Genomic DNA, 57,671 nt, shown 5'->3' with positions numbered 1-57,671 from the left:
TTACGTTTTACTGATACAAAAGGTAAAGAGCAGCATATCTCTATTCCTTCTCACCAAGTTGATGCAGACTTCTTCGAAGAAGGCAAAATGTTTGACGGCTCTTCAGTAGCTGGTTGGAAAGGCATTAACGAATCTGACATGGTAATGATGCCAGACGCAGCATCTGCTGTACTGGACCCATTCACAGAAGACGCAACGCTAAACATCCGTTGTGACATTCTTGAGCCTGCAACAATGCAAGGCTACGACCGTGACCCACGCTCTATCGCTAAACGTTCTGAAGAATACCTACGTTCTACAGGTATCGCAGACACAGTTCTAGTTGGTCCAGAGCCAGAGTTCTTCCTATTTGATGACGTTAAGTTCTCAAACGACATGTCTGGTTCTTTCTTCAAGATCGATGACGTAGAAGCAGCTTGGAACACAGGTACTGACTTCGAAGGCGGTAACAAAGGTCACCGTCCTGGCGTTAAAGGCGGTTACTTCCCAGTAGCTCCTGTAGATTCATCTCAAGACATCCGTTCAGCAATGTGTCTAGTAATGGAAGAGATGGGCCTAGTAGTTGAAGCTCACCACCACGAAGTAGCAACTGCGGGTCAAAACGAAATCGCTACTCGCTTCAACACGCTAACAGCGAAAGCTGATGAAACTCAAATCTACAAGTACGTTGTACACAACGTTGCTCACGCATTTGGTAAAACAGCGACATTCATGCCTAAGCCACTAGTTGGTGATAACGGTTCTGGTATGCACGTTCACCAATCTCTAGCAAAAGACGGCGTTAACCTGTTTGCTGGTGATAAGTACGGCGGCCTATCTGAAATGGCTCTTTACTACATCGGTGGTGTAATCAAGCACGCTCGTGCAATCAACGCGTTTGCTAACCCATCAACTAACTCGTACAAGCGTCTTGTACCTGGTTTCGAAGCACCTGTAATGCTTGCTTACTCAGCACGTAACCGTTCTGCTTCTATCCGTATCCCAGTAGTACCAAGCCCTAAAGCACGTCGTATCGAGCTACGTTTTGGTGACCCAGCAGCTAACCCATACCTATGCTACTCAGCAATGCTTATGGCTGGCCTTGACGGCATCAAGAACAAGATTCACCCAGGCGAAGCTATGGATAAAGATCTATACGACCTTCCTGCAGAAGAAGCAGCTGAAATCCCAACAGTTGCAGAATCTCTACAAGAAGCTCTAGCAGCGCTTAGCGAAGACCGTGAGTTCCTAACAGCTGGCGGCGTATTCTCTGACGACTTCATCGATTCTTACATCGCTCTGAAATCTGACGACGTACAACGCGTGAACATGGCTACACACCCACTTGAGTTTGAACTGTACTACTCAGTTTAATCTCTGGTAGAGATAAGCCATTTCTTACTGCAACCTTGTAAGAATCGCTAACTAAATATTAGGCTCGCCTCGCAGGCGGGCCTTTTTTATATTCTCTCGACGCTCCCCTCCTCGTAACATACCTTAGACAAAAGCCCTCAGAGGCTGTCGCGCGAAATACAATAAAACCAACGCCAAACGTGAAATCATCTAACGGTGAAAAAGAGGCTAAAGATATGAAAAATATACTGTTCCTGATCGGGTTAACAGTCGCACTCTCATGCTCAGCTCAAACAGTATATACCTGGGTAGATGAAGAAGGCGTGCTCCACTTTAGTGATAACCCTAGCGCTCAAGATGCCGAGGCCCTTCGCCTGCCAGATGTGCAAGCTTCAGCACCCGCTCCTAAATTTGAGGCCTCGACTCCGGTTGACGCCGCTGCTTCATCTACAACTAAAACGGCAATGCCAGCTAAAACTCAGGCAGAAACAGAAACCACTGAGCGCGAGGTTCCCACTCAATTAGTACTCACCATGTTGACTCCAGTTCATGACCAAACGATTCGTAGCAACCGTGGGTTAATCCCGGTTCAGATAGAGCTCAACCGAAAACTTGGTATTGGAGAGCAGTTACAATTAATGCTCGATGGCCGTCGTTATGGCGCTCCTCAAACCCAACCTAACTGGGAATTAAAAGGTATCGATCGAGGTACTCACACCATTGCAATTCAAGCACATAGAAGCGGCAAGCTTATTGCATCTACTAGTCCAGTCACCGTGTATTTACATCGAGCGACGCTCAAGTAGGCCAATGTGTTAAAAGAGGCCAAATAACCTCTACTTTTCACCTAATCGAAGCAGCTTTCAGCGACTCTAATGAATTATCTTTAGCTTCTGGTTGATATGCGCCATACTTGAACTTAGCTACGCACCATTTTGGTGCAGTGAGAAAAACACCAGTTCAAGGACGAAATAGTGAATCGATCAGCCAAAAGCGACAGCATAGATACACATCATCTTTCCAGCGCCATTCTCGACAATATGGTGACTTCGACATTGATGCTCGATGAGCAACTCTATGTGCGATACGCCAATCCGGCGGCTGAACAACTCTTTTCACAAAGTGCGCGACGCATTGTTGATCACCCACTGAGTCAGCTTATCCAACATGCTTCTCTTGATTTGGCATTGCTAACGCAACCGCTACAAAGTGGCCAAAGCATTACCGATAGCGACGTGACCTTTGTTGTTGATAACCGCCCTCTGATGCTTGAGGTAACGGTTAGCCCAATCTCTTGGCAACGTGAGACGCTGTTATTGGTTGAGATGCGCAAGATAGACCAGCAAAGAAGACTCAGCCAAGAGCTTAACCAACACGCACAACAGCAAGCGGCTAAGCTGCTGGTGCGTGGATTAGCTCATGAGATAAAGAACCCACTAGGCGGCTTAAGAGGAGCGGCGCAATTACTTGGCAAGATGCTCCCTGATCAATCTTTGAATGAATACACCCAGATCATTATTGAACAAGCCGACCGCTTAAGAGCCTTGGTCGACCGTCTGCTTGGTCCACAGAAGCCGGGAACCAAGTCAGAAGAGAACCTTCACCAGATACTTGAAAAAGTAAGGCAGTTGGTCGAGCTCGAATCCGGATCCACACTGGCGATTGAGCGAGACTACGATCCAAGCCTGCCACCAATAGTGATGGACTCAGCGCAGGTTGAACAGGCGATGCTCAATATCGTGAGCAATGCGGCGCAGATTTTAAAGGCACAAGATTCGGGCAAAATTACCATTCGCACCAGAACGGTGCATCAAGCCAACATTCATGGTCAGCGACACAAACTCGCTGCACGCATTGAGATCAGCGATAACGGCCCAGGCATCCCCGATGATTTAAAAGACACGCTTTTTTACCCAATGGTTAGCGGACGAGAGGGTGGCACAGGCTTAGGGTTATCGATATCTCAAAACCTGATCGATCAGCACAACGGAAAAATTGATGTTGAAAGTTGGCCAGGTAACACCACATTCACGATTTATCTACCGATTTAGGTCACAAGAACCTCGCGATTAGACAGCGAGATGAAGACTCAACTCGGTAACACAAAGATTAAGACATCATAAAAACAACAATGATTATCACAATAGATTTGGCTGCAAAGGAATTGAATTATGAGTAAGGGATACGTTTGGGTCGTCGATGACGACAGTTCTATCCGCTGGGTAGTAGAGAAAACACTTTCATCTGCGGATATAAAGTGTGAAACATTTGCTGATGCTGAGAGCGTATTACTTGCGCTTGAACGCGAGACTCCTGACGTATTGGTGTCTGATATTCGTATGCCCGGCATTGACGGGATTGAGCTGTTGCATCAGGTTCATCAACGCTCTCCCGACCTGCCCGTAATCATCATGACCGCGCACTCAGACCTCGATGCTGCGGTGAATGCTTATCAAAAAGGCGCCTTTGAGTATCTACCAAAGCCGTTCGACATTGATGAGACACTGACTCTCGTAGAACGAGCGATTGCGCACAGCCAAGAACAGAAACGCGAGCAAGCCAGTGAAGTCGCTGAAGACACCAATGCGCCAGAAATCATCGGCGAAGCACCTGCGATGCAGGAGGTTTTCCGAGCTATTGGCCGTTTGTCTCGCTCATCGATATCCGTGCTGATCAATGGTGAATCGGGTACGGGTAAAGAGCTGGTTGCCCACGCGCTGCATCGTCATAGCCCAAGAGCCAAGAAACCCTTCATTGCTTTGAACATGGCAGCGATCCCCAAAGATCTGATCGAGTCTGAACTGTTTGGCCACGAGAAAGGCGCCTTTACCGGAGCCAACAGCGTTCGCCAAGGACGTTTCGAACAAGCCAACGGCGGCACACTATTTCTTGATGAGATCGGCGACATGCCACTCGATATTCAGACTCGCTTGTTACGTGTACTTTCTGATGGTCAATTCTATCGTGTAGGTGGACACTCTGCGGTTAAGGTTGACGTGCGTATCGTTGCGGCAACCCACCAAGATCTTGAGCGCTTGGTACATGAAGGTGACTTCCGTGAAGACCTTTTCCACCGCCTCAACGTTATCCGAATCCATATCCCAGCGCTGCGCGAACGTAAACAAGACATTGAAAAGCTAACTCACCACTTCCTAGCATCCGCCGCCGAAGAGCTCGGTGTTGAAGTGAAGACACTGCATCCTGAGACCATTTTGAAACTCAACCAACTCAATTGGCCGGGTAACGTGCGTCAGCTTGAGAACATTTGTCGTTGGCTCACCGTGATGGCGAGCGGCAGCGAAATTCTCCCTTCAGACCTGCCACCAGAGCTGTTGGAAGAAAAAGTGGTGACAACCTCAGGAACTGGGGATAACTGGCAGCAACTGCTCGCTAATTGGGCAAAGTGTGCGCTTGATTCAGGAGAAAAAGAGCTGCTGACTTATGCTCTGCCAGAGTTTGAACGTATACTGCTAGAGGCTGCACTCAACCATACTAATGGTCATAAACAGGATGCAGCTAAGGTTTTGGGATGGGGAAGAAATACCCTAACTCGTAAACTCAAAGAACTGTACTAGACCTTATATGATTTTCGATGCAGCTACTTTTTAACCCAAAAAGTGTCGCTTGGTTTGAATAGTGTCGGTACAATTACAGTACACTATTCACCAAAGTTGTAGCTAAAGATGTCTTTGAAAACACAAATTACTTTGAGGACCGCTGTGGTTCTGCCATTCGTGATGATTTTTCTGTTCACTATGGGCGTAATGGTTTTCACTCAAAAGCTAAGCTACAAAGAGATGGTGAGTGATGTTAGTGCTCGCCAACTAACATCACTGACTGATAATGTTCATCAAAGCCTGTCTAATTTTTTAGAAAAGCCATTTCATGCGAACCTCTCGCTCAGCCATAACATCGGCTACCACCACCTTTATCAAGCGGGTAATCTCAGCAAGGTCCAAGATTATATTTTTTATACGTTTTCAGATCATTACACTGCTGTACCTCAACTCGATGTGATTGGCTTTGGTTCTGAAGATGGTAACTACGTCGGTTTCCGCAAAGAAGCCAACAAAGGCTACACCTTGATGGTGCAAGACGAACGCACTAATGATCAGTTGGTCATCTACCGTGGCAGTAAGATCAGTGAAGACATTCGCTCGGTAATTTCAGGTTACGATCCAAGAATCCGTCCTTGGTACACACCCGTTGCGACACAGAAAAAACCGTTATGGTCACCAATTTATGCCAATGCTGACGAGCGCCAAGAAATCACCTTATCTGCTCTCGCGCCTATCTATGATGATAATGAATTCAAAGCCGTCGTCGTCAGCGACATCAAGATCAATACCTTCAATGCTTTCCTCAGAAAACTCAAAGATAGAACGGATGCCTCTGTTTACATCATCGATAAACAGCAACGCTTGGTCGCGCATTCAGGCGGAGGCAGTGTCGTTTCATGGGGCACAGGAAAAACCAACAAAGGCCAACGCTTACTGGCAACAGAGAGTGCTAACCCCGTCATACGTGAAAGCGCCAGTTACGTAGACCAATTCCACCTAATCGATAATTTGGGCGAGCAGCGCTTTAGCTTCCGCCTAGACAACGAACGCTACTTCAACCAAATTACCCCTTACGAAGATGAACACGGCCTCACGTGGTTTATTGGGGTGTCGATCCCTGAAAGTAATCTGCTCGGTGAATTGCCAGAAAATCAAAGAAACAGTTGGTTGCTAGGGCTAGCACTGAGTTGCATTGGGGTCATTGCTGGGTTAATTGCCTTTAATCGCGTAACCCAACCGATAACCTCGACAGCGGATGCGGCAAAACGCCTTGCTAAGGGCGATTGGGACACGAGCATGCCAAAGACGGGGCATATCTATGAAACTAGCATGTTGGTGGAGTCATTCAATGAAATGACCAACAACTTAAAGGCCTCGTTTCACGCGTTACAGTCTCAGGTTACCTATGACTCATTAACTAAGCTATACAGTCGTGAAGGCTTTATTGACGCTGCCAAGAAACATCCTGACAACGAAAAAGGCACGCTGTATTTGATTGGTATTGATCGCTTCCGAGACATCAATGACAGCCTAGGTCATTACAATGGTGATCAGCTGCTTATCATTTCGGCCGCACGCTTAAGAGGCACACTACCATCCGAATACCTGCTGGCTCGTACTGGTGGTGATGAGTTTGCCATCTATGCACCAAACGTTACGCAAAGCGATGATGTTCAGCTCCTGACTAATCGCTTACTTCAAACCTTCGCTTCCCCATTTTCAATGGAGTCGGAGAGCGTGGTGATTAAGGTATCGATGGGGATAGTGAAGGTCTCGAATCTCCACGACATCACACTACTGTTACGCAGCAGCAGTATTGCATTGAGCAATGCGAAACAAGACAAAACCAATGTCAGTATTTATAGCCCTGAAATGGGTAAAGCATCAAGACATCGAACCAAGATGCTGGCGCGGATGAATCGAGCTATTGAGCTTCAGCAGTTCGAACCGTTTTACCAGCCTATTATTGACCTGGAATCCGGGTCAACTATTGGAGCTGAAGCTTTAGCTCGCTGGATAACCGATGAAGGGGTGATCTCGCCACTCGAGTTCATTCCTCTCGCGGAAGAGAGCGGGCTCATTTACGATATCGGAAAACAAATTCTACATAAGTCGTGTCGAGATACAGCCATCGCGATTGAGTCAGGAAAGTGGAGCAAAGATTTCTCGATTCACGTAAATCTATCGGTCGATCAGCTAAGCGAAAGTGGCTTTGTTGAACAAGTAAAAGGCACGTTGCGAGACACAAAGCTGCCAGCAAGCAACCTGACACTAGAGATCACCGAATCACGCATCGTCGACAACGACCCGACCATCATCGATAACATGCTGACACTAAAAGCGTTAGGGGTCTCAATCGCAATTGATGATTTTGGTACTGGCTACTCTTCCCTAGCCTATCTGCAAAAGCTGCCATTTGATTGCCTGAAAATCGATCGTAGCTTCGTTAGCAAGCTAGAAAAAGAGAACCTAGATAGCTCCATCGTCGCGGCCATCGTTAACATCACTAAGGGTTTCAAAGTGAGCTTGGTGGCCGAAGGCGTTGAAACACAGCAACAGGCAGAATTACTCAAGCAACTACAATGCCCGCTTGCTCAAGGATTCTTATACAGCCGTCCAGTTCCGTTTGACCAATGGCCTACCGACCTCAGCAACTCCAAGCAAAGTGCCAAGGTCAAACAAAATATCACTGAGAGCCTCACCTAGTCAGGCAGAATTCGAATGAGTCAGATACAAAAATGCCAGCATGATGCTGGCATTTTTTATGTTTCTATTCTCAATCGAGCGATTAGATAACGCGAGAGAATTGCTGCTGGCGAGCCTTTGCACGTAGGTATTTATCAAAACACATACAGATGTTACGGATCAGCAAACGGCCACGCAGAGTTACGCGGATTTCTTTGTCATCGACTTCAACCAAATCATCGTTGATGAAGGTTTGTAGAAGCTCTAAATCTTCTTTGAAGTAGCGATTAAAGTTAACCGAGAATTCAGACTCGATCATGGTTTTATCAAGCTTGAAGTTACAGATAAGCTGCTTGATCACTTCACGGCGTAGAAGGTCATCACTGTCTAGTGCCACACCTTTCCAAAGTGCATGACGCAAATCATTCACCTGAGCGTAGTACTTCTTCAACTCTTTTTGGTTTTGCGCGTAAGCATCACCCACCATAGAGATCGCAGAAACACCGAAACCAATTAGGTCAGCTTCACCTTGAGTGGTGTAGCCTTGGAAGTTACGATGCAGAATGCCTTCACGCTGGGCAACCGCTAGCTCATCTTCAGGTAGAGCAAAGTGGTCCATACCGATGAACTGGTAACCCGCACCCGTTAGCGTCTCGATGGTATCTTGTAAGATCGCCATTTTCTCTTTCGCTTCCGGTAGGTCTTCGTCTTTAATCTTACGCTGAGCAGCAAACAACTGAGGCATGTGTGCGTAGTTAAATACCGATAAACGACCCGGTTTCATCTCCAGCACTTGCTTCAATGTTTCAGCGAACAAAGCTTGAGTCTGCTTCGGTAGGCCGTAAATCAAATCAAGGTTAGTTGAGCGGAAACCTAATTCTTTCGCACGTTGAACCATCGCAATGATGAACTCTTCATCTTGCTCACGGTTAACCAACTTCTGCACTTCTTTATTGAAGTCTTGTACACCAATACTCAAACGGTTGAAGCCTTCATTACGCAGGTGATCAAGTACGTCTAGCTCAATCTCACGCGGGTCAACTTCAATACTGATCTCAGCGTCAGCGGTGAAGTTAAATTCCTCACGCAGAATCATCATCAAGCGAGTGATTTGTGTTTTGGTCAAAAACGTTGGCGTACCACCACCGAAGTGCAATTGAGTCACTTCACGACCATTCAATAAAGAGGCGCGTTGGCGGATTTCATGTTCGATCACATCAAGGTACTCATCCGCTTTATGCGAGTGACGAGTAATGACTTTATTACAACCACAGTAATAACAAAGCTTGTGACAGAATGGGATATGCACGTAAAGAGAGAGTGGACGCTCAGGATATTGAGTACACGCCATGTCGTAATCAGCGACGGTAAACGCTTCATGAAACTCCAACGCAGTTGGGTATGAGGTGTAACGAGGTCCCGAATAGTTGTACTTGTTTAAGATCTCTTGATCCCAAACGATTTGCTGATTCGTTGTTACTGGCTTGCTCGACATAGCGGTATTTCCAATTTAGATCCGCGAGAACCTAAGGTCTCTCAAATCATTTTACATACATTAAAATATAGACGGGTTATTTTGCCACACGACCAGTAAGGTCGTTCTAAGACAAAATCAATTTTTCAGACAAAAACTCAGAACTGCTAGCTTGATCACTAACAAAGCGTCGGGATTAACGAGACGCAAAAGGTAAGAAGGCTCATTTAACACTATCTATAAAGATAAGCTGTCTTAAGAACAAGGCGTATTAAAACTATATGTCTCAACAAAACTATATGTCTCAACAACCGCATAACTCAAGAACACTCTGTATTAAACAAGCCTCTATTTTAAAAGTCTTAGCGACTAGATCATCTGAATGTTGATTTGGTTGTTGAGAGGCTTAACCTTCTCTTGCAACCTTTTCAGATCTTCAATGACCGCATCATTCAAGCGAGTCTCTGCCTTATGGCGTGTGAGATTCTGCTGCATGCGTTCTTTCTTCGTCAGTTCCTGTCTTGCATCTCCGCGAGCCATATCTTTTACGATATGGTACAACTCAGTAATAGCAGGATACTCAGAATCAAAATCGACACGCTCATCACCCTGAACATTATCCATAATGATACACACTCGGATACTGATCTCAGGTAAGTCACATTGCCCTTGAATGCCCGCTAAGCACAAAGTATTTACGTTTTCGTAAATCGTCGCGTTACGTTTTTCAATGGCAAGTGCTTGATGCTGCTTTTGCAACTCCGTCTGCTTCTTCACTTGAAGTAGAAGGTAACCTGCGTAAGAGCCCAAGCCGAGAATGATAATTCCACCAGCAATTGCTAATAAGGTTACGTTCATTGGCTATTAACCTTTAAAGCTGTCTAAATCGAAATCTTCGAATTGAGATAGCAAGTCTTCGTCAGAGCTCGCTTTCTTCTTAGATGCAACCGGTGCTTCTTCGAAGATCTCTTCTTCATCGTCTTCTGGCTCTAGTAGACCTAAGCGGCCCATTAGGTGTTCGATACGATCAAGTTTCTCATCAACAAACTTCTGCAGACCAGCACCTAGGTTCTCACCATTTTCGATACGATCTAGCAATGTGTTCAGTTGAGCATCATTCTCAAGCATTTCTAACTCTTGTTCGTTAGACAGCTTGCGCTCTTGTTTAGTCGGCTTCTTCGCTGGTTCAACGATCAGCGGGATTTTTTTCTTGCTGCCTAAACGTGGATCACGAGCTTGTGCAGCTTTACGCTGTTTTGCTTCGCTACCATCTGAGTGGCGGCTGCCAGACTTAAGGCCTTTACGCTTTTTAACACGCTTACGTTCACGACCTTCAACATCAGATTCACTACGGTTACGAGTAACCATAGGCTCCGGAGCACCAAGTGCTCCCGGCTTTCTTGATTTCTTACTACGACCCATTACTGCACTTTCCTCAGTAAAATTACATCATTTCCAAAAAATTCTAGTTCGAGCTTATCCCGCTCTGCCAAAAACTGGAATGTTTGACGACTAAAGAAGACGACATGTGTCGGGTCATTCTTGTAGTGCCAACCAGCAAACGCGTCTACGTCTATTACTAGTTTAGTCATAAGACCAATCCAGCCCTTGGGTTTAACTAAATTCAACCATTGCTGCCACACTTTGTCTGGGTGATAAAGATGCTCTATCACCTCCGTGGCAGTCATAAAGTCATACGTTTTTTCCAACACAGAGGTATCTGGGTGGTAATAGATATCGTACAACTCCATGGTGTGTCCGGCTTCTTCTAACATAATAGATAGCGTAGGGCCTGGGCCACAACCAAAATCCAACCCTTGTGAGTTAGATGAAATTTTGTCTGTTAGTGGATCCGCGATGCGAGATAAAAAGCGGCGATAGCCTGCATCACTAGGATCGTTCTCATGGAGATCATAGTGTGCTTTTTCTTCTTTTGCTTCTAACCTTTGTTCAGGTTTAACAAATACCAGTTCACATTGCTGACACTGCAGATAGGCTCTGCGTTTGTCTTCAAAATAGTGATTCACGCCTTGGTGATGGCATAAGGGACAAGTATACATAGCACATCCTTAAACAGGGATGCGAAACATACCAGAAACTGAGTTTATAGTGGAGAGGTATTGGGTGTTTTTTCATCAAATCAATAAAAAAAGCGATAGGAAAACCTATCGCTCTCTAAATCTGCCTATATCGGCCAAAATTTGCATACTCAACTTGGTACACAAATCTCCATTTGTTATTGGTGCTTTCCATGCCAAATTTGTTTGTTGTTCATCGTCCTGATGAGTTTTGGCTATCCTTTTCTAACACCTTGTTGCTGGGCTGTCCTAGCCTGATCCATTTCTGTCTATACCGTTAGACTAGATGATCATCCATATCTAAGTCAGCTCCTAGCTGATGGCGGTTACTTTACCGTGTTACAAAAAGACTACAAGAGTGCGACTTCACACTTTTGTACACAAATCGATCACACATTGATAAATCAGACATAAATGCAAAATGCATTAATAAAACCAATGCAAAAGAAAACGCCCCGACCATTACTGATCAGGGCGTCTCTTCAAACTCGCTCGAACGTACATTCCTTTACTCTGGCTAAGAGCAAGAAACCGACAAATTAGTGTAAACCACCAACGTACTTCGATAAGGTATCAATATCAGCGTCTGTTAACTTTTTAGCTACATCACGCATCATCGCATTCATGTCGTTATTACGGTCACCATCGCGGAATTTTTCAAGTTGAGCCTTGATGTAATCTGCGTGCTGACCTGAAATCTTAGGGAAACCAGAAAGTTCGGTACCATTACCACGAGGGCCGTGACAAGCAATACACGCCGTTACGCCGCGTTCTGCATTACCCGCAGTGTAAAGAACCTTACCTTCATCTACTACATTTTCAGGAGTAGAGTTACTAGAGATAGGTAGAGAGGCGTAGTATGCCGCTAGGTCAGCCATATCTTCTTCAGATAAAGGCATCGCCATTGCACCCATTACAGGTTCGTAACGACCTTGCTTACCACCACTTGTCATACCTAGTTTAAGCTCTTTTAACTGCTTCTCTAGATACTTCTCATGTTGACCGGCCAGCTTAGGGTACTGAGTGATCAGACTGTTGCCGTCAGCACCGTGGCAGGCAACACATGTTTGTGATTTGGCTTTACCAGCTTCAATACTACCTTGAGCCCATACTGAGCAGCTGGCTAAAAGACTCAAAATTAGCGCTAATTTCTTCATGACATTCCATTATAATTATCAAGCTTCCAGTACCACTCTATGTTGCCACTCATGGTACAATAGGCGACCTTATGCCGAGCACGGTTATTTTACACAAATTCACAAAAAAGTAATCAATCGACTACACAAAGTCGAGATGGAGTTAACAGTGAGCGTAAAAATTCATTATCAAAACACGCATTTCATTACCAGTGCACCTGATATTCGTCATTTACCAGAAGACGAAGGGATCGAAATTGCGTTTGCAGGACGCTCCAATGCTGGTAAATCTAGCGCGCTAAATCGCGTTACAAACCAAAAAAGCTTGGCGAAAACCAGTAAAACACCCGGTCGAACTCAGCTAATCAACCTATTTAAGGTAACGGACGGTTGTCATATCGTCGATTTACCTGGATATGGCTTTGCTCAAGTACCACTTGAGATGAAGAAAAAATGGCAGAAGTCGCTAGGTGAATACCTACAACGACGTGAAAGCCTGAAAGGTTTAGTGGTATTGATGGATATCCGTCACCCAATGAAAGACCTTGACCAACAAATGATCTACTGGGCTATCGATAGCCGCATCCCAGTACAGGTTTTGTTAACAAAAGCAGACAAACTGAAAAGTGGCGCGCGTAAAGCACAGCTACTGAAAATCCGTAACGACGCGAAATCTTTCGGTGGTGATGTTGCGGTTGATGTCTTCTCTTCAATGAAGGGCATCGGCGTTGACCAACTGCGTGCCAAGATGGATGAGTGGTTTGCCCCTGCGCTTGCTGATCAAATCATTGATGAGCTAGCGGACGAAGAGCACAACGACTCAGAGTAGTTCCCCTACTTATCACTATAGGTTAGAGCACTTACAGCAAGTAATTTAGCCTTATCAATACCCCTCCTTATATAGGTGGGGTATTTTTTTCCCTAAAATTAGCGATTTAAACTCAAAAACTGAGAATCAAAGACAGGATTAACCCGTTACGACCAACAGAAGTGAACCATACTAAAAGACATATCTAAATAATCAGGATAATGAGAAAGGAATACTCATGTGGAAAACACCATTGGCCATCATTGCACTTATGTTGGTCTCACTGACAGGATTTGCTTCTGAAGCAGAACAAGAACAAGCCCCACTGATCAATGTCGATATGACCTTGGACCTAGATGGGATGGAAAAGTACGCCCAAGATGCGAGTGAGTCTCTTGAGGTGATATCGCAATCTTTGCAGGCGATAGTCAACAACCCCAACCTAAGCGAAGACCAGCAACAAGCCTTGAATCAAACCGTTGAAAGCATCAACAAGCTTACGAGTTCCACCAAGACATCACTCAATCAACTGCCACAAGCCTTAGACCAATCTCGACTCGCCTTTAAACAAACCAGCCAAATGCTGTTAGATGATATTCAGACCAAGATCATCATTGCGCTGGCGGCCGTTATCGCCGTCATTATTATCGCTTTGACCGCTATCTATCTGCTTATCCTGAAACCAATGCAGCAAACCTTGGTAAAGGCGACCAACAATATCTCTTCGATGGCGCAATCCATCCAGATCACCGCCGAAGCACTGAAATACAGCACCGAGAAACAACAGCAAATCATGGATTACATTGAGCATTCACCGACTCAATACACTGATAAATAAGGCGTGAGCCATCAATCCTTTATCGATCACTTGTAAAATAAAAGTTATTTCAAGCGATAAAACAATCAACTTAGAGACGGATTTAAATTACCAAAAGCTGGTCGAATTCCAGATCTAAGGCAGATCAGGGGTTTATCACTGTGCTTGAGAAAGTGTAATGAAAGGCACTAAAAACGAGAGGTTTTGGGGGGGATAGCAGGTTGGAAATATTTTTCTTTCGCACAAGAAAAAACGCCCCAGTCAAATACTGACTGGGGCGGCTGAATCAGCCTAATCCAATAACGTGAAACAAAAGGTCTGAAAGATAGAACATCTTACCTCTGTACCCTACGAGATTTAATGTACAACAATTGCTCAGAAATGAAAACAACTTTTGTAGTTTTTTTTCATGAATGTTTTATTAAAACACCTAAATTCTTACTACGACCTGACTTTATTTGAGACAAAAAAAAGCCAGTGTTTGTGCACTGGCTCATACTAATTTACTTATTAAGGTCAAAAACTGATTAGTGGGCTTGATCCCAGTTGTCACCGTGGCCAGCTTCCGCGACAAGCGGCACTTCTAGCTCTGCAGCGGATTCCATCAATTCTTGTACTTTACTTTCAATTTCGGCTAAAGATGACTCTTCTACTTCAAATACCAATTCATCGTGTACTTGCATAAGCAATTTCACACGACCATCGCCTTCCGCTTGGATCCATTCATCAACCAATAGCATCGCTTTCTTAATGATGTCTGCCGCTGTGCCTTGCATTGGTGCGTTGATCGCCGCACGCTCAGCCGCCTTACGACGCATACCATTACGAGATTGGATTTCAGGAAGGTGCAGACGACGACCGTAAATAGTTTCTACGAAACCTTGCTCTGAAGCCGCACTGCGCGTGTCTTCCATATACTGCATCACGCCAGGGTAACGCTCGAAGTAAGTATCCATGTAATGTTGTGCTTCGCCACGAGGAATACCCAGTTGCTTAGCCAAGCCAAAAGCACTCATGCCGTAGATAAGACCGAAGTTAACCGCTTTAGCGCGACGACGTTGTTCCGTCGTTACCTGCTCAATATCAACCCCAATGATCTCAGCCGCGGTTGCCGCGTGGATATCTTTACCTTGTTGGAATGCTTCCAGAAGCGCTTTATCACCCGAAAGGTGCGCCATGATACGCAATTCAATTTGAGAGTAATCGACCGCTAGAATCTTCCAACCATGTTGTGCAACGAATGCTTGGCGGATACGACGACCTTCTTCATTACGAATTGGGATGTTCTGTAGGTTTGGATCCGTCGAAGACAAACGACCCGTCGCCGTTACCGCTTGGTGGTAAGACGTATGAACACGGCCGGTTTCAGCGTTGATCATCTTTGGCAGCTTATCTGTATAGGTAGACTTCAGTTTCGCAAGGCCACGATACTCAATGATCAGCTTAGGTAGCGGGTAATCAAGAGCCAGTTCTTGCAGCACTTCTTCATTGGTTGAAGGTGCACCTGATGGCGTTTTCTTGATAACAGGCAGGCCCATTTTCTCAAACAGGATCGCTTGCAGCTGTTTTGGCGAGTTCATGTTGAACTCTTGCTCAGCAATCTCGTAGGCTTTCTGTTCTAGCTCATCCAGACGAACCGCAATCTCTTGCGATTGAGCGCCTAGCAACATGTCATCGATGAATACGCCAGTGCGTTCAATGCGAGACATCACAGGGATCAGTGGTACTTCAATTTCTTCATAGATGGCTTTTAGCTTTTCATCTTGCTCAATGTTTTCCATCAAACGATTATGAAGACGTAAAGTCACGTCAGCATCTTCTGCTGCGTATGGAGAGGCTTCACCCAGCTCAATCTGGTTGAAAGTAAGCTGTTTCTTACCTTTACCTGCGATCTGCTCAAATGAGATACAGCTGTGCTGTAGGAAACGTAGCGCTAGGCTATCCATATCATGCTTGCCGCCAACACTATTGAAGACGTAAGACGCCAGCATGGTGTCGTGCTTGATACCCTTCATCTCGATACCATAGCGCGCTAGCACGCTCATATCGTACTTCAGGTTCTGACCTACTTTCGCTTGTGCGTCATCTTCAAGAATCGGCTTAAGCTGTTCAAGTACCCAATCGCGATCCAGCTGCTGCGGTGCATCTAGGTAATCATGGGCAACCGGTACGTAAGCGGCAACGCCTTCTTCGGTTGCGAATGATAGACCAACAAGGTTAGCGACCATGTAGTCCAAGCTGTCTGTTTCAGTATCAAAGGCAAACACCTCTGACGCTTTCAGTTTCTCTAGCCACGCATTAAAAGAGGCTTCATCTAAGATGGTTTCGTAGTTGCTGCGATCAATCGTCACTGCAGAGGTGTTCATTTCTACGGTAGAAGTGGTTAATGCCGTATTGCTACGCACTGCGCCCGACTTTTCATCCGCCTCAACCACACCACTGCCACCTTCAAGTAGCTCGTTCAACCAAGACTTGAAGACCAGTTGACCGTATAGCTTAATCAGCTCATCCGTGTTTGGTTGTGCTTTTACAAGCGACTCAGGTGTCTCTTCTAACTCGACGTCCAGTTTGATCGTTGCAAGCTCGTAAGACATCTCAGCGTTGTCTTTATTATCAATCAGCTTCTTAGCCATGGTTTTTGAACCACGGAAACCAAGCGCCGCAATATCATCAAGATTTTGGTACAACTTCTCGATGCTACCGATGCCTTGCAGTAACGCTGTCGCACTCTTGTCACCGACACCCGGAACGCCTGGGATGTTATCGACTTTATCGCCCATCAGCGCAAGGTAGTCGATGATAAGCTCTGGTGGGATACCAAACTTCTCAATAACGCCTTCGCGATCCATCACCACGTTAGTCATGGTGTTGATCAGGGTAACGTTGTCATCAACCAGCTGCGCCATATCTTTATCACCAGTACTAATAAGCACAGGCATACCAATCGCAGAAGCTTGAGAAGCAAGCGTACCGATCACGTCATCCGCTTCAACGCCGGGAATAGAGATAAGTGGCAAGCCCATCGCACGAATCACATTGTGCAAAGGTTCGATCTGGCAACGAAGATCATCAGGCATAGGTGGACGATTTGCCTTGTACTCTGGGTACATGTCATCACGGAACGTCTTTCCTTTCGCATCAAAAATTACCGCAATACGATCAGAAGCAAATTGACGCATCATGCTGCGCAGCATGTTAACTACACCGTAAACAGCGTTAGTTGGGATATCACCATTGCTCATTGTGCCAGGGTAAGCATGGAACGCGCGATATAGGTAAGAAGAGCCATCGATCAGAATCAATGGATTATCAGGAATACGAGCCATAATGTTTGTGTATCCAGTAAGTACAGAAATTATCTGTTAAGAATGCCACGTCTGTTGGTTGGATTCCACGTTGTCGATCTGTATCCGTTCACTCGGTTGTATTCGTTATAATCGATTTGTTGTTATTTTTTGTTCTTAGACGCAAGCGTTCTGTGGATAACTCTGTTTATATTATTTATCCACCCTGTTGAGAACTAAGGTGAACAACTCAAAAAACACCAATAAACAACTGAAAATAAAGGATAATTTTACAGATCGAACAGATGATCAACGATCTTTTCTCGATCTTGCGTTGTGGAAAAGAATGCTGATGGCGTTTTATTCATAAAAATACGTGCCACTAAATATGCATCTTGTTGAAATGGTAGGTATAAAAAAAGCGACACCCGAAGATGTCGCCTAGCAAAAACCGGTAAAGCCATTCAAATTGAATACCACAGCTTTACCTAAAAGCTATAAATTACACTGGAAGCAATGTGAGCAATGTCGTGTCAAAAAGAACTTAGTACAAGTTCGCGAGAATTCTGTTGGGTAACCAAGTAGATACTTGAGTACTTAACATCCTTGTGAACATTTCCTCATTCCCTAAGACGAAGTTAATAATAATGATTCTCATTTGATAGTCAACAATTAAATGATAATAAATCTCATTTAATTTATATACTGTTAACGACAGTGTTCAAATTTGCTTCAAAAAATGGATTCTATGGTCATTAATGTCTTCTTTTTCTTCAAATTTTTCGATTAGGTAACCGTTTCTTAATAACAGGCGCAGCATGGCTGAGAACTGGTTACGAGACTTAACCTTTAACTGTCTGTAGCCCTGCTCTTTCGCCCACTGTTCCTGAGCGTCTAATTGCGCCTGTGCAACGCCTTTGTTCCTCGCGAGCGGTGACACCCCACCAAACCAACTGTAAAAAGTCTGCTGATCCAATTCATAGCCGATCTTAAAACCAAGCAGCACCCCAGCCTCTTCAGCCACTAAGATAAGGTTCTTTTTCCCTACCAGCCGCTCTGAAAGAGAAGCGACACTCTCTTTTTTAGCGAACTCAGAGATCTGCTCGACCACAGACACCACTTCTTCTAACGAACCTTCACGCACGACAACTGACATCTTATTCATCCTTATAAACGAAAGGGCTGGCACAATGGCCAACCCTTTACTGATCACTTAAGTGAACTCTACACGATTACTTTTCTTTTAAGTGCTCTGCGGCTTGTGCATTGTCTTCTGCAAGCCATTCAGCCACATCTTTAGCGAAGTAAGTAAGAATGCCATCAGCACCAGCGCGCTTAAAGCACAGCAGTGATTCCATGACGGTTTCACGCTCTTTCAGCCAACCGTTTTGAATCGCCGCTTTGTGCATCGCATACTCACCAGACACTTGATATGCAAATGTCGGCGCTTGAAGTTCATGCTTCACACGGCGCACGATATCTAGGTAAGGCATGCCAGGCTTAACCATCACCATGTCCGCACCTTCATTAAGATCCATCGCGACTTCGTGAATCGCTTCATCGCTGTTCGCAGGATCCATCTGGTAGTTCTTCTTGTTACCACCTTTCAGGTTCGAAGCACTGCCGACTGCGTCGCGGAATGGACCGTAATAGCACGATGCGTATTTCGCAGAGTACGCCATAATCTGAGTGTGAATATGGCCGGCTTCTTCTAGCGCCTCACGGATTTTACCAATACGACCGTCCATCATGTCCGATGGTGCAACCACGTCAGCACCCGCTTCAGCGTGTGATAGTGCCTGCTTGATCAAGACTTCAGTCGTCTCATCATTCATCACGTAACCATCTTCATCGATGATGCCGTCTTGGCCGTGAGTGGTGAATGGGTCTAGTGCTACGTCAGTAATAACGCCAATGTTTGGCACATGCTCTTTTAGTAAACGTACAGCGCGCTGCACTAAACCTTCTGAGTTATGAGCTTCAGCTGCGCATAAACTTTTAGCATCTTGGTTCACGACTGGAAATAGAGCAATCGCAGGAACACCCAGCTTTGACAGGTAATCTGCTTCCTCAAGCATGTAGTCGATCGACAAGCGTTCAACACCTGGCATTGACTCGACAGGCTCGCGGCGGTCTTTACCCATCAGGATAAACATTGGGTAGATTAGATCATCCACAGACAATTGATTTTCTGCCATTAGGCGACGGCTAAAGTCGTGCTTACGCATACGGCGCATACGGCGACCTGGGAATTGACCTTGAATTGAAACAGACACTAGATTCTCCTTGCCTAGTCTAAGCACCGAAATACTTAGATATGAAAAGTGCTAAATACAGGCAAAAGCATATCACTGATGGCTCAGGACGCTAGCAGTAAAATATGAAACCCACTCAAAAACAGGGATAAATGGCAAAAAATGACCTTCTCCTCACACTGCCGTATACTCATGACAACTCAGTAAAGACCGCTTTCAGGACAAAACAATGATCGACACCCATGCTCATATTTACGCGAGCGAATTTGATGAAGACCGCGAGCAAGTCGTACAGCGCGCACTGGCTCAAGGGATTGATACCATTCTATTGCCGAACATCGATTTAGAATCTATCGAGCCAATGTTAGCAACGGAAGCGCAGTTTCCTGATGTGTGCCGTTCAATGATGGGCTTACACCCTTGCTATGTCGATGCGAATATCGAGCAAACCCTCAAAACCATTCGAGCTTGGTTTGATAAGCATGACTTTATCGCCGTGGGTGAGATTGGTATCGACTTGTACTGGGATAAAACCTTCAAGGCTGAACAAGAGATGGCTTTCGTGACTCAGCTGCAGTGGGCAAAAGAGCTCGATCTACCGGTGGTGATCCACACCCGTGATTCCATTGAAGAGACACTTGCCCTACTTCGTAAAGAACAAGATGGCAGCTTACGCGGGGTATTCCACTGTTTTGGCAGCAGCTTAGAGGAAGCTCAAGCGATCAATGCGTTAGGTTTTCACTTAGGTTTAGGCGGCGTTTCGACCTTTAAGAACTCAGGGATGGACAAGGTAATCCCACATCTTGATATGGATTACGTCATTCTAGAGACAGATTGCCCATACTTGGCACCAACACCGAATCGCGGTAAACGTAATGAGCCAGCCTATACAGAATTGGTGGCAAAACGCATCGCCGAATTGCGCGGAATTACCCTTGAAGAAGTCGAAAACATAACCAGCACAAATGCTAAGGCATTGTTTAATCTATGATGAATCTATTAATAAGTAATTATTACGGATTTATCCTGAATTTATTTGAGAAAGCTAAGTGATATGTATAGTATCAACCACCTGCATATGGAGGTAGTTGATTATGTGTGACCATTCACAACACTTACAACGTCAACATCGAACCCTATGGCATAAGATTTTGGGCATCAAAGAGCTCTATATATGTCAGAACTGTGGCTATCAGTTAAAGATTCGATAAACAGACATAATAAAAAAGCGGCCCTAGGCCGCTTTTTTATTATGTGATTCTTACTGAAGCATTCCGAATTAAGATTCAGCTTCTTCCTCTTCATCCGCATCTGGCTTACGCGTATAAAAACGTGCGAAGAACAGACCAATCTCAAACAGAATACACATTGGAATCGCCAACAGTGTCTGTGAGATCATATCTGGTGGTGTCAACATCATACCGATGATGAAAGCACCTACGACGATGTAAGGACGCTTTTCAGATAGAGATTGAGGCGTTGTCGCCCCCGTCCAACATAGCAAGATAATCGCAACGGGCACTTCAAAGGCAATACCAAAAGCAAAGAACAGCGCGAGTACAAAATCAAGATAGCTTGAGATGTCGGTTGCGAACTCTACCCCCCCTAATGATATGGCCGTAAAAAAGCCAAATACCAACGGGAATACAATGAAGTAAGCGAACGCCACACCACAGTAAAACAGCAATGAACTTGAAGCCAATAGCGGCATGATCAAGCGTTTTTCATGCTTGTATAAACCCGGAGCAACAAAAGCCCACACCTGATACAAAATAAACGGAACCGCGAGGAATATAGACGCGATCAAGGTTAATTTCAGTGGTGTGAAAAATGGCGATGCAACATCGGTTGCGATCATCGTCGCCCCTTCAGGTAGACGATCTACCAAAGGTGCTGATACGAATTCATAAATATCATTAGCAAAATAAATTAGCCCGACAAATATCACTAGCACCGCGACAATCGCACGTAGTAGACGATTACGTAGTTCTAGAAGGTGGCTAATTAAAGGCTGTGTCTGCTCAGTCGAAGACATGTCAAACCTCTTAAACAGGAAGATCGAAAAGGAGCCGCGCGTGTATCTATCCAGTTGAATTGGTATCCACTTGAATAGTTATTTACTTGAATAGCTATCTATTTAAACATCTAGCGACTCAAGTATCCGGCGACTCCTCCTTGCGAGACTATTCGGCTTTCTTATCTGACGGTTCTGAAGCATCGCTGCTAGTCTGAATGGTTTCAGGCTCAGCAGTTTCCGTGACACTAGGTTTAGTCTCACTTGGCTTATCAGACTCAGGCTTAGCATACGGACGTTGAACCTCAGCAGCGGCCTGCTTGAGTTCATCGACTGACGCTTTAAGGTCTGGAGATAAATCTTCCATGCCCATTTTTTCCGCCTTGCGTAGGTTTTCTTGCAGCTCCTGCACCTTAAGCTCATGAGAAAGTTCATCTTTCACACTATTTGCCATGCTTTTCGCTTGTCCAACAAACTTGGAAATACTGCGAATCGCCACCGGTAAACGCTCAGGCCCTAAAACCACTAACCCAACGACAGATATTAATACCAGTTCCCAAAAACCGATATCAAACACGATTTACGCCTGCTCTTTGTCTTTCTTTGTTTCAGCAGTTGTTTCAGCGTGAGCTTCTGTCTTCTGCTGTTCAATATTCTTTGGTTCGAAGTCTGCATCTTTCTTATCTGCAGGCTTGTCTTCATCGCTCATCGCTTTTTTGAAGCCTTTAACCGCTGAACCTAAGTCACCACCCATACCGCGCAGTTTCTTTGTTCCGAATAGCAAAATTACAATTACAGCAATGATTAGAAGTTGCCAAATACTGATACCACCCATTGTCATTGTCCTCGGGTCTGTCTACACATAAAAATATTAAGAGAGTCTACTGTCTAACGACGGTAAGCTCGCCAACTAAGCAACCAAAATGTGACACCTGCGATGCCACAGCCCATAGATAGCTGCTCATAAGGGCTTGAAACTAATATTGCGGAGCATACGACTAAAGTGGCTCCAACGCCAAACAAAAACTTTCCAGTTGCTTGCTGACGCTTACTATCTCGGTAACCTTGATAAAGCTGATCCATTCTGTGGTTCATCGCTTTACCTTGGCGCAAGCTGTCATAAAGTAGCTCTGGCAGCTCTGGCAGTTTTTCTGCCCAGAATGGCGCGCGCTCTTTTACTGCGTTAATCACAGCTTGCGGCCCCACCTGATTCATCATCCAGGTTTCAAGGAAAGGCTTGGCGGTTGCCCACAAATCAAGCTGCGGATACAACTGGCGGCCTAGACCTTCCACATACAACAAGGTCTTCTGCAGAAGCACCAACTGAGGTTGAACCTCCATGTTGAAACGTCTTGCTGTATTAAATAAGTTTAGCAACACATGGCCAAATGAGATCTCGCCAAGTGGTTTTGCAAAAATTGGCTCACACACCATGCGAATCGCGAACTCAAAGTCGTTGACGTTGGTGTCGTGTGGCACCCACCCCGAATCAACGTGCAGCTCAGCGACTTTACGATAATCTCGGTTGAAGAAAGCCAGCAGGTTTTCTGCTAAATAACGCTTATCTTCACTGTTGAGTGTGCCGACAATGCCACAATCCAAACCTATCCACTGCGGGTTATCTGGGTTTTCTGGGTTAACGAATACGTTGCCAGGGTGCATGTCTGCATGGAAAAAGCTATCACGGAACACTTGGGTGAAGAATACCGTCACACCACGTTCCGCGAGCAATTTCATGTTGGTGCCGTTGGCGTTTAGCGTTTCAATATCTGAAACCTGAATACCATAGATTCGCTCTGACACCATCAAGGTTTCACTGCTTAAATCAGGGATAACCTCTGGAACATACAGCTCTTCACTACCTTCAAAATTACGTCGAAGTTGAATTGCATTGGCCGCCTCACGGCGCAGATCTAGTTCATCCAGTAACGTTTTTTCGTACTCGTGAACCACCTCAACAGGTTTCAAACGACGTGCTTCAGGAAGCGACTTAGCGACTATACGCGCCATTCGGTGCATCAGTTTTAGATCTGCATCAATCACCGGGCGAATATCAGGGCGAATTACCTTGAGAACAATCTCGCGGCCGCTCTCTTTGAGTTTCGCAGTATGCACCTGAGCAATAGAAGCTGAAGCCAAAGGCTCGATATCAAAGTCGGTAAACCAGTTATCTAAACTGCCACCGAGCGCCTTTTCCATATCTTGTTTAGCCAATTGACCATCGAATGGCGCAACTTGGTCTTGCAACAGTGCCAACTGATCCGCGATATGAGGAGGGAACAGATCGCGACGTGTCGACATCATCTGTCCGAACTTGATCCACACAGGGCCAAGTTCTTGCAGCGCGAGACGTAAGCGATGACCCAACTCTTTATCTTGATGCTTGTTCTTAAGCCAAAACAGCGACTTTCGCGCCAGCAAAGGGGCTTTGGTCAATTGGTGCTCTGGCATCAACTCATCAAGGCCATATTCCAACTGTACCTTGATAATATGATAAAGACGTTTCAGTTCTGTTGGGGTCATGCTTTCTCCAACAGAGCGTTCAACTTAGCTTCAAGACGTGCTGCAGAGCTTTTCACGTCATCAACCTGATCGCAAAAGTGCGCGACTTCTAATGGCGCTGGTGCGATCTTCCACTCTTCAGTCAGAACTTGAGCAACATGGCTTTGATGTTTGCTGGCTTGCCTTGCCACAAAACCACCGACGTTTTTAACGCCTTGGACCAAGGTATGAGCAACCACATCACCCGTTACGCGCGATAACCACTCTTCCAAGTCAGGCTTGCAGTCTGTCATCAGTTGAGCGAATTTCTGAGCCAGTTGAATGTCACCCTCTAAGATCAGCTTATCTTGCTTGATCAGCTTGGTGATGTTCGATTGCTCACGCAGTTCCGGTAACACCGATAAATTCAAAGATAGGTAGCAATCAGGCTGCCCTTCGTATTCCGACAACACATCAATTTGTTGGCTGAAAACGAAAGTGAGTGTTTTATTCAACTCTTTCAAATTAACTTGAATGATCTGCCCCTTTAAACGAGACAAACGACGAACCAAAGCTGGATCATCGTTCACGAAAGTATTTAAAGAGGTTTCAATAACCGCGGTGACCAATGGATCAAATGGCATGACTGTCCTTACCTTTGAAAACGGATAAGCCTTAACCTATCCGTTCTGTCTTTATTCTTATTGTTTAGCACGCTCAACGAGCCTGCTACCAAGTTCGACTAGAACTTGTAACCGCGGTGCAGCGCAACAATGCCGCCCGTTAGGTTGAAATATTTAGTATTCTCGAAACCCGCTTCCTGCATCATGCCTTCCAAAGTCTCTTGGTTAGGGTGCATGCGGATAGATTCTGCAAGGTAACGGTAGCTGTCTGCATCGTTAGCAATCAGCTCACCCATTTTTGGCAATAGGTGGAAAGAGTATGCGTCGTAAACCTTTGATAGTGGCTCAAGCACTGGCTTAGAAAACTCAAGAACCAACAGACGACCACCCGGCTTAAGCACGCGGTACATTGAACGCAGCGCTTGGTCTTTATCGGTTACATTACGCAGACAGAAGCTGATGGTAATGCAATCGAAGTAGTTATCCGGGAAAGGCAACTCTTCAGCGTTCGCTTGTACATAGTGTACGTTGCCAACAATGCCGCTATCACGCAGCTTATCACGGCCAACATTCAGCATTGAGTTGTTGATATCAGCAAGAACCACGTGGCCTTTTTCACCAACGATACGCGAGAATTTCGCAGTAAGGTCGCCAGTACCACCACCAAGGTCTAGGATACGTTGACCCGGGCGAACGCCACTGCAATCAATCGTGAATCGCTTCCACAAGCGGTGAACACCACCCGACATTAAGTCATTCATGATGTCGTATTTAGCGGCTACAGAGTGAAATACCTCTGCTACTTTCGCGACTTTTTCGTCTTTCGCGACTGTTTCGAAACCAAAGTGTGTGGTTTCTGACTCTACTGCTGAATTTGTCTGCACGCTTGTGTCCATAATGCTGTTATCTACCATGGTAAGTTTTCATCGACAGCACGCTCCGTGTTTAGAGGCGCTGCGGCCGATTAGTTTACTTTATCCTCAGCGGGTTGTCTTTCTACTAAGGAGGCATTTTCTGAAAAAGCCTCATTTTGCGCCATTTCGGTCAAACCAATCGAGATAGGTTTCTTCACCTCAACCCCGAGTTGCTTGAAGCTTTCGGCCTGACGAATCACGTTGCCACGGCCTGTTACTAGCTTATTCATCGCACCTTGATAGCTTTGGTTGGCTCTATCTAACGAGCTACCAAGGCCTTCCATATCATCGACAAACAAGCGCAGCTTGTCGTAAAGCTTACTTGCACGTTCTGCGATGGCTTGTGCGTTCTGGTTCTGTCTTTCATTGCGCCACAGGTTATCAATGGTACGCAGTGCCACCAGCAAGGTTGTTGGGCTGACCAATATGATATTTTGCTCCATCGCGTCTTTCACCAAGCTAGGATCGGCTTGAATCGCGACTTGGAATGCAGGTTCGACCGGGATAAACATCAACACATAGTCCAAGCTCTGGATGCCTTTAAGCTGATGATAATCCTTCTGGCTCAGTCCTTTGATGTGCGCTCTTAACGATACCAAGTGATCACGCAGTGCTGCATCACGCTGTTGATCGGTTTCAGCATTGAAGTAGCGCTCAAACGCGACCAACGCCATTTTCGAATCGACTACTACTTGCTTATCTTGTGGTAAGTGGACAATCACATCGGGTTGATAACGCTTGCCGGCATCGTTTTGCAGGTTCACTTGCGTTTGGTATTCATGCCCTTCTCGCAAGCCTGATTCAGCAAGCACACGCGCCAGCACCACCTCACCCCAGTTACCTTGCTGCTTGTTATCACCTTTAAGCGCCTGAGTCAGGTTAACCGCTTCACGTGTCATGCTCTCGTTGAGGCGCTGCAGGTTTTTCAGCTCATGCACTAAGGTGTGGCGCTCTTTGGCTTCTTGGCTAAAGCTGTCATTAACCTGCTTCTTAAAGCCTTCTAATTGCTCTCTCAACGGCGACAGCAATCCTTCTAGGCTCTGCTTGTTCTGTTGATCAACCTTGGCGGTTTTACTCTCAAAAAGTTGGTTCGCTAACAATTCAAACTGCTGCTTAAGTCGAGATTCAGCTTGTTCTAGCAACTGCAGCTTTTCGCTATTGGCGAGGTTTTCTTGATCATGCCTTGCTTCTTGTTCGCGCAGTTCGGCTTCCAATTCAGATTTATGGTCTTTCAGCACATTGATCTCATCAGCGTACTGCTGGCGCTCTTGCTTTACTGCCTCAAAGTAGCGCAGCTTTTCCATCGCAGCCATCACCTTACCGTGTGCTTGCTTGAGCTCGAATGCCGCTTTGTCTCGGTCATCATCTAACTCATTGAGTTCTTGTTGCGCCTCTGCGAGTGATGATTTGAGCTGAGCTTGCTGAGATTCATGCAACAAACGATCGGACTCTAGCTGCTGCTCGAGCAATCGCTGCTGAAAAGAGAGCTTCTGTTTAATCCACCAACCCACGACGCCACCGCTGACGAGCGCGCCAGAAATTGCAGCAATAAGCGTTGCCTGATATTCGATAATCCATTGCATGATAATGATTTAGCCTAATTGGAAATAACTCATTAAATGGTATTTTGATACTGGATAAATGTCCAGTTTGCCGTATTAAAATTCGACAGATAGACTAGGCGCTCCGTATTCTGTCCCATCAAATTAAAATGAGTTGCCATGAACGAACGTCGTGCCTTAGGCTTTGGCCTTTCCGCAGTACTGCTGTGGTCAACGGTCGCTACTGCTTTTAAGCTGACCCTTGCTGAGTTTTCACCTATTCAAATGCTGACTACCGCTAGCATTGTGTCGTCGATTGCGCTGATCGCAGTCTGCGCCTTTCAGGGCAAGCTTTCTCAGCTGAGTACTACGTTCCTTTCAAACCCTTGGTATTACTTACTGCTCGGCTTGGTCAACCCATTGGCCTATTACCTGATTCTATTCAAAGCATACGACCTGCTTCCCGCTTCACAAGCTCAAGCCATCAACTACAGCTGGGCGATCACGCTAACCTTAATGGCAGCGGTTTTTCTAGGGCAAAAGATTCGTAAACAAGATTGGATTGCGTGTACCTTCAGCTATGCGGGTGTGGTAGTTATTGCGACCAAAGGCGACGTGTTAGGCATGCAGTTCGATAGCCCACTCGGTGTGGCGCTAGCGCTGCTTTCAACTTTGCTTTGGGCGGGATACTGGATTCTCAACACCAAAAACAAGGCTGATCCCGTGGTTGGCGTACTGCTTGGATTCTTAGTGGCATTACCCTTCGCGATCGGTTTAACCATTTTTGAGGGCGAAAGCTTTAGCCAAATTACGGCGAAGGGTTGGATGGCGGTGACTTACGTTGGTCTATTCGAGATGGGCATTACCTTTGTATTGTGGTTATCAGCACTCAAGCTAACCAATAATACGGCGCGTATCAGCAACCTAATCTTTGCCTCACCGTTTATCTCGCTAATGCTACTTTCGACCATTATTGGCGAAGAGATTCACCCAGCAACACTGTTTGGCTTGGTACTGATCATTGCTGGTTTAGTGATTCAGCAGATCAAGTTTTCAAAAAACAAAGCTGCGTAAATAAGAGCGAAAAGACTCGATTGATCGAGAAAGTCATCAATTGAGTTACTTTTAACTCTAAACTAGATACAAAAATGGCGAGTCGTATGACTCGCCATTTTTATGTAATTTTAAATCTATGGGTAAGCTTAAACCCACTGACCTGCTGCAAAGCCAGAACTCCAGCACCATTGGAAGTTATAACCTCCAAGCCAGCCAGTTACGTCCATCACTTCACCGATGAAGTAGAGGCCAGAGACGCTCTTACATTCCATGGTTTTTGAAGATAGGTGATTGGTGTCCACACCGCCTAGAGTTACTTCGGCCGTTCGGTAGCCTTCGGTACCGTTTGGCGCGATTTTCCAATTTTCTAGGTGCTCTACGATGTCATTCAGCTGTTTTTCATTGAACTGCTTAAGCGGCTTGTCTTCCAGCTCTTTACGATCAATCAACACTTCCACAAAACGCTTCGGTAGTGCTTTCGCCAAGGTATTTTTCAGGCTCTGATTTGGGTGCTTCTCGCGAGAGTTAGCCAGCAACTCAGCTACATCGACTTCAGGTACTAGATTAATCGAAACCGACTGACCCGCTTTCCAGAACGAAGAAATTTGCAGAACTGAAGGACCCGATAGGCCGCGGTGGGTAAAGAGCAACGCTTCTTTGAACAAGGTTCCGTCTTGCGCGGTGATCTCGGCAGGAATTGCGATGCCAGAAAGCTCAGCGAAAGCTTCTTTATCTTCTTTATGCAGAGTGAATGGCACCAAGCCTGCGGTAGTTGGCATCACAGACAAACCAAATTGCTCGGCAATCTTGTAACCAAATGGCGTTGCGCCCAGCTTAGGCATCGACAAACCACCGGTCGCTACCACCAGTGAGTCACACTCAACTTGGTCGGTATTGAAATGCATCTTGAAGCCAGAATCGGTCTTTTCGATAGAATGAACATCACAACGATAACGCTGTTCAACTTTCGCCTGCTTACACTCTTCAAGCAGCATACTCACAATGTCTTTTGCGGTGTGGTCATTCACACAGAACAACTGGCCGTGGTCTCGCTCTTCGAACTCTATACCGTACTTGCTCACCATCGAGATAAAATCCCAGTTGGTGTATTGAGATAAAGCTGACTTCACGAAGTGAGGGTTGTTACACAGGAAGTTGTTGGCTGAAACATCATAGTTAGTGAAGTTACAACGGCCGCCACCTGAGATTAAAATTTTTCTGCCTGGTTTCTTTGCATGATCAACCACCAGCACTCGTCGGCCGCGTTTACCAGCTTCCGCAGCACACATTAAGCCCGCGGCGCCCGCACCAATTACGATTACATCAAATTTTTCACTCATGTGGTTCTGCTTTTCTTCACTTTTGCAGCCCGAGTACGCCCTGTTCTCGAAATGCCATCAATAAAAAAGGATGTGCATAAACAGCACATCCTTACTAATTGCTCGCTATTTTAGCGGCAATTTTAAACTTTGCAATTGATGTTCAATTGTACAATTTGCAGACAGCAGCAAAACCACTACTTGGCTTAGCGAACCAACAACCGAAGCTTCACACCAAAGCCTAAGCTCTACTTCATATGTACTAAAAAACTTAGACGATGAAAGAAGCCAGCAAGGTTACACCTAGCAGAGCGGAAGAGAGTATGAATAACTGCCTTACACGATCACACTTGGAAGTGAACACTTCATCATGGTGATGGTGATACTCTTTGCTTTTGATGTAACTAAACAGACGAACCTGTTTGGTCATATTGCCATGAGTTGTGAAAAAACCGCCTCCGTCTACTTGTTGATAAAGTAGAGGATGCGCTTCTCGCATAATATAAATGAGCGTTCTTAGCGCAGTAAAATAACGCGCCCAGTTCACGCAAGTCACAACCATTAGTGCAAATAGAATAGTGTCGCCGCTGATCATCCTTTCCTCCCTACATCTTCATAAGAAAACTCAAAAGAAAAAGATAATCAGTGTCTTTCTCGTACTACCTAAACGGCAGGAGCTTCCATAATTGAAGATGAACCATCTTTTGCCAATTGCGCTAGGTCTTTATCAATAAAGAACAGTGCTTTACCGTCTTCACCAACAAGTTCTAGCTTATCCAATACACCTTTAAACAACTTCTCTTCTTCGTGTTGCTCTGCAACGTACCATTGCAGGAAGTTAAAGGTTGAGTAGTCTTGTGTGCTGAAAGCAACGTGAGCCAGTTTGTTGATCTTTTCAGTAATCATCTGCTCATGTTCATAAGTTTCACGGAACACTGCGCCAAGGCTTTCGAATTCGTGTTTTGGTGCTTCAATTGCACCCAGAATTGGCATTGCACCTGTTTCGCTTACGTAAGTGAAAAGACGCTGCATATGTTCCATTTCTTCTACTGCATGAACACGCAGAAACTCTGCTGCACCTTCAAATCCTTTGTCTTCACACCAAGCACTCATTTGTAAGTATAGATTGGATGAGAAAAATTCTAGGTTAATTTGATCATTCAGTTGCTCAACCATAGTTTTTGACAGCATTTAAGACTCCTAATTACATCCTCAATTTTCTCTACTATATCACTTTTTAATGAATATCTCGCAGGCCATTAGTTAACCAATATTTCGAGCCGTCATTACGCAAGACAGTGGATATGAGATCACTTCAGCAAAAAAAGCCACCGCATAGTGCTAATCTTTAAACAGACAATGAATAAAGGAGGTAGAGATATGAGTTACAAACATATTTTGGTCGCGGTCGATTTATCAGAAGACAGCAAATTAATTGTGGATAAAGCGGTAGCATTGGCAAAGCCATTGGAAGCCAAAGTCTCTTTTATCCATATCGATATTAACTACGCGGAACTCTACACTGGCCTGATTGATATCAACATGGCCGAAACACAACATAACGCGATGGAAGCATCTCGTATTCAGCTGCAAAATTTTGCGGAGCACGCTCAATACCCGATCACCCATACCCTGGTGGGCAGTGGCGATTTGAGTCATGAGCTGTGTGACACCATCAACGAGTTCAATGTTGATCTCGTGGTTTGCGGTCACCATCAAGACTTTTGGAGCAAACTGCTTTCTTCAACACGACAACTGATCAACGCCTCTCCGGTTGATATGCTGGTCGTGCCTCTAAGAGATTCAGAAGACTAATGATTTAAGGTTAGGTAACATACAGCTCATATCTTATTAACGAAGTTTTACTATGAGCTATTTAGCTGGTGTTACCCTCCTATGGGCCTTCTCCTTTAGCCTGATCGGCGTTTACCTTGCGGGTCAGGTTGACTCTTGGTTCTCTGTTTTAATGCGTGTTGCCCTTGCTGGCGTCGTATTTCTTCCTTTTCTAAAGTTTCGCGGCATATCGCGTAAGCTGATCGCTAAATTGATGGCGATTGGTGGTATCCAGCTTGGCCTGATGTACTGCTTCTACTATCAGTCTTTCTTACTGCTATCTGTTCCTGAAGTCCTTTTGTTTACCGTTTTCACGCCAATTTACGTCACGCTGATTTATGACTTTCTCAAAGGGCAATTCTCTCCGTGGTACCTAGTGACTGCGGCAATTGCGGTATTAGGCGCGGTATTCATTAAATTCGCAGGCATCAACGAAAACTTTTTAGTTGGCTTCCTCGTCGTGCAAGGCGCGAACCTGTGCTTTGCTATCGGTCAGGTGGGCTACAAAGTTGTGATGGAGAAGGAATCGACCGAGTTACCTCAGCGAACCATATTTGGTTACTTCTACTTAGGGGCGCTATGTGTCGCTTCGGTTGCTTTCATGCTACTGGGCAATCCAGAGAAACTACCCACCACCACACTTCAATGGGGAATCCTGATCTACCTTGGCTTGATTGCTTCGGGGCTGGGTTACTTTATGTGGAATAAAGGTGCATGCATGGTGAATGCCGGTGCACTGGCGGTAATGAACAATGCATTGGTTCCTGCTGGTCTTGTGGTGAATATCCTGATTTGGAACAGAGATGTCGATTTGGTTCGATTGTCTGTTGGTGGCGCCGTTATCTTGTTCTCTTTGTTCGTCAATGAGACTTGGGTGAAGAAGCGCGTAGCAAGATCCGCAAGCAACGCTTAGCTGATTTGAACGAGATACATAAGCTAGCTCGGATAACCCCAAAAAGCAAAAGAGCGACCTAAGGTCGCTCTTTTTAAATCATCGCTGTAGCAATAAACCATTCGAATCAACTTCAGTGAATGTGATTATGGCTCACTACCTGAGTCTTGGTTTCAGTGAAGGCGACATCATCAAGTTGTAGATTGATGCGTTCAAGGTCACTTTCCAGTTTCTGGCTTTTCTTAAACAGCTTTTGCTGTTTCTTAATCATCTTCGCGAGCTTTTTGTTGTACTTCTCTTGTTTCTTAGCTGCTTTCTTCGCTTGTTTGAGTTCAGCTTTCTCATCACTACTCGCCTTCGCCATCAGTTTTTTCAACTTGGCTTTTTTCGGTGCTGCCTCTTTTTTTGCAAGCTCAGGAACAATATCAGTTGCGGCTGGATCGAACATTTGCACGCTAGGCTCAATTGTCTCGTTGATTTCTGCAAGCGATAGCTCTGGTGCAGGTAATGTTTCCGCTAACAGGCCGCATGCGACTTTCTCTTCAACGGGTTTGTTTTGACAACCAATAGGTGGAATTGCGGTTGGTTTGCATAGATTCGCTTGATCCGCCGAAGAACGCGCACAAGAACGACACACGAACTTAGGTTCAGTCACCAAGCTGTGGATCTCGCCCAAGTGTTCAGTGATATCTCGACGGTTTAACTTACAAAAGCGTTTAGCCATGCTACAACTCCAGCTAAGAATAATAATGATTCTTAGTTAGATATACATCCGTAACGCGACTATCGCAAGTGTTAAATGGCAATTTATCGTATTTATGACGGGAAATTTTCTTAGCGTGTATCTAAGTTATTGATGCATCAATTAAGTCATTGATGCTTTCACATAGACGTCAAAGCGGTTCTTTTTGGTTTCTATCGCCATACTCGGTTTTTGCTCGTCTAACCAAGCTGCGTAATCCGGTCTTTTGACCACAACGCGCTTCGATGCCAATTTCATCGCCGGCTCAAATAGACCATCAGCATCCAGATCGGCACCCACCAAAGATTGGAATACGCGCATCTCTTTTTTAACCAAAGCCGATTTCTTTTTGTTCTCTGGGTGTGGGTACATAGGGTCTAGATACACCACGTCTGGTTGTTCGAAATCAGGATCGTTACTGAGCTTATCTAGCGCATCGTGACTCGAAGCGTGAATCAACTTCATACGTTCGCTGACCCAACCACCGATGTCTGGGTCTTGTTGCGCTCGCTGCAAGCCATCATCAAGCAGTGCTGCCACAACGGGGTGACGCTCGACCATTTGTACCTTACAACCTAGAGAAGCCAACACAAACGCATCGCGCCCTAAGCCCGCAGTGCCATCGAGGATAGTTGGCGTTGCGCCTTTGTTTAAACCAGCGGCTTTGGCAATCGCCTGACCTTTACCACCACCAAACTTACGTCGGTGACCGACAGCGCCTCCCACTAAATCAACAAAGATAGCGCCAAGCTTAGGCTCATCGACTTTACGTAGCTCAAGTCGCTCACTAGTCAGTACCAAAGCAAAATCACTGCTTTCATCATGAGATAAGTTCCAGCGGGTCGCTAAGTCATTCAAGTGATCGATTTGGGTAGCATCTTCACAAATCAGTTGTAGTTGCAAGGTCGTCTCCAACAGACAGTCGTATTCAAAACAAAAGAGGCAACCAGTTTACCTGATTGCCTCAACAATACATATTAGCGGTGAAAAGTATTCCCAGCTAAAGTCGGCTTACCTAAACCAATAGCTCTGTCTCGCGCTCTTGCCTTAACTCTTCAACGAGCTCCGCCAGTGGCTTAGGTCGCCCTATGATGTAGCCCTGCGCGTAGTTCACACCAAGCTCGATCAACTTATCTATGATTTGAGTATTTTCAACGAACTCAGCCACGGTATGTTTACCCATCTGCTTAGCTAAATCATTGATCGAGCGAACCATCACATGGTCCATCTCATTGACATCAATATCACGTACAAACAAGCCATCGATCTTCACAATATCGACCGGCAGTTTTTTCAGATAACCAAACGACGATAGCCCTGAGCCAAAGTCATCCAGTGCAATCATGCAGCCGAGCTCTTTGATTCGAGTGAAGAATTTGATCGCCTGCTTCATGTTACTCATCGCAGCCGTTTCGGTGATCTCTAAACAAATCTTATGACACGGTATCGATGAATCACTCAGGCTATCTATCAAGAACTCGACAAACTCACGGTTACCCATCGAGTGACCGGAAAGGTTAATTGAACACATCCCCAACTCATCAATGATATCTGGTCGTTGTTCCAACCAACTCAAGGTTTGACCCACCACTTGGCGGTCAATCAAATGCGCGATGTTGTAGCGCTCAGAGGCTGGCATGAAGATCCCCGGAGAGATGTACTCACCTTTGATATTCTTGATACGTACCAAGATCTCAAAGTGCATTTTTTCACTATTTTCATCTAGACCAAGAATGCGCTGAGCAAACAACTCTAAGCGGTCATTCGCCAAAGCCTCATGCACTAAGTTGACACACTCCATCTCTAAGTGACGACGACGCAGGTCTTCATCATCTTGATGGTAAAGGTTATAACGGTTACGGCCTTCTTCTTTAGCCGCATGACAAGCCGCATCCGCCTGAGCATGCACCATCTGCGGTGAAGCCGCAGTATGGTCAATCAATCGAATGCCAATAGAGCAGGTCAGGTTGAGTCGAATATCATCCCACAAGAACGGATTCTCGCTCATCATCGAGATAATACTGCGACACACATTCACCGCATCTCGCTCAGTACAGTCTTTCATTAGTACTGCAAACTCGTCACCGCCCATTCGCGCTAACACCGCATTATAAGGCAGTACATCTTCCAGCAAATTGGCGCTAAACATGATTGCGGCATCACCCGCTTCATGCCCTGCGGTGTCGTTCAGGACCTTCAACTGATCCAAGTCTAAGAACAACATTGCATGAGTTCGCATGTGACTCTCAACCTCTTTGAGCGCTTTTTGCAACTCTTGCTCAAAGTGGTTACGGTTGAAGGTATCGGTTAGCAGATCATAACGAGCTTGATACTCTAACTTTTCAGAGAGCTCGTGTGTTTCTGTTATGTCTTCCCCCACAATCAACAGCTGATCAGACTCCACAAGCGGGCGAATATTTTCTCGAATCCAGATCTTACTGCCGTCGGCATGGCGATATTCGATATCACGACGCCATACCCCACGAATCTTATGTTGTGGTTGCAGCAAAATATGACGTGGAATCATCGCGTTCTCATCGACATAGAACTCTCGAGGGCGGTGCCCTAATAGTTGATCTAGCGGGTAACCTAGTAGCTGCTCCGCAAACTGGTTCACTTGTTGGATGCGGTTATTGCCATCGAGGGTAATCATCATCACCGGTTGTTTGTCGTAATATAACTTGAGGTTCGCTTCGCGCTGGAACAGTTTATTCTCAGCCAGCTTACGAGAGGTCACGTCACGCGCTTCAAACAGGAACTGAGTGTCTTCCTTCTCATTGCCTGGCATCGACTTCAATGAAATATCCAACACCATCGCACCACGATCACGACACCACACCTCAGCTTCAAATCGTAAGGCTGGGTGTTCACTTTTAGTGATGAAATATTCACTTAGCACTTCTCGTGCAGAATCTTCCCAATGTTGATGTTGCTGCAGAGGTGTTCCCAGTTTATAGCCTTGGTTATAAAGCAGCTCATGTAGCTTGCTGTTACTCGACAACAACACACCGCCCTTATCAATAATGCCCATGAACTGCAGGCTTTGATCGAATATCGACTCAAGCAGCAGCTGGCTTTGTCGGCTGGCACGTTCACTTTTCTTTAGGCGATTGAGGTAATACACCAATGTCGCGATGACACACGACATAACCAAAAACAGCAAACCTACGGTGCGAATTTCATCGCGGTAGCGTACTAAAAATGACTTTGGCTTGTTGAGGAAGGTCACCGAGGCTTCATTCTCGGCACCCAAATCCCATCTTGAGATCTGTTGGTAATCAAGTTTGATTTCTGGCGCGCCAGCAACCACCAATGGCAATGGTGCCTTGGGGTTTTTCAATACACTCAACAATACGCGCCCGGTGTCTCGGCCTTGTGTTTCTCCGCTTTGAATCACACCACCAATCGCACCAAAACCTAGCCCTAGATCGTGCACCATGTACAATGGCATTTGGGTCTTGATATTCAGTTGTCGCCAATCTTCATCACTGCTCACTCTACCTTGCGCATCGCGGTAATACGCCCAAAACAACAAGCTCTTGCCTAGATCTGCACGTTGAGAAAATTTCATTAACTCTTGGTAGGAATCCGGCACATAGTGCTCAACGAGATCAGAAAAATCGGGATGGGTTTTGATGAACAAATCGATTTGAGAACGAATCGCCTCACCCGTGACCGAGTGATCAGTAACAATGTAGATTTTCTTTACGGTAGATTGAATACGCTTAACTAGCTCAATATTGCCAACTAAGTCGATATCTTCGGTGATGCCCGTCGCGTTCAAACCTTCGATCATTTCAGGGGAGAAGTTGTTGATGCCACCAAAGATCACTGGCGTATCTTTAAGATCGGGCGCAAGGCGCTTCATTAGGTTGAGCGCGTTATTGTCACTAACGACAATTGCTGCAAATTCTTCATGCAGTAACTTGGTATGATAAAGCTGATACACGCGCTCTAGGTATTCTGGGTTTTGAGTGCGTTTACTATCGAGATAAACCACACGGTAAGACAGCCCGTCACGATCGAGCTCATCTGATAATCCTTTATGGAAATCATCTGTCCAAAAAAAGCCTTGGTGGTAGGAGTGGATCACCAATACATCCTTTGTCTGAGCTGAAGCAAACACACTCCAACACATCACAATAAAAAATAACGAAAATCGCACTGAATTCACCCTAACCCTATAGTTACTGCTAATATTATCACCCTTGGCTATGATGTGTACTCAGGCCGGTATGTTTTTCATTCAATCTAAGGATTATGCATGTCCACAACCACAGCTCGTCTTGATGATCTAGACCGTGCCATCCTCAAAACCTTGATGGAAGATGCACGTACTCCTTATGCTGAAATGGCAAAGCAGTTCGATGTCAGCCCTGCGACGATTCACGTCCGTATCGAGAAAATGAGATCGGCCGACATTATTGAGCGTACCGAGGTTGTGGTAAACACCAAAAAGCTAGGTTACGACGTGTGTTGCTTTATTGGTATCAACCTCAATGCTGCCAAAGATTACCACTCAGCGATCGCCAAGCTGAATGCCTTAGATGAAGTGGTTGAGGCGTACTACACCACTGGTGCTTACAATATCTTTGTAAAGCTGATGTGTAAGTCGATTGAAGAGCTGCAGTTTGTATTGATCGATAAGCTGCAAGCAATCGATGAAGTTCAGTCGACAGAGACACTGATTTCATTACAGAACCCTATCAACCGCAACGTTAACCCATAATCGTTTGATAAATAGATACAAAAAGAGCCTCACAAGGAGGCTCTTTTTTTACATTCTTATCAGCACAATATTAAGCGCTGATACCCGCATGGCGCAGCATCGCATCAATTTGTGGCTCACGACCACGGAAGCGTTTAAACAGCTCCATAGGCTCTTCACTGCCACCCATTTCAAGGATGTTATTCAGGAAGCGATTGCCCGTTTCAGTGTTGAAGATACCCTCTTCTTCAAATGCCGAAAACGCATCAGCTGAAAGCACTTCTGCCCATAGGTAGCTGTAGTAACCTGCGCTGTAACCACCAGCGAAGATATGACCAAAGCTGTGTGAGAAACGGTTCCAATCAAGGCTTGGCAGTACCGACACCTTAGATTTCACATCCGCTAGCGTTTCTAGTACGCGAGCACCCACTTCTGGGTCGTATTCTGTGTGCAGTGTAAAGTCAAACAGGCCAAGCTCTAACTGACGCAGAATAAACATCGCAGATTGGAAGTTCTTCGCCGCTAGCATCTTCTCTAGCATCTCTTTTGGTAATGCTTCACCCGATTCGAAGTGACCAGAGATAAACGACAGCGCTTCTTCTTCCCAACACCAGTTCTCTAGGAACTGACTTGGTAACTCAACCGCATCCCAAGGCACACCATTGATACCCGCAACTGCGCCCGCTTCTACTTGCGTTAGCATGTGGTGGATACCGTGGCCAAACTCGTGGAACAGAGTCACTACTTCATCATGAGTAAATAGCGCAGGCTTATCACCAACTGGTTTGTTGAAGTTACACGTTAGGTAAGCGACAGGTGTTTGTAGCTCGCCAGATTCAGTAATACGACGACCACGACAGTCATCCATCCAAGCACCGCCACGTTTGTGCTCACGTGCGTATAAATCTAGGTAGAAGCTACCGCGCAGTGCTCCTGTCGCATCAAATATATCAAAGAAGCGCACTGACTCATGCCATGTGTCGACGCCTTCACGCTCTGTTACCGACATACCAAACACACGATTCAGTACCTCAAACAGGCCTGAAACCACATTAGATTCTGGGAAGTAAGGACGAAGTTCTTCATCAGAGATCTCGAACAGGTTCTGCTTCTGCTTTTCGCTGTAGTAAGCGATGTCCCAAAGATTTAGTTCAGAAACTCCAAACTCTTTTTCAGCAAACTGACGCAGTTCTTCAACTTCGCGTTCACCTTGCGGTTTTGCTTTTACTGCTAGGTCGTTTAGGAAACCAAGTACTTGGTCTGGCGTTTCAGCCATTTTGGTCGACAGTGATTTTTCGCTGTAAGTGCTGAAACCTAGCATGCGAGCGATCTCGTGACGCAGTTTAAGCTGCTCTGTGATGACCTCAGTGTTGTCCCATTTGCCTGCATTTGGACCGCGATCTGAAGCACGAGTTACGTAAGCTTCGTACAACTCTTTACGTAACGCTTGGTTATCACAGTAAGTCATCACAGGTAGGTATGATGGGATATCTAGAGTCAGTAGGTAACCTTCTTGCTCTTTAGATTCGGCCGCCGCTTGAGCTGCCGCCAGTGCCGATTCAGGCATACCCGCCAGTTCAGCTACGTCTGTGATCTGCTTGCTCCAACCCATGGTTGCATCAAGCACGTTGTTTGAGAATTGAGAGCCTAGCTCAGACTGACGCTTGCTGATCTCACCGTAACGGTGCTGTTCGTCAGCTGGCAGGCCAATGCCTGACAGCTCGAAGTCACGCAGTGCATCGGTAATGGTTTTTTGTTGAGCTCGGTTCAGTGCAGAGAATGCTTCGCTCGCCTTGATCGCTTTGTACGCTTCAAACAAGCCTTTGTGTTGGCCAACCCAAGTGCCGTACTCAGACAGTACTGGTAGGCAGCTCTCATACGCTTCACGCAGTTCGTCGCTGTTCACAACAGAGTTCATGTGGCTTACTGGTGACCAAATACGGCCTAAACGATCATCCACTTCTTCAATCGGAGCAACGAGGTTGTCCCAGCTTGGCGAAGTATTACCTTCAAGTACTTGTTCTATCTTGTTGCGACACGCTTCAATCACTTGCTCAACCGCTGGCTTAACGTGCTCAGGTTTGATTTGTGAAAACGGAGGTAAGTCCGTGAAGGTTAATAGCGGATTAGACATATAAACATTCCTTTGGCTTTAGAGACTTTCGTCTTTTTTGTAATGAGGTCGTCTTACAGTCATCAGGCTCAGGTTCGCCCTAAAAAATCACCTGCGAATAGTTATTAAATAGTGCCCAATAAGGCAAATTTCAATAGTAGAACCAATAACTAACCACATATTGCGAACGACTGCTCCTGAATTGTTCGAGAATTTATGGTCCATTGAGGGTTATAATGGTCTGATTAACCCCACCTACACTAACCACACTCTAAATCGAGAGTGTTACGAGAGTTTAATTTGTTAAGTTATCGCCACAGCTTCCACGCAGGTAACCATGCCGACGTAGTAAAGCATATCGTACAGAGCCTTATTCTTAATTCTTTGAAACAGAAGGATAAGCCTTTTGTTTATCATGACACTCACTCTGGTGTAGGTCGTTACGACTTAACGCACGAATGGTCTGAAAAAACCGGTGAATACAAGCAAGGTATTGCTCGTGTGTGGGAGCAAAAAGACCTCCCTGAAGACATTCAAAGCTACCTTGAGTCTATCTCAACACTAAACAACGGCGACAAGCTGCGTTATTACCCGGGTTCACCACGTGTTGCACGTGCTCACCTGCGTGACCAAGACCGTATGGTACTGACCGAGCTTCACCCGGCCGATCACCCTCTGCTTGAGCAAGAATTCCACCGCGATCGTCAGGTATCTATCTACAAAGAAGATGGCTTCCAACGCTTAAAAGGCAGCCTACCACCAAAAGAACGTCGTGGTTTAGTACTGATCGACCCGCCTTACGAGCTTGCAAAAGAGTACCGTGATGTCGTGACTGCAATCGCTCAAAGCCACAAGCGCTGGGCAACCGGTATCTACGCAATTTGGTACCCGGTAGTAAACCGCTGTGATATCGAAGATATGATCGAAGGACTTGAAGGCTTAGGCATCAACAAGATTCTACAAATCGAACTTGGCGTATCACCAGACACCAACGAGCGTGGCATGACAGCATCAGGCATGATCGTGATTAACCCGCCTTGGAAGTTAGAAAGCCAAATGAAAGAGATTCTTCCATTCTTGAAGGAAGCAATTGCGCCGGCGACCGGTCACTTCAAAGTAGAGTGGATCGTACCCGAGTAATCTCGAATCCATATCATAGACTGAAGAATCTTCAACAGACTGTGATGTGGACGAATAAATTTTAAACAGGGAGATTGAGTTCAACCGATCTGCCCTCAATATAATAATTAGACAATTTAAGAATCTATAGGACGTAGGTATCCGGTGCTCTCACTGTGACTACAACCTTCAATAAATGGAGAAAGTAATGGCGACTCATTTTGATTACATCTGTATCGGCGGCGGTTCAGGCGGCATCGCATCAGCAAACCGCGCAGCAATGCACGGTGCAAAAGTTGCACTTATCGAAGCTCAAGACCTTGGTGGTACTTGTGTAAACGTTGGTTGTGTTCCTAAAAAGGTAATGTGGCACGGCGCTCAAGTTGCTGAAGCGATCAATCTATACTCTGAAGATTACGGCTTCGACGTTGACGTAAAAGGCTTCAACTGGAGCAAATTGGTAGAAAACCGCCAAGCGTACATTGGTCGTATCCACCAATCTTACGATCGCGTACTGGGTAACAACAAAGTAAACGTAATCAAAGGCTTTGCTAAGTTCGTTGACGAGAAGACGGTTGAGGTGAATGGTGAACACTACACTGCAGATCACATCCTGATCGCGGTAGGTGGTCGTCCAACCATTCCAAACATCCCAGGCGCAGAGTACGGCATCGACTCAAACGGCTTCTTCGACCTAATGGAGCAACCTAAACGTGTTGCTGTTATCGGCGCGGGATACATCGCAGTTGAGATCGCAGGCGTACTAAGTGCACTTGGCACAGAAACACACCTATTCTGCCGTAAAGAATCACCACTACGTAGCTTCGATCCAATGATCATCGAAACGCTAGTAGAAGTAATGGAAGCAGAAGGTCCAACACTTCATACGCACTCAGTGCCTAAAGAAGTTGTGAAAGAAGCAGACGGCACACTGACTCTACACTTAGAGAACGGCAACACTCAAAACGTTGACCACCTAATCTGGGCTATCGGCCGCCACCCAGCGACTGACGCTATCAACCTAACATCAACTGGCGTTGAAACTAACGACCGTGGCTATATCAAGGTAGACGAATTCCAAGCGACTAACGTTCCGGGCATCTACTGTGTTGGTGACATTATGGAAGGCGGTATCGAGCTAACTCCTGTAGCAGTTAAAGCAGGTCGTCAGCTTTCTGAGCGTCTATTCAACGGTCAAACCAACGCGAAGATGGACTACAAGCTAGTTCCTACTGTTGTATTCAGCCACCCACCTATCGGCACGATCGGTCTAACGACTCAAGAAGCTGAAGAGCAGTACGGCAAAGACAACATCAAGGTTTACACATCTGGCTTCACTGCGATGTACACAGCAGTCACCAAGCACCGTCAACCTTGTAAGATGAAGCTAGTATGTGCTGGCGAAGAAGAGACTGTAGTTGGCCTACACGGCATCGGTTTCACTGTTGATGAAATGATTCAAGGCTTCGGCGTTGCAATGAAGATGGGCGCAACCAAAGCAGACTTCGACTCTGTTGTGGCTATTCACCCAACGGGCAGCGAAGAGTTCGTAACTATGCGTTAATCAACGCCTTTAGTTGATACTTTAAGAAGCAGTCCTTGGGGCTGCTTTTTATTAACCAGCTTGAACAAAAAAAGAACACATAAAGCACTGATATATAAAAAATTATAAAAGATTGTCAAATATCAGCAAAATCTACAGATCGTACTTATAGAATCCCGTTCATAATAATTCTTGAACGAGCGACAATGTCAGTAGCCAACACCCGTATAACCGATCTTTTTTATCAATTATTGGATCTATCAGAGGCAGAAAAAACAAAATACCTAAAAGAATTAAAATCACACCAAGTCGAACTGTATAACAAGATTTATCCCCTTCTCTACACATCAGATCTAGAGCCTCTTACACACATATTTGGCGTAAGCGCTCTTCAAGCTACCGACAAAAAAGCTAACTTCTCTGATACATTCATTGATAAATACCACCTATCTTACGAAATAGGTCGTGGCGGTATTGGTGTTGTCTATGCTGCTACCCGAGTGGATAAGACATTCCATCAAGATCTTGCCATAAAACTCATTCAACCCGCTTTATCCCACCTCATAGATAAAGAGTATCTGTTTCAAGAAGCACAAGCACTTGCGACGTTGAATCACCCATATATAACCAAGGTGATCGATGGAGGGACACATGAAGGGTCTGTCTACATCGTTATGGAACATATTAAAGGTTGCACATTGAACGAGTACCTTGCGACCTACACCCTGAGCTACCCCAAAAAGCTCAATCTATTTTTAAAGATATGCTCTGCTATATCACACGCACACAAACACCAAGTGCTGCATACCGACTTGAAGCCAGAAAATATATTAATCGATTGTGAGGGGAGCCCAAAGATACTCGACTTTAATTTAATGAGAGGAATCAGTGACCAGTTATCAGCTCACCCACTTACTATCAATGCCTACAGTCATGACTACGCTAGTCCAGAGCAAATCAGCGGAAGCCCCCCCACAGTCCGATGCGATATTTACGCTCTAGGAAAGGTCTTAAGCTTCATGTTTCCTAAACTACAGATAAGTCAGGGGGACCTAAACTGCATAATTCAAAAAGCGACACGAAGCCACGCCTTACTGCGCTATTCGAGCACCAATGAACTCTATAACGACATTACGCAGCTGATCGCTTGTCGTCCAATCTCCGCATATCAAAACCAACCATTTTATTCCGTTCTAAAGCTATGCCAACGCCGTCCAATTCAATGTGCTTTATCTACTATGCTCATTTGGTGTGGTGTAGGTTTCTACACACCTTTGATCAAAAAAAACCAACAACTTCAAATAGAAAAGCGCGCATCAGAAAGAGTCACAAAGCAATTTGTCCGAACGCTTTCTCAGATAAAAGAGAGCCCTAAGTCGAAAGCATCGATCAATACAGTACTAAAACATACCCATAAAGCGGTTTTAGGCGATCCTGGTATACCAACAAAAACAAAGATGAAACTGTTACGAATAATTGCCCCACAAACAACTAGGACAGAATCAACAAAAGGAAACTGCTAACCATGAGTAACCAACTTACTGATATAGAGTCGATCATGAGAGATTGGAAAGCGGGGCACAAATGGGCAGAACAGAAACTCTATCGTTTCGCTTACGCCCACCTCTACGCTCTCGCTCAAAAAGAGAGAAAAAGGAGCACGACCAAGCATGAGCAAAGTTGTTGGGTGTCTTGGAATAGCATCAACAACACAACGGCGTTAGTTCACGATGCTTACCTAAAGCTCTCTTTTGCCGATACTCAATCAATAGAAGACACTCGTGATTTCCTGTTAATGGCAGCAAAAATCATGCGACAAATACTTATCGATAACGCTCGACGTCAACAGGCACAGAAACGCCAACTGCCCACAAAAGTCCCCCCTCAAGAAGACAGGCATTTCGAGCAGCTAATCATTATGGATAAGGTTGTTGACCACTTTACTTTGAATTACCCAAGGCAATCACAAGCATTCAAACTGAAATACCTTATGGGGCTTCAAACTCAAGAAATTAGCCAGCTTCTAACTTGTAGCGACAGCCTAATTGAAAAGGATTTAAAGTTTTCTCGCTGTTGGTTAACAAGAAAAATAAACACGCAGCACAACCCAATTTATTGAAAAATAATTTACGGTATTTCACTCAAATCTCGTGTCTTGTGAAATCCACTCTAGAAAGGTAAAAACGCCGCAGATCTTAATTAACCTAAAAATAATTACTCTTCAGAGTAAGGATAGAAAATGAAAAAGGTAACGTTATTAGCGGCTGCAGTGGCACTAGGCTTAGCGGGTTGTGGGAGTGATAGCCCCCATACAAGCAATACCCCTGACAATGATGGAACTCCCCCTAGCGGCGGTTCAGGTGATAAATCGAGTAGCATTGTCGTAAAAGGTTTTGATGGCTACTTCCATAACGCCGTAGTGTTTGCTGATGTGGACGACAACGGGAAACTGAATCTAGATATCGATACTGTGTTCGGTCTAACAGATGAAACCGGTGAATTAACACTACCGAGAAATACAGAGGTCAAACACAGCCTAGGTTTACAAACACTCCGTCCTGGTGATGTAACCCCAGAGCTGGCTCAGAAACTGAGTACTCTTCCTGACAATACAAAATCACTGGATAAACTGTTAGACCTATATACAAGAGATATGGACCTTCCGGGCCAACCTATGTCCAACGCTGTCGTACTGTTCACACCAAAGGTTGATGACAGTGAAGGTGTCGTTATATCTCCAATTACCGATCTAGTCGCTATCGAGATGCGCAAAAATAACAGCACACTTGAAGCAGCTATGTCAGCAGTAAGTAGCAACCTTGGTGGAACAGAAGAAGCACCTATTGATCTTTTCTCTGACTTTGTAGAAGACTCTAAGAGCAATCTGCAAAGTGCTCGACTTCATAAAACTGCGCAGATCCTTACGGAGTCAAAAGCGAAAAACCCTTCAGAATACGAAAAACAAATTGAGGTAATCACGGACACAGCTACTGAAAAATCAGAAGAAATCGTTACAGAAGACAATATGGGCGATGAGAATTTGGTAAACGACAGGCCAGTCATTGATCCAACAGAGCCTGAGACCGCTATTCGCAACTTCAAGCTGTTAGTTAATCCATCAGCAGCATCAGCGATACAACAACAGATCCATACACTCAAAATTACCGAAACAGATACTGTTTTAGAAACGATTGAAGTACCAAACAATCTTTTTGAAGATAAGTATTCAGTAGACGGTGCTCTAACTCCGGTAAGGCCTAGCGTTAAAATTGATGGAGAAGGAGAGATCACTGCTGAGCTTGACGAAACTGGTACTACGTTAACACTATCAAGTTCAGGCTCATTGGAGAATCCGCAACGCAGTTACACAATTACGTTTGAAGCTGAAGACAAAGATACACAAGATGAAGATGCGAAAGTAACCAGTACACTGCTTACTACTTTTTCATTCAATGTTGATCTACTCAACACACCTCCAAGCGTTGTGGATGCGGAAGAAACACGAATCCAGACTGAAATTGTATCTACATGGAATCTAATCCAAGGTGCCCCGTTTACCGGAGAGATCCCAGTAGATACGTTGTTTGAAGATCGTGAAGATTCTCACCTAACATACACAACAAATATCGACAGTGCGGTTCCTGGTCTTAAATCTGAGTACGATTCAGTATCTGGCGTAATTCACATAACGGGTTACCCAACAAAGGTTAATAGCAACAATGTAAACTTCACCATTCATGCTGATGATGGTCACACTTCCACCTTCTTAGCGTCTGCACCAGCGAACTTTACCGCGCCTCCTGTTCAAGCTGGCAGCATCAGTATTAATGAAGAGTTAGAAGCCGATTTACAAGCACAAATTACGACGCAATGGTCGCTGACTGTTGGTAAAGACTTTGAAGAAGCTTTCAGCGTTGCAAATCTGTTTAGCTCAAAGGTTTCGGGCGATATTGAATACTACGCTCACTATGCGCCACATGATAATGAAGCGCCAAGCAACCCGATTCCGGGAGTCTCAGTAAGTGTTGATAGCTCGGGCTTAGTAACATTAAGTGGACGCCCAACATCAGAGACCAATAATATTGTTCTGTATATCGCACAGGGGATCAACTTTTCTGGTGGTGAGGAAAATGATATTGAATCAGAAATGGTAACGTTTAGATTGCCTAACGTTCAGCCAGGAGAAGTTACACCTCCAGCAACAACTATCGAAGACCAATATTTATATCAGTCAGAAGTAGAAAGCTATAGCGATCAAGGTACAGGTTTAGCTTGTGAAGTTCGTTATTTCGATTCAGCAACACAAACACTCTACGCATACAATCGAACTAAAGATAGTTTTGCTTCTTGTCCTGAAATTAATGTTTCGTCTTCTCCGGTTGATAACAATAATTTTGAGTCACTTGGTTCATACACTATCGATGAGAATGGAGGATATGTGCTTAATGTCGACGATGGTGATGAGTCATTCACCATTCGCTATAGCGCTCAAAAATACCAAGACTACTTCGTATTCCAAAATACTGAGACCTTCCATAACTCGGTAGACTACAAAGTACAAAGTATGACTTTTGAAGACATTTATCCTGCTTACACTGATCCAAAACAAGTGAGCACTTTAATCTCTCAACGAATCACAGATGGGGTTGTTGATGATCTTTGGGTTGAAGGCACTCTTCATTATATTGACCAAAATGGCAACATTAGTGATATGGATGTTGACGCTGCTATGAATGATGTAGATGACAATTGCACTGATGCTAACATGTGTGAGAGTGGTGTATCTGATGCAGACATTTACCTTAAAATGAGCTGTGAAGAAGTAAAAGCAAACTATACATTCAACGTGTACTCAATGTCAGGAACACCATTTTCCTGGGAAGTGCAGTACTTTGATTCTGCGGAAAATAACACTTGTAGTGTCGATTTTACTTCTACCACACCAATCACTGGCGGTATTAGAACTCTATATGGTGAAGTAAAAGAAGAGCAACGTGGTAAGTTCACTGACATTCTGTTTAGTTTTGCAAGATAAATAGAATACGTTGGAAACACAACTTAGCCAATACGAAAGCCTTGTCGTTCTCGACAAGGCTTTTTTATATGTAACATATGAACCTTCATCCGAAGCCCTGCGTAGAAAAGTCAAACTAACATAGAAAGAGCGGAGCTCATTATGAATCTACTAATTGAATCATTTGAAGGCGGGATCTACTTGGCTTACCAAGTTATTGGCGAGCAAAAGCAGTTAATCAAAGACGACCACCATCATCCTATGAAGTTTTTGAGTGTTAACCAAGCACGCGATCACTTTAGCGACCAAGGTGTAGCATCAGCTATGCTGGTTCATAACAGTGCTTACGACGAGATGTGCGGTGAACACTGTGGTAGTACACAACCTTTCGAGATTGATTTGAAATGGAGTTAAATCAACCTCAAATCAATCGCGATAAAAATTGAAAGGCTTGCATCAATGCAAGCCTTTCTTATGGGAGTCACTTTCCCTTTTAATCACTTAGATCAGCGCGATGTCCGTTTCAGTCTTCGTTTGATGTTCTGCTCTTTCACTACAAAGTCGAACAGCGGAGCGAACAAGTTGGCGAACAAGATAGCCAGCATGATACCCTCAGGGTAGGCTGGATTGAGCACTCTGATACCAACCGTCATCACACCAATCAAAATGCCATAGGCCCATTTACTCTGATTGGTAAACGCGGCAGATACAGGGTCTGTCGCCATGAAGAAGGTACCAAACGCTACACCACCCAACACAAAGTGCCAGTAGAACGGCATCGAAAACATCGAGTTGGTTTCTGACCCTATCCAATTCATCAAGCTAGATGTCACAACGAGACCGACAATCACACCGGCGACAATGCGCCAAGAAGCTATCTTCATCGCTATCAGAATCAACCCCGTCAGCATGATTAGTAGTGACGACACCTCACCCATCGAACCAGGAATATTACCAACAAAGGCATCCATCCAAGTGATCGCCTCGCCAGTCATGTTATTGATGAGTGACGTGCTGCCGCCTTCATACCATTGGCTCAGTGGGGTCGCTCCTGAATAGCCGTCAGCGGCAACCCATACCAACCCACCCGACATGTTGGCAGGATAAGCGAAGTAAAGGAATGCCCGACCTGCCAGCGCAGGATTAAGGAAGTTTCGCCCTGTACCACCGAACAGCTCTTTGGCGACAACGATACCAAAGGTGATACCTAATGCAGCTTGCCAAAGCGGGATGGTTGGCGGGAGGATGAGTGCAAACAGCACCGAGCTAACAAAGAAGCCTTCATTAACTTCGTGCTTGCGAACGACAGCAAACAGTACCTCCCAGAAGCCACCTACCACAAACACCGTGGCATAAACGGGTAGGAAATAGAGTGCACCAAGCAGCATCTGACTTGCCCAGCCACTTGCCATCAATGACTGCGCATCACCAAATGCCCACGACAGACGCCAGCTGCTTTCAATAACAGAAGCAAGTTCGTTAAGTTGATAGCTGGAGGTTAATGCGAGGATGCTTTGGTGCCCAACGTTATACATCCCCCAGAACATTGCCGGGAAGGTCGCCAACCACACCAGAATCATGATGCGCTTTAAGTCAATGCTGTCACGAACATGGGTTATGCCGCGGTTTACGTTGCCGGGTGTATAAAATATTGTCGCGAAAGCCTCATACACTGGGTAGAGCTTTTCGTACTTCCCTCCGGCTTCAAAGCGTGGAGCCACGTCTTCTAATCGTTTTTTTAAACTCATAATCTCAATCACCTTATTGCTTGAGTTATGGTTTTCTACGCATCAACCGTGCTATTTGAACAATTTTTAGCGATTTTTAATCAAATTCGTCTTGAAGAACGAGAGTCTATAAGTCAAACCTATGTTGAAAAAGAAGGGGGTATAAACAACAAAGCCCCAGCAATGGCTGAGGCTTATTTGGTTTGGTAACGGTCGTCGTTACTTAACGCACATCACATTAAGCAATGAAGAACCTTTCAATTGGTTGACGTTACCGTTGGTAAACAGACCTTTCTTATCTGCGCCCCAATAAGGTAGGTGCATTGGCCAGTTCTGTTTCTCCATTACCTTAGACCCTAAGATACTCTGCCATTGCTTTTCAGTCATCAGCTTCATGTTGACCTGCTTACACACTAACTCAGCACTGGCGTAATCTAGGCGACTCCAAGGCTTACCTTGCTCCATGTAGAACTGTTGTTGATGATCTAGAAGGTAAGGTATCGCATATTGGCTACCCGCTACGTCTGCTTTCACGCGAATCTCGATCTCTAGATCATTATCTGATCTCGCGTTACCACTTGGTAGCGTCTGAATAGCAGCAGCGCTCGTCACCACAGCCGCTTGCTTGGCAGCCACAGGTTTCGATACAGGTTTAGCTTCTACTTTTGGTTTTACAGGAGCCTTAGGCTTCACCGTTTTTGGTTCTGCCGTTTTTGCAACGATAGGTTGTGATGAAGTTTTCGACTTATCCACCATACGAATAAAGGCTTCACCGTAACCAGGAACCTTACGTACCTGAGCTAAGTCTTTTCTCGCATCAGAGAAGGTAGAGTAAGGGCCGATTAAGCAACGGTAATCACTTCCTTCAGGCTTCATCCAAACATTAGTCGAGATCTTTTCATAAAGAGGTTTTGCACGGCTCAGTGACAAAGGCTTGTTCAGCAAGCCACATTGAACCCAGAACAACTCGTTATCTGAATGACGTCTAGGTGCCTTACTGCCCCAAACACCTTTACCAATCGGACATGACTGCTCTAGCTGTGGTAATTGATTGGTGCTTGCCTGAGTGGCATCACATAGAACCGATTCTGCACTAACTTGGCTCGATACCAAAAGGGATGCAGCGATAAGCCCCATACGATAATTTCTCATCACAGCACGACATACAGCATTCATTGTCAATTTCATAACCACCACTTAAACCCTTACGGGTTAATTATTACCGAATCAATGTCGATAAAACATGAATTCCATTTTAAGTATTATTGACAGTATCAATGATACTAAGTTCCAGATCCATTAAGCAAAAAAAGAGCCGTAATTGCTTACGGCTCTTAGTTTAGTGACTTTTTTTTCTAAAAATCAAACCGCGCTATCACCCTTTATAAATTTTAGGGTTAAACACGTCACGTAACCAGTCGCCTAATAGGTTAATAACTAGAACTAATGTTACCAAAAGCACACCTGGGAATGCCGTGATCCACCATGCTCCTGAGAAAATGTAGTTAAAACCAGTACTGATCAGGGCACCGAGTGACGGTTGGTCTACCGGAAGACCTAAACCTAGGAAAGAAAGTGCCGCCTCTGACATGATGGCATTTGCCACCTGTACCGTTGAGATAACCAAAATTGGCGATAAACAGTTAGGCAGAATATGACGGAACATGATGCGAGGTGCTCTGAAGCCCATCACACGCGCCGCTTCTACGTACTCTTTCTTCTTCTCTGCCAATACCGACGCACGAATAGTACGAGCATACTGTGGCCATTCGGCAATACCGATGATCACCACCAGCATAACAACGGCATATTGCGCGTAGAAGTCACTACCGAAACTTGCCTTAAAGATAGCCGAGACAATGATCGCAACCATCATGGTTGAGAACGAAAGCTGAACATCGGCAAAACGCATCAGGAAGCTATCGATACGACCGCCGAAGTAACCCGCAGACAGACCAATGATGATACCTAGAGTCAGCTGAAGGCCAACCGCTAAGAAACCAATCGTCAATGAAAGACGAGAGCCGTAAAGCATGGTCGATAGGATGTCACGACCTTGCTCATCAGTGCCCAGTAAGAAACGTTCTTCGCCGTCTTCCATCCAAGATGGTGGCAACTCTGAATCCATGATGTCGATAGACGTCACGTCATACGGGTCTGTTGGCGCTAAAATCGGTGCCGCGAGTGCCATCACTAAGAAGGCTGCAAAGATGGCAAAGCTGACCATTGCCACTTTGTCGCGTAAGAAGTAGTACAGAATATCTGACTGCTTGAATCGCTCCCAACGAGATGGAGCTGTTGTTGTTTGTTCCATGATTATGCTCCTTTCCCTGTGATGTTCACTGTTGGGTTAATGATGCCGTATAGCAAGTCAACAATGGTGTTCGTTACTACGAAGATAAGACCTACGAAGATAACGTATGCGGTAATCAGTGGTGTATCCACTCGGTTAATCGCTTCAAGGAATAGGAAGCCGGTGCCTGGCCACTGGAATACAGTTTCAGTAAGAATGGTGTAAGCCACCATAGTACCGATTTGAACACCACCTACCGTTAATACTGGCAGCATTGTGTTTTTCAAAGCGTGTTGGTAGTAAATCTTGTTCAGCGCTAGGCCTTTTGCTTTACCAAACTTGATGTATTCAGAGCTAAGAACCTCTAGCATTTCAGAACGTACTAGACGAATGAATAGCGGCAGCATGATAGATGCTAGAGCAATACTCGGCAGCACTAAGTGCGCAAGGCCATCTATCGTTAAGAAGCCAGACTCCCAACCAAACCAGTTTGCGGTCTCACCACGTCCAAACGACGGCAGCCAGCCTAACTCAATAGAGAATACATACATCAACATGATTGCAGTTAAGAAAACAGGCACAGAAATGCCGATACTACTGCCCGCCATCACCAGTTTAGTGAAGAAGCTTTTTGGGTGTATTGCAGAATAAACGCCAAGTGGAATCGACAGACAAACAATGATCAGAGAAGCGCCGAACACAAGCTCAAGCGTCGCGACTAGTTTATCTAAGATTACGTCCACAGCTGGGCGTTTAAAGAAATATGAAGTACCAAGATCACCTTGTAGAGCTGCGCCCACAAAGCGAGTGTATTTTGTAATGAAGGGATCATTTAAGCCGAGTTCATCACGCAGCGCTTGACGCTCCGATTCTGAAACAGATTGACCGACTAACTCACGCAACGGGTCGCCCAGGTTATCCTGAATGGCAAACGCCACCAAACTGATCACAAACATCACTATCAGTGCCTGAAACAGGCGCTTGACCAGAAACGTAACCATTCCTTGCCCCTTATCTATCCATGACTATCTAGTCGAAATCCGCGACTAGATAACAAAATTCAGTCTTAAAAAAGGTATTTAGCCAGACTGAAGGAAGACCAAATACCGAAACTTAAATCTATTTCTTAATAATTTGAGAGCCTGAAAAGCTTCAGGCTCTCGATTCTAGCAAGCTAGATTATTTTACAACTAGGTCGCCGAAGTAAGGCATAACCATTGGGTTTACTACGTCTGCTGCACCTACGTTAGACTTCGCGCCCCACGCTTCACTTTGCCAGTGTAGCGGTACGAATGCTGCGTCGTTGTATAGAGTTGCTTCAACGCCTTTCAGCATTTTAGAACGCTTAACTGGGTCAGTTTCAGTGTTAGAAGCTTCTACAATCGCATCCATTTCTGGGTTTGAGTAACCAGAACAGTTGTATTGACCACGGCCAGTCTCTTCGTTACGAGTCATAGTTAGGAACTCGTTGAAGTTAGCTGAATCTTCAGTATCTGAGTGCCAGCCGATCATCATCATGTCTGCTGAACATAGGTCAAACTCAGGCCAGTACTGTGCTTTAGGCATAGTCTTAAGATCAACTTTGATACCAATCTTAGACAGCATTGCCGCAGACGCTTGCGCTACTTTCGCATCGTTCACGTAACGGTTGTTTGGTGCCATCATAGTTAGCGTAAAGCCATCTTCGTAGCCCGCTTCTTTCATCAGCTCTTTCGCTTTTTTCAGATCGTAACGAGGAACTAGGTCTTCGTTGTGACCCGCGTAGCCTGTTGGGCTTTGCTGACCAGCAGCTGTTGCGAAGCCTTTCATGATCTTCTTAACGATACCTTCGTTGTTGATTGCGTGAACAATCGCCTGACGAACGCGAACATCTTTAAGAGCTTCGTTGCTGTTTTGGTTCATTTGGAACGTGATGATACGAGTACCAGGTAGCGTTACTAGATCGATGTTCTTAGCGTTTTTAACACGCTTGTGATCGTTTGGTGCTACTGGGTGAATCATATCAACGTCGCCAGAAAGAAGTGCTGCAACACGTGTCGCGTCTTCTTTGATTGGCACAAGTGTTAGCTTGTCTACGTTACCTTCAGTTTCTGTATCCCAGTAATCGTTGAAACGTTCGAACGTTACTTTAACGCCTTGCTCACGCTGCGTTACGATGAAAGGACCAGTACCTGAAACGTTAGTCGAAGCAAACGAGTTACCGTGCTTAACTAGCTCAGACTTGTCTTTACCTTCCGCTGTTTGGCCAGAGTAGAACTTGCTGTCCATTGGGAAGATGTAAGTTGCTGTTTGTAGTACTAGTGGGTAAGCCGCTTTTGATACTAGCTCAACTGTGTAGTCATCCACTTTTACCATTTTTTCGTATGGCGTGAAGATAGACTTAAAGTCTGGAGAAGCTTGTAGACGTTCAAAAGTCCACACAACATCATCAGCAGTCAGTTCGTTACCAGAGTGGAATTTCACACCTTTACGTAGGTTGAAACGGAAAGTCGTTTCATCAACACGCTCCCAGCTAGATGCTAGGCGGCCTTCAAAATCCATCTCTTTTGTGAAACGTACTAGAGGGTCAAACACCATGTGAGACATTTGCAGTGTGCCACCAGACAGCTGCTCGTGCGGGTCAAGTGATACAGGGTCAGCTGCGTAGCCAACGGTAATATCTGCTGCTGCTGCACTAAAGCTTAGGCCAGCTGCCATTAAAGCTACTGCTAATTTGCTTTTCATGGTTTTCATTGCATAACTCCTTCATGCGGGAATCCAGATCCCTAGTTGTTGTATTTGCGTCTGTTTATTGTTTTTAGCAAGCTAAACTCCAGCCTGCTGATTTTTATACCGCGGCTTGTGCCACTGCTTTTTCTTCTCTTAAACCTGTAAATTCAGGCATTAAAGAAATTAGGTGTTTGCTGTACTCATGCTGAGGCGATTGGAATAGCTGCTCGGTTGGCGCGACTTCCAATAGTTCTCCCATTTGCATCACACCAACACGGTCACACATTTGGCGAATAACCGGTAAATCGTGACTGATGAACAGCATGGTTAGGTTTAGCTCATCTTGTAAGTCTTTTAGTAGGTTAAGGATCTGAGCCTGTACCGACACATCCAGTGCCGAGGTAGGTTCATCACAAATCAAAAGACGAGGGCGAGTTGCCAAAGCGCGAGCGATAGAAATACGCTGACGTTGGCCACCTGAGAATTCGTGTGGGTACTTAACCCCGGCCATTACGCCTAAACCAACGTGCTCTAGCAGGTCGTTCACGATCTGACGAGTTTCATTCTCGTTGCGCGTAAGTTTATGGAATCGGATAGGTTCAGCAATGATGTCGAATATCTTCATTCGAGGGTTCATTGATGTGTAAGGGTTTTGGAAAACCATCTGCATTTGACGACGCATAGGGCGACGTTCTTTTTCAGATTTAAGACCAGTAAGATCAACGCCTTCAAACGTTACCTTGCCTGAATTCGGTGCGTACAAGCCAGCAATCACACGAGCAATCGTTGATTTACCTGAACCTGATTCACCTACTAAGCCAAACGTCTCACCTTCATGCACTTCAAAGCTCACGTTGTTTGATGCTTGAACGTACTCACGACGACTCTCAAAGAAAGAATCTTTGGTGGTAAAGCGTAAGTGCACGTTTTCAACATTCAACAATGGGCCAGTGTAATCACGGTGATCTTGGCTTTGGCCTAACCAGTGGTTTTTCACATCTAGAGGCTCCATCTCGTGCGCTTCTTCGATGTAGCTCACAAGAGGGAAACGATCAAGTTTACGGTCTGAACGTGGAACCGCTGAGATAAGACTGTGTGTGTATGGGTGTTCAGGAGTACCAAGGACTTTCGCCGTCGGGCCAAACTCAACTAAGTCACCACGATACATAACGGCTACGCGGTCGGTAACGTTTGATACCACGCCCATGTCGTGCGTGACCAACATACAACCTACGTTTTTCTTAATACATAGATCGCGAATCAAACCTAAGATTTGATCTTGAATAGACACATCCAGTGCCGTCGTTGGTTCATCTGCGATGATAAGGTCAGGTTCACCAGCCAATGCGATCGCGATAACCACACGCTGACGCATACCGCCAGAGAACTGGTGTGGGTACTGCTTTAAACGGTTTTCAGGTTGTGGGATACCCACTTGGTTCATCAAGTCTAATGAACGCTGGTAGGCTTCTTGATCCGAAACCTTCATGTTGGCATGAATCGTCTCTTTTAACTGCTGTTCTACTGTGAATAGAGGGTTAAGAGACGTCATTGGATCTTGGAAGATAAAACCAATCTTTGAGCCGCGAACAGAACGCATCTGTTCAGGAGATAAGCCAGAGACTTTTTCGCCATCCAGAAATACCTCGCCGCTAGCAATGCGGCCGGGAGGGCTCAGCAAATCGATCACAGCATTACCTACTGTTGATTTACCTGCACCAGACTCGCCTACAACACCAACGATCTCACCACGTTCGATGTTGAACGAAAGCGATTTAACTGCGGCGTGAACTCCATGACGAGATGGGTATTCGATACGAAGATTTTTTACTTCTAAAAGTGACATTACCAGACCTCTACTGCTTTGGCAGCTTTCTGCCCTGTCTGCAAAATTGAATCCATTCTTACCAGAATATTGTTCTGATATTTTATACGGTTGACAATTTGGCAAATAATTCACAGAAAAGCAACAAAAATAGGATAAAAAGTCGACATTAAACGCTTAGCAAGCAAAAGTGCCACATAACTATTCACCCAGAGAGCATATAGTAAGAAAAATCAACATTATATTATCGGCAAGAAATACTCACAAACTCCTTACCACTGCTTACTTGTAGAGTTAAACCTGTGCTTCAAAGCAGATCTCACTACCACTCAATAAAAACAAATAATTATTCCAAAAAACAATTAACACTATAGAAACAAACGCTAACTTTGTTAATTTAAACAAATAAAACAACTATATACACTCCAAGTAACCATACATTTAACCGTTTGTATTTTTTTGATAAATACAAACCAGAGAAACGAAAGGCTTAATAAATCTGAGGAGTTTTGAACGACCAAATGCGTAGAAAGCTGTCAAATACATGGGTTAGTGAGCAGATTAAGGGCCAAATTCAACTTTTCACAAAAATCTCTAGACCAGACCTATTAATTTGTCGAATTATTGAGTGGTTATTTTATATAAAATTAGATATAGATCTTTCCGTTTGATAAATGAACTACCTCCATACAGACGTAATAATCGAGGAGATCGAAGGTGGGATTCTTGCTTCTAAAAGGAGTTTATTAAAGAGGAGCGAGTCGAACTGGACCAATTCAACACTGTGAGAAGCAATAATTGAAGAATACTGACACGACATATGCAACAAAGCCCATCATTTCTGATGATGCTTCTTAAGTGAGCGGTGAAGAGACATTCTTTGAACATCAGGCGAACCCATTTGGGTTCCTATCTAGTGATCTACAGATGAAAAAAAAGCTCATCATTTCTGATGAGCTTTCATAAAGGCGGTCAGTGAAGAGACATCCTTTGAACATCAGGCGAACCCCACTTGGGTTCCAACCTGTGATCTACAGATGAAAAAAAAGCTCATCATTTCTGATGAGCTTTCTTAAGGTGGTCGGTGAAGAGGGATTCGAACCCCCGACCCTCTGGTCCCAAACCAGATGCGCTACCAAGCTGCGCTATTCACCGAGACATTTCGTTTGATTTCTCAAACTGGGAACTTCAAAGAAGTTACCAAAATTAATGGGGTGGCTAACGAGATTCGAACTCGCGACCACCGGAATCACAATCCAGGGCTCTACCAACTGAGCTATAGCCACCACTAATTTTTTATATAACCGCTTAAAAGCGATTATTGAAATAGTGGTCGGTGAAGAGGGATTCGAACCCCCGACCCTCTGGTCCCAAACCAGATGCGCTACCAAGCTGCGCTATTCACCGACTAATTTTGTATCGATTCTTGGGATAGTGAATCAACACAGGAAGCCGAAGCTACCGATATTTTATAAAGAAAGAATGGGGTGGCTAACGAGATTCGAACTCGCGACCACCGGAATCACAATCCAGGGCTCTACCAACTGAGCTATAGCCACCATTATTTCTTTTGTGCCAATTTCTCACTTACCGAAGTAAGAGACCGGATGGCGCGCCTGAAAGGATTCGAACCTTCGGCCTTTGGCTCCGGAGGCCAACGCTCTATCCAGCTGAGCTACAGGCGCATGCCCTGTCGGCGGAGTGGAATAATACGTATATCACCCAATGCCGTCTAGTACTTTTTTAACTTTTTTTTCTGTTTGGTCTCTTTTTCGA

At 45.1% G+C, this 57,671-nt stretch carries 48 protein-coding genes and 5 tRNA genes (1 of these 53 only partly in view); 19 read left to right on the top strand and 34 right to left on the bottom strand.

Annotation, left to right across the window (positions count from 1 at the left end; all coding sequences use genetic code 11):
• The 5 genes from glnA to gepA form a co-directional block, all read left to right on the top strand.
• On the top strand, positions 1 to 1,353 hold the 3' portion of the coding sequence (gene glnA / locus OC193_RS00535) for a glutamate--ammonia ligase (RefSeq protein ID WP_017631962.1). 57 nt of this gene lie to the left of the window's left edge; 1,353 of the gene's 1,410 nt are visible here — the last part of the coding sequence; its start codon lies off the left edge, out of view; its stop codon occupies positions 1,351 to 1,353.
• Between the two features lie 215 nt (positions 1,354 to 1,568).
• Positions 1,569 to 2,138, top strand: coding sequence for a DUF4124 domain-containing protein (locus OC193_RS00530; RefSeq protein ID WP_048663050.1), 570 nt, complete (start codon positions 1,569 to 1,571; stop codon positions 2,136 to 2,138).
• 168 nt (positions 2,139 to 2,306) lie between these two features.
• Positions 2,307 to 3,383, top strand: coding sequence for a nitrogen regulation protein NR(II) (gene glnL, locus OC193_RS00525; protein WP_048663049.1), 1,077 nt, complete (start codon positions 2,307 to 2,309; stop codon positions 3,381 to 3,383).
• A gap of 120 nt (positions 3,384 to 3,503) precedes the next feature.
• On the top strand, positions 3,504 to 4,907 hold the full coding sequence (gene glnG, locus OC193_RS00520) for a nitrogen regulation protein NR(I) (RefSeq protein ID WP_048661285.1): 1,404 nt from the start codon (positions 3,504 to 3,506) through the stop codon (positions 4,905 to 4,907).
• Positions 4,908 to 5,015: 108 nt separating this feature from the next.
• A complete protein-coding gene (gepA, locus tag OC193_RS00515; RefSeq protein ID WP_048663048.1) occupies positions 5,016 to 7,598 on the top strand; it encodes a phosphodiesterase GepA in 2,583 nt (860 codons plus the stop codon).
• Positions 7,599 to 7,680: 82 nt separating this feature from the next.
• Here the strand turns inward: gepA and hemN are convergent, their stop codons facing one another.
• The 5 genes from hemN to OC193_RS00490 form a co-directional block, all read right to left on the bottom strand.
• Positions 7,681 to 9,072, bottom strand: coding sequence for an oxygen-independent coproporphyrinogen III oxidase (hemN, locus tag OC193_RS00510; protein WP_048663047.1), 1,392 nt, complete (start codon positions 9,070 to 9,072; stop codon positions 7,681 to 7,683).
• 348 nt (positions 9,073 to 9,420) lie between these two features.
• Positions 9,421 to 9,909 carry a DUF2489 domain-containing protein gene (locus OC193_RS00505; protein ID WP_048663045.1) on the bottom strand — a complete coding sequence of 163 codons (489 nt, stop codon included), beginning with the start codon at positions 9,907 to 9,909 and terminating at the stop codon, positions 9,421 to 9,423.
• Positions 9,910 to 9,915: 6 nt separating this feature from the next.
• Positions 9,916 to 10,473: a Der GTPase-activating protein YihI gene (gene yihI / locus OC193_RS00500; RefSeq protein WP_017060163.1), complete on the bottom strand. Its 558-nt coding sequence runs from the start codon at positions 10,471 to 10,473 to the stop codon at positions 9,916 to 9,918.
• On the bottom strand, positions 10,473 to 11,111 hold the full coding sequence (locus OC193_RS00495; protein ID WP_048612436.1) for a class I SAM-dependent methyltransferase: 639 nt from the start codon (positions 11,109 to 11,111) through the stop codon (positions 10,473 to 10,475). The genes yihI and OC193_RS00495 overlap by 1 nt, the downstream gene beginning before the upstream one ends.
• Before the next feature lie 557 nt (positions 11,112 to 11,668).
• Positions 11,669 to 12,286: a c-type cytochrome gene (locus OC193_RS00490; protein WP_012602993.1), complete on the bottom strand. Its 618-nt coding sequence runs from the start codon at positions 12,284 to 12,286 to the stop codon at positions 11,669 to 11,671.
• Positions 12,287 to 12,434: 148 nt separating this feature from the next.
• Here OC193_RS00490 and yihA point away from each other — a divergent pair, with 148 nt between their 5' ends.
• Complete coding sequence (gene yihA, locus OC193_RS00485; protein WP_017060162.1) at positions 12,435 to 13,094, top strand: ribosome biogenesis GTP-binding protein YihA/YsxC; 660 nt, start codon at positions 12,435 to 12,437, stop codon at positions 13,092 to 13,094.
• Positions 13,095 to 13,311: 217 nt separating this feature from the next.
• Positions 13,312 to 13,911, top strand: a complete 600-nt coding sequence (locus OC193_RS00480) for a hypothetical protein (protein ID WP_048663044.1) — start codon at positions 13,312 to 13,314, stop codon at positions 13,909 to 13,911.
• A gap of 265 nt (positions 13,912 to 14,176) precedes the next feature.
• Here the strand turns inward: OC193_RS00480 and OC193_RS26140 are convergent, their stop codons facing one another.
• The 4 genes from OC193_RS26140 to hemB all read right to left on the bottom strand — a co-directional run bounded on the left by OC193_RS26140 (position 14,177) and on the right by hemB (position 19,450).
• On the bottom strand, positions 14,177 to 14,224 hold the full coding sequence (locus OC193_RS26140; RefSeq protein WP_438356636.1) for a hypothetical protein: 48 nt from the start codon (positions 14,222 to 14,224) through the stop codon (positions 14,177 to 14,179).
• A 193-nt stretch (positions 14,225 to 14,417) separates the two neighbouring features.
• Positions 14,418 to 17,216 (bottom strand): DNA polymerase I, encoded by a 2,799-nt coding sequence (gene polA / locus OC193_RS00475; RefSeq protein ID WP_048663043.1) that lies wholly within the window; start codon positions 17,214 to 17,216, stop codon positions 14,418 to 14,420.
• Positions 17,217 to 17,895: 679 nt separating this feature from the next.
• Positions 17,896 to 18,330 (bottom strand): GNAT family N-acetyltransferase, encoded by a 435-nt coding sequence (locus OC193_RS00470; protein WP_048661279.1) that lies wholly within the window; start codon positions 18,328 to 18,330, stop codon positions 17,896 to 17,898.
• A gap of 76 nt (positions 18,331 to 18,406) precedes the next feature.
• On the bottom strand, positions 18,407 to 19,450 hold the full coding sequence (hemB, locus tag OC193_RS00465) for a porphobilinogen synthase (protein WP_017060158.1): 1,044 nt from the start codon (positions 19,448 to 19,450) through the stop codon (positions 18,407 to 18,409).
• Between the two features lie 208 nt (positions 19,451 to 19,658).
• On the opposite strand from hemB, the gene OC193_RS00460 reads away from it, so the two are divergent.
• Positions 19,659 to 20,420 (top strand): TatD family hydrolase, encoded by a 762-nt coding sequence (locus OC193_RS00460; RefSeq protein WP_048661278.1) that lies wholly within the window; start codon positions 19,659 to 19,661, stop codon positions 20,418 to 20,420.
• A 288-nt stretch (positions 20,421 to 20,708) separates the two neighbouring features.
• On the opposite strand, the gene tatC is transcribed toward OC193_RS00460, so the two are convergent.
• The 7 genes from tatC to rmuC all read right to left on the bottom strand — a co-directional run bounded on the left by tatC (position 20,709) and on the right by rmuC (position 27,044).
• Positions 20,709 to 21,464, bottom strand: coding sequence for a twin-arginine translocase subunit TatC (gene tatC / locus OC193_RS00455; RefSeq protein WP_017060156.1), 756 nt, complete (start codon positions 21,462 to 21,464; stop codon positions 20,709 to 20,711).
• A 148-nt stretch (positions 21,465 to 21,612) separates the two neighbouring features.
• A complete protein-coding gene (tatB, locus tag OC193_RS00450; protein ID WP_048663042.1) occupies positions 21,613 to 22,020 on the bottom strand; it encodes a Sec-independent protein translocase protein TatB in 408 nt (135 codons plus the stop codon).
• A 3-nt stretch (positions 22,021 to 22,023) separates the two neighbouring features.
• Complete coding sequence (gene tatA / locus OC193_RS00445) at positions 22,024 to 22,278, bottom strand: Sec-independent protein translocase subunit TatA (protein ID WP_017060154.1); 255 nt, start codon at positions 22,276 to 22,278, stop codon at positions 22,024 to 22,026.
• Positions 22,279 to 22,331: 53 nt separating this feature from the next.
• Positions 22,332 to 23,966 (bottom strand): ubiquinone biosynthesis regulatory protein kinase UbiB, encoded by a 1,635-nt coding sequence (ubiB, locus tag OC193_RS00440; RefSeq protein WP_048661277.1) that lies wholly within the window; start codon positions 23,964 to 23,966, stop codon positions 22,332 to 22,334.
• Positions 23,963 to 24,568 carry a ubiquinone biosynthesis accessory factor UbiJ gene (locus OC193_RS00435; RefSeq protein ID WP_048661276.1) on the bottom strand — a complete coding sequence of 202 codons (606 nt, stop codon included), beginning with the start codon at positions 24,566 to 24,568 and terminating at the stop codon, positions 23,963 to 23,965. The genes ubiB and OC193_RS00435 overlap by 4 nt, the downstream gene beginning before the upstream one ends.
• A gap of 98 nt (positions 24,569 to 24,666) precedes the next feature.
• On the bottom strand, positions 24,667 to 25,446 hold the full coding sequence (gene ubiE / locus OC193_RS00430) for a bifunctional demethylmenaquinone methyltransferase/2-methoxy-6-polyprenyl-1,4-benzoquinol methylase UbiE (protein WP_026012235.1): 780 nt from the start codon (positions 25,444 to 25,446) through the stop codon (positions 24,667 to 24,669).
• Between the two features lie 65 nt (positions 25,447 to 25,511).
• A complete protein-coding gene (rmuC, locus tag OC193_RS00425) occupies positions 25,512 to 27,044 on the bottom strand; it encodes a DNA recombination protein RmuC (RefSeq protein ID WP_048663041.1) in 1,533 nt (510 codons plus the stop codon).
• Positions 27,045 to 27,182: 138 nt separating this feature from the next.
• Here rmuC and OC193_RS00420 point away from each other — a divergent pair, with 138 nt between their 5' ends.
• A complete protein-coding gene (locus tag OC193_RS00420; protein WP_048663040.1) occupies positions 27,183 to 28,076 on the top strand; it encodes a DMT family transporter in 894 nt (297 codons plus the stop codon).
• Between the two features lie 128 nt (positions 28,077 to 28,204).
• On the opposite strand, the gene OC193_RS00415 is transcribed toward OC193_RS00420, so the two are convergent.
• From OC193_RS00415 to ftnA, 3 genes are all read right to left on the bottom strand, one after another.
• Positions 28,205 to 29,398 (bottom strand): BaiN/RdsA family NAD(P)/FAD-dependent oxidoreductase, encoded by a 1,194-nt coding sequence (locus tag OC193_RS00415; RefSeq protein ID WP_048661273.1) that lies wholly within the window; start codon positions 29,396 to 29,398, stop codon positions 28,205 to 28,207.
• A 250-nt stretch (positions 29,399 to 29,648) separates the two neighbouring features.
• The gene (gene uspB / locus OC193_RS00410; protein ID WP_048661272.1) at positions 29,649 to 29,972 is read right to left on the bottom strand and encodes a universal stress protein UspB; all 324 of its coding nucleotides are present in this window, start codon (positions 29,970 to 29,972) and stop codon (positions 29,649 to 29,651) included.
• 68 nt (positions 29,973 to 30,040) lie between these two features.
• On the bottom strand, positions 30,041 to 30,568 hold the full coding sequence (ftnA, locus tag OC193_RS00405; RefSeq protein ID WP_017066029.1) for a non-heme ferritin: 528 nt from the start codon (positions 30,566 to 30,568) through the stop codon (positions 30,041 to 30,043).
• Between the two features lie 189 nt (positions 30,569 to 30,757).
• On the opposite strand from ftnA, the gene uspA reads away from it, so the two are divergent.
• Together uspA and OC193_RS00395 are read left to right on the top strand one after the other, a co-directional pair.
• The gene (uspA, locus tag OC193_RS00400) at positions 30,758 to 31,192 is read left to right on the top strand and encodes a universal stress protein UspA (RefSeq protein ID WP_017060149.1); all 435 of its coding nucleotides are present in this window, start codon (positions 30,758 to 30,760) and stop codon (positions 31,190 to 31,192) included.
• Between the two features lie 52 nt (positions 31,193 to 31,244).
• Positions 31,245 to 32,123 (top strand): carboxylate/amino acid/amine transporter, encoded by an 879-nt coding sequence (locus OC193_RS00395; RefSeq protein WP_048661271.1) that lies wholly within the window; start codon positions 31,245 to 31,247, stop codon positions 32,121 to 32,123.
• A gap of 112 nt (positions 32,124 to 32,235) precedes the next feature.
• Here OC193_RS00395 and OC193_RS00390 read toward each other — a convergent pair whose 3' ends face one another.
• From OC193_RS00390 to OC193_RS00380, 3 genes are all read right to left on the bottom strand, one after another.
• Positions 32,236 to 32,826 (bottom strand): hypothetical protein, encoded by a 591-nt coding sequence (locus OC193_RS00390; protein WP_048661270.1) that lies wholly within the window; start codon positions 32,824 to 32,826, stop codon positions 32,236 to 32,238.
• 141 nt (positions 32,827 to 32,967) lie between these two features.
• Complete coding sequence (locus tag OC193_RS00385) at positions 32,968 to 33,747, bottom strand: class I SAM-dependent methyltransferase (protein WP_017060146.1); 780 nt, start codon at positions 33,745 to 33,747, stop codon at positions 32,968 to 32,970.
• A gap of 112 nt (positions 33,748 to 33,859) precedes the next feature.
• Complete coding sequence (locus OC193_RS00380; RefSeq protein ID WP_048663039.1) at positions 33,860 to 36,982, bottom strand: EAL domain-containing protein; 3,123 nt, start codon at positions 36,980 to 36,982, stop codon at positions 33,860 to 33,862.
• A 126-nt stretch (positions 36,983 to 37,108) separates the two neighbouring features.
• Here OC193_RS00380 and asnC point away from each other — a divergent pair, with 126 nt between their 5' ends.
• Positions 37,109 to 37,573 (top strand): transcriptional regulator AsnC, encoded by a 465-nt coding sequence (gene asnC / locus OC193_RS00375; RefSeq protein ID WP_008218581.1) that lies wholly within the window; start codon positions 37,109 to 37,111, stop codon positions 37,571 to 37,573.
• Between the two features lie 70 nt (positions 37,574 to 37,643).
• Here the strand turns inward: asnC and prlC are convergent, their stop codons facing one another.
• Positions 37,644 to 39,686: an oligopeptidase A gene (prlC, locus tag OC193_RS00370; RefSeq protein ID WP_048663038.1), complete on the bottom strand. Its 2,043-nt coding sequence runs from the start codon at positions 39,684 to 39,686 to the stop codon at positions 37,644 to 37,646.
• A gap of 279 nt (positions 39,687 to 39,965) precedes the next feature.
• On the opposite strand from prlC, the gene OC193_RS00365 reads away from it, so the two are divergent.
• The 6 genes from OC193_RS00365 (at position 39,966) to OC193_RS00340 (ending at position 47,755) form a co-directional block, all read left to right on the top strand.
• Positions 39,966 to 40,805, top strand: a complete 840-nt coding sequence (locus OC193_RS00365; RefSeq protein ID WP_048661267.1) for a 23S rRNA (adenine(2030)-N(6))-methyltransferase RlmJ — start codon at positions 39,966 to 39,968, stop codon at positions 40,803 to 40,805.
• Between the two features lie 187 nt (positions 40,806 to 40,992).
• On the top strand, positions 40,993 to 42,348 hold the full coding sequence (gene gorA / locus OC193_RS00360; protein WP_048661266.1) for a glutathione-disulfide reductase: 1,356 nt from the start codon (positions 40,993 to 40,995) through the stop codon (positions 42,346 to 42,348).
• Positions 42,349 to 42,533: 185 nt separating this feature from the next.
• Positions 42,534 to 43,850, top strand: a complete 1,317-nt coding sequence (locus OC193_RS00355; protein ID WP_048665056.1) for a serine/threonine-protein kinase — start codon at positions 42,534 to 42,536, stop codon at positions 43,848 to 43,850.
• 2 nt (positions 43,851 to 43,852) lie between these two features.
• On the top strand, positions 43,853 to 44,446 hold the full coding sequence (locus OC193_RS00350; protein WP_048665055.1) for an ECF-type sigma factor: 594 nt from the start codon (positions 43,853 to 43,855) through the stop codon (positions 44,444 to 44,446).
• 120 nt (positions 44,447 to 44,566) lie between these two features.
• Entirely contained in the window at positions 44,567 to 47,362 is a 2,796-nt protein-coding gene (locus OC193_RS00345; RefSeq protein WP_048666235.1) for a hypothetical protein, read from the top strand.
• A 141-nt stretch (positions 47,363 to 47,503) separates the two neighbouring features.
• A complete protein-coding gene (locus tag OC193_RS00340) occupies positions 47,504 to 47,755 on the top strand; it encodes a DUF6482 family protein (RefSeq protein ID WP_048661264.1) in 252 nt (83 codons plus the stop codon).
• Positions 47,756 to 47,847: 92 nt separating this feature from the next.
• On the opposite strand, the gene OC193_RS00335 is transcribed toward OC193_RS00340, so the two are convergent.
• On the bottom strand, positions 47,848 to 49,089 hold the full coding sequence (locus tag OC193_RS00335) for an NADH:ubiquinone reductase (Na(+)-transporting) subunit B (protein ID WP_048665053.1): 1,242 nt from the start codon (positions 49,087 to 49,089) through the stop codon (positions 47,848 to 47,850).
• Positions 49,090 to 49,137: 48 nt separating this feature from the next.
• Between OC193_RS00335 and OC193_RS00330 the strand changes: the two genes are divergently transcribed.
• Positions 49,138 to 49,278, top strand: a complete 141-nt coding sequence (locus OC193_RS00330; RefSeq protein ID WP_165922807.1) for a hypothetical protein — start codon at positions 49,138 to 49,140, stop codon at positions 49,276 to 49,278.
• 9 nt (positions 49,279 to 49,287) lie between these two features.
• Here OC193_RS00330 and OC193_RS00325 read toward each other — a convergent pair whose 3' ends face one another.
• From OC193_RS00325 to OC193_RS00280, 10 genes are all read right to left on the bottom strand, one after another.
• Positions 49,288 to 50,256 (bottom strand): SPOR domain-containing protein, encoded by a 969-nt coding sequence (locus OC193_RS00325; protein ID WP_048661262.1) that lies wholly within the window; start codon positions 50,254 to 50,256, stop codon positions 49,288 to 49,290.
• A 187-nt stretch (positions 50,257 to 50,443) separates the two neighbouring features.
• The gene (locus OC193_RS00320) at positions 50,444 to 51,382 is read right to left on the bottom strand and encodes an ABC transporter permease (protein ID WP_017060135.1); all 939 of its coding nucleotides are present in this window, start codon (positions 51,380 to 51,382) and stop codon (positions 50,444 to 50,446) included.
• A 2-nt stretch (positions 51,383 to 51,384) separates the two neighbouring features.
• Complete coding sequence (locus tag OC193_RS00315; RefSeq protein WP_008218600.1) at positions 51,385 to 52,362, bottom strand: ABC transporter permease; 978 nt, start codon at positions 52,360 to 52,362, stop codon at positions 51,385 to 51,387.
• 178 nt (positions 52,363 to 52,540) lie between these two features.
• Positions 52,541 to 54,094 (bottom strand): ABC transporter substrate-binding protein, encoded by a 1,554-nt coding sequence (locus OC193_RS00310; protein WP_048661261.1) that lies wholly within the window; start codon positions 54,092 to 54,094, stop codon positions 52,541 to 52,543.
• Between the two features lie 94 nt (positions 54,095 to 54,188).
• Entirely contained in the window at positions 54,189 to 55,916 is a 1,728-nt protein-coding gene (locus OC193_RS00305; protein WP_019826573.1) for a dipeptide ABC transporter ATP-binding protein, read from the bottom strand.
• Between the two features lie 1,057 nt (positions 55,917 to 56,973).
• Positions 56,974 to 57,050 (bottom strand) — tRNA-Pro (locus tag OC193_RS00300).
• Between the two features lie 55 nt (positions 57,051 to 57,105).
• Positions 57,106 to 57,181: transfer RNA gene (locus tag OC193_RS00295), tRNA-His, on the bottom strand.
• 44 nt (positions 57,182 to 57,225) lie between these two features.
• Positions 57,226 to 57,302, bottom strand: a tRNA-Pro gene (locus tag OC193_RS00290).
• A 76-nt stretch (positions 57,303 to 57,378) separates the two neighbouring features.
• Positions 57,379 to 57,454: transfer RNA gene (locus OC193_RS00285), tRNA-His, on the bottom strand.
• 49 nt (positions 57,455 to 57,503) lie between these two features.
• A tRNA-Arg gene (locus OC193_RS00280) sits at positions 57,504 to 57,580 on the bottom strand.
• Between the last annotated feature and the right edge of the window lie 91 nt (positions 57,581 to 57,671).

Origin of the sequence: Vibrio crassostreae, from assembly GCF_024347415.1 — a bacterium.
Lineage (GTDB): Bacteria > Pseudomonadota > Gammaproteobacteria > Enterobacterales > Vibrionaceae > Vibrio > Vibrio crassostreae.
Note: the sequence above shows the minus strand (reverse complement) of the source record. Positions and strands in the feature narration are given on the sequence as shown.

What these genes read in the sequence shown, in the direction of transcription:
- ftnA (WP_017066029.1), bottom strand. Translation starts at nt 30,568, where the DNA reads ATGCTGTCAAAAACTATGGTTGAGCAACTGAATGATCAAATTAACCTA.
- ubiB (WP_048661277.1), bottom strand. Translation starts at nt 23,966, where the DNA reads ATGACCCCAACAGAACTGAAACGTCTTTATCATATTATCAAGGTACAG.
- OC193_RS00435 (WP_048661276.1), bottom strand. Translation starts at nt 24,568, where the DNA reads ATGCCATTTGATCCATTGGTCACCGCGGTTATTGAAACCTCTTTAAAT.
- OC193_RS00310 (WP_048661261.1), bottom strand. Translation starts at nt 54,094, where the DNA reads ATGAAAACCATGAAAAGCAAATTAGCAGTAGCTTTAATGGCAGCTGGC.
- polA (WP_048663043.1), bottom strand. Translation starts at nt 17,216, where the DNA reads ATGGCTCGTATTCCTGATAATCCATTGATTCTGATCGATGGCTCTTCT.
- OC193_RS00490 (WP_012602993.1), bottom strand. Translation starts at nt 12,286, where the DNA reads ATGAAGAAATTAGCGCTAATTTTGAGTCTTTTAGCCAGCTGCTCAGTA.
- OC193_RS00320 (WP_017060135.1), bottom strand. Translation starts at nt 51,382, where the DNA reads ATGGAACAAACAACAACAGCTCCATCTCGTTGGGAGCGATTCAAGCAG.
- uspA (WP_017060149.1), top strand. Translation starts at nt 30,758, where the DNA reads ATGAGTTACAAACATATTTTGGTCGCGGTCGATTTATCAGAAGACAGC.
- OC193_RS00315 (WP_008218600.1), bottom strand. Translation starts at nt 52,362, where the DNA reads ATGGTTACGTTTCTGGTCAAGCGCCTGTTTCAGGCACTGATAGTGATG.
- rmuC (WP_048663041.1), bottom strand. Translation starts at nt 27,044, where the DNA reads ATGCAATGGATTATCGAATATCAGGCAACGCTTATTGCTGCAATTTCT.
- prlC (WP_048663038.1), bottom strand. Translation starts at nt 39,686, where the DNA reads ATGTCTAATCCGCTATTAACCTTCACGGACTTACCTCCGTTTTCACAA.
- OC193_RS00530 (WP_048663050.1), top strand. Translation starts at nt 1,569, where the DNA reads ATGAAAAATATACTGTTCCTGATCGGGTTAACAGTCGCACTCTCATGC.
- hemN (WP_048663047.1), bottom strand. Translation starts at nt 9,072, where the DNA reads ATGTCGAGCAAGCCAGTAACAACGAATCAGCAAATCGTTTGGGATCAA.
- tatC (WP_017060156.1), bottom strand. Translation starts at nt 21,464, where the DNA reads ATGTCTTCGACTGAGCAGACACAGCCTTTAATTAGCCACCTTCTAGAA.
- OC193_RS00340 (WP_048661264.1), top strand. Translation starts at nt 47,504, where the DNA reads ATGAATCTACTAATTGAATCATTTGAAGGCGGGATCTACTTGGCTTAC.
- OC193_RS00505 (WP_048663045.1), bottom strand. Translation starts at nt 9,909, where the DNA reads ATGAACGTAACCTTATTAGCAATTGCTGGTGGAATTATCATTCTCGGC.
- gorA (WP_048661266.1), top strand. Translation starts at nt 40,993, where the DNA reads ATGGCGACTCATTTTGATTACATCTGTATCGGCGGCGGTTCAGGCGGC.
- OC193_RS00325 (WP_048661262.1), bottom strand. Translation starts at nt 50,256, where the DNA reads ATGAAATTGACAATGAATGCTGTATGTCGTGCTGTGATGAGAAATTAT.
- asnC (WP_008218581.1), top strand. Translation starts at nt 37,109, where the DNA reads ATGTCCACAACCACAGCTCGTCTTGATGATCTAGACCGTGCCATCCTC.
- OC193_RS00380 (WP_048663039.1), bottom strand. Translation starts at nt 36,982, where the DNA reads ATGTGTTGGAGTGTGTTTGCTTCAGCTCAGACAAAGGATGTATTGGTG.
- OC193_RS00480 (WP_048663044.1), top strand. Translation starts at nt 13,312, where the DNA reads ATGTGGAAAACACCATTGGCCATCATTGCACTTATGTTGGTCTCACTG.
- glnG (WP_048661285.1), top strand. Translation starts at nt 3,504, where the DNA reads ATGAGTAAGGGATACGTTTGGGTCGTCGATGACGACAGTTCTATCCGC.
- OC193_RS00355 (WP_048665056.1), top strand. Translation starts at nt 42,534, where the DNA reads ATGTCAGTAGCCAACACCCGTATAACCGATCTTTTTTATCAATTATTG.
- uspB (WP_048661272.1), bottom strand. Translation starts at nt 29,972, where the DNA reads ATGATCAGCGGCGACACTATTCTATTTGCACTAATGGTTGTGACTTGC.
- OC193_RS00470 (WP_048661279.1), bottom strand. Translation starts at nt 18,330, where the DNA reads ATGTCAGTTGTCGTGCGTGAAGGTTCGTTAGAAGAAGTGGTGTCTGTG.
- OC193_RS00305 (WP_019826573.1), bottom strand. Translation starts at nt 55,916, where the DNA reads ATGTCACTTTTAGAAGTAAAAAATCTTCGTATCGAATACCCATCTCGT.
- tatA (WP_017060154.1), bottom strand. Translation starts at nt 22,278, where the DNA reads ATGGGTGGTATCAGTATTTGGCAACTTCTAATCATTGCTGTAATTGTA.
- yihI (WP_017060163.1), bottom strand. Translation starts at nt 10,473, where the DNA reads ATGGGTCGTAGTAAGAAATCAAGAAAGCCGGGAGCACTTGGTGCTCCG.
- OC193_RS00335 (WP_048665053.1), bottom strand. Translation starts at nt 49,089, where the DNA reads ATGAGTTTAAAAAAACGATTAGAAGACGTGGCTCCACGCTTTGAAGCC.
- OC193_RS00460 (WP_048661278.1), top strand. Translation starts at nt 19,659, where the DNA reads ATGATCGACACCCATGCTCATATTTACGCGAGCGAATTTGATGAAGAC.
- OC193_RS00350 (WP_048665055.1), top strand. Translation starts at nt 43,853, where the DNA reads ATGAGTAACCAACTTACTGATATAGAGTCGATCATGAGAGATTGGAAA.
- OC193_RS00395 (WP_048661271.1), top strand. Translation starts at nt 31,245, where the DNA reads ATGAGCTATTTAGCTGGTGTTACCCTCCTATGGGCCTTCTCCTTTAGC.
- OC193_RS00390 (WP_048661270.1), bottom strand. Translation starts at nt 32,826, where the DNA reads ATGGCTAAACGCTTTTGTAAGTTAAACCGTCGAGATATCACTGAACAC.
- OC193_RS00415 (WP_048661273.1), bottom strand. Translation starts at nt 29,398, where the DNA reads ATGAGTGAAAAATTTGATGTAATCGTAATTGGTGCGGGCGCCGCGGGC.
- gepA (WP_048663048.1), top strand. Translation starts at nt 5,016, where the DNA reads ATGTCTTTGAAAACACAAATTACTTTGAGGACCGCTGTGGTTCTGCCA.
- OC193_RS00420 (WP_048663040.1), top strand. Translation starts at nt 27,183, where the DNA reads ATGAACGAACGTCGTGCCTTAGGCTTTGGCCTTTCCGCAGTACTGCTG.
- OC193_RS00345 (WP_048666235.1), top strand. Translation starts at nt 44,567, where the DNA reads ATGAAAAAGGTAACGTTATTAGCGGCTGCAGTGGCACTAGGCTTAGCG.
- OC193_RS00495 (WP_048612436.1), bottom strand. Translation starts at nt 11,111, where the DNA reads ATGTATACTTGTCCCTTATGCCATCACCAAGGCGTGAATCACTATTTT.